57 protein-coding genes, 1 tRNA gene and 1 riboswitch (1 of these 59 running past the window's edge) are annotated in these 57,671 nt (G+C 39.7%); of the genes, 6 read left to right on the forward strand and 52 right to left on the reverse strand.

Going from position 1 to position 57,671, the window contains the following annotated elements:
• Positions 1–205: 205 nt before the first annotated feature.
• The 16 genes from ACO6HM_RS01195 to ACO6HM_RS01270 all read right to left on the reverse strand — a co-directional run bounded on the left by ACO6HM_RS01195 (position 206) and on the right by ACO6HM_RS01270 (position 18,514).
• Positions 206–727: a hypothetical protein gene (locus tag ACO6HM_RS01195; protein ID WP_485389381.1), complete on the reverse strand. Its 522-nt coding sequence runs from the start codon at positions 725–727 to the stop codon at positions 206–208.
• On the reverse strand, positions 691–1,062 hold the full coding sequence (fliS, locus tag ACO6HM_RS01200; RefSeq protein ID WP_485381114.1) for a flagellar export chaperone FliS: 372 nt from the start codon (positions 1,060–1,062) through the stop codon (positions 691–693). The genes ACO6HM_RS01195 and fliS overlap by 37 nt, the downstream gene beginning before the upstream one ends.
• 231 nt (positions 1,063–1,293) lie before the next feature.
• Entirely contained in the window at positions 1,294–2,814 is a 1,521-nt protein-coding gene (fliD, locus tag ACO6HM_RS01205) for a flagellar filament capping protein FliD (RefSeq protein WP_485389382.1), read from the reverse strand.
• Positions 2,815–2,826: 12 nt separating this feature from the next.
• Complete coding sequence (locus tag ACO6HM_RS01210) at positions 2,827–3,249, reverse strand: flagellar protein FlaG (RefSeq protein WP_485389383.1); 423 nt, start codon at positions 3,247–3,249, stop codon at positions 2,827–2,829.
• A 126-nt stretch (positions 3,250–3,375) separates the two neighbouring features.
• Positions 3,376–3,600: a carbon storage regulator CsrA gene (gene csrA / locus ACO6HM_RS01215; RefSeq protein WP_208427978.1), complete on the reverse strand. Its 225-nt coding sequence runs from the start codon at positions 3,598–3,600 to the stop codon at positions 3,376–3,378.
• A 14-nt stretch (positions 3,601–3,614) separates the two neighbouring features.
• Complete coding sequence (fliW, locus tag ACO6HM_RS01220) at positions 3,615–4,082, reverse strand: flagellar assembly protein FliW (RefSeq protein ID WP_485389384.1); 468 nt, start codon at positions 4,080–4,082, stop codon at positions 3,615–3,617.
• Positions 4,083–4,120: 38 nt separating this feature from the next.
• Complete coding sequence (gene flgL / locus ACO6HM_RS01225) at positions 4,121–5,647, reverse strand: flagellar hook-associated protein FlgL (RefSeq protein WP_485389385.1); 1,527 nt, start codon at positions 5,645–5,647, stop codon at positions 4,121–4,123.
• A 31-nt stretch (positions 5,648–5,678) separates the two neighbouring features.
• Positions 5,679–7,535: a flagellar hook-associated protein FlgK gene (gene flgK / locus ACO6HM_RS01230; protein ID WP_485389386.1), complete on the reverse strand. Its 1,857-nt coding sequence runs from the start codon at positions 7,533–7,535 to the stop codon at positions 5,679–5,681.
• Positions 7,536–7,567: 32 nt separating this feature from the next.
• Positions 7,568–9,466 (reverse strand): flagellar hook-associated protein FlgK, encoded by a 1,899-nt coding sequence (gene flgK / locus ACO6HM_RS01235; RefSeq protein ID WP_485389387.1) that lies wholly within the window; start codon positions 9,464–9,466, stop codon positions 7,568–7,570.
• Between the two features lie 20 nt (positions 9,467–9,486).
• The gene (locus tag ACO6HM_RS01240) at positions 9,487–9,999 is read right to left on the reverse strand and encodes a flagellar protein FlgN (protein WP_485389388.1); all 513 of its coding nucleotides are present in this window, start codon (positions 9,997–9,999) and stop codon (positions 9,487–9,489) included.
• Positions 10,000–10,033: 34 nt separating this feature from the next.
• Complete coding sequence (gene flgM, locus ACO6HM_RS01245; protein ID WP_208427972.1) at positions 10,034–10,303, reverse strand: flagellar biosynthesis anti-sigma factor FlgM; 270 nt, start codon at positions 10,301–10,303, stop codon at positions 10,034–10,036.
• Positions 10,304–10,462: 159 nt separating this feature from the next.
• On the reverse strand, positions 10,463–11,725 hold the full coding sequence (locus tag ACO6HM_RS01250) for a diaminopimelate decarboxylase (RefSeq protein WP_485389389.1): 1,263 nt from the start codon (positions 11,723–11,725) through the stop codon (positions 10,463–10,465).
• Positions 11,726–11,797: 72 nt separating this feature from the next.
• On the reverse strand, positions 11,798–12,982 hold the full coding sequence (locus ACO6HM_RS01255) for an MFS transporter (protein WP_485389390.1): 1,185 nt from the start codon (positions 12,980–12,982) through the stop codon (positions 11,798–11,800).
• A gap of 267 nt (positions 12,983–13,249) precedes the next feature.
• Positions 13,250–14,659: a UDP-N-acetylmuramoyl-L-alanine--D-glutamate ligase gene (murD, locus tag ACO6HM_RS01260; RefSeq protein ID WP_485389391.1), complete on the reverse strand. Its 1,410-nt coding sequence runs from the start codon at positions 14,657–14,659 to the stop codon at positions 13,250–13,252.
• 209 nt (positions 14,660–14,868) lie between these two features.
• Positions 14,869–16,896, reverse strand: coding sequence for a sodium-translocating pyrophosphatase (locus tag ACO6HM_RS01265; RefSeq protein WP_485389392.1), 2,028 nt, complete (start codon positions 16,894–16,896; stop codon positions 14,869–14,871).
• A gap of 319 nt (positions 16,897–17,215) precedes the next feature.
• Positions 17,216–18,514: a M18 family aminopeptidase gene (locus ACO6HM_RS01270; RefSeq protein WP_485389393.1), complete on the reverse strand. Its 1,299-nt coding sequence runs from the start codon at positions 18,512–18,514 to the stop codon at positions 17,216–17,218.
• A 147-nt stretch (positions 18,515–18,661) separates the two neighbouring features.
• Between ACO6HM_RS01270 and ACO6HM_RS01275 the strand changes: the two genes are divergently transcribed.
• On the forward strand, positions 18,662–19,993 hold the full coding sequence (locus ACO6HM_RS01275) for an ABC transporter substrate-binding protein (RefSeq protein WP_485389394.1): 1,332 nt from the start codon (positions 18,662–18,664) through the stop codon (positions 19,991–19,993).
• Between the two features lie 189 nt (positions 19,994–20,182).
• Here the strand turns inward: ACO6HM_RS01275 and arcC are convergent, their stop codons facing one another.
• The 4 genes from arcC to ACO6HM_RS01295 form a co-directional block, all read right to left on the reverse strand.
• The gene (gene arcC, locus ACO6HM_RS01280; RefSeq protein WP_485389395.1) at positions 20,183–21,130 is read right to left on the reverse strand and encodes a carbamate kinase; all 948 of its coding nucleotides are present in this window, start codon (positions 21,128–21,130) and stop codon (positions 20,183–20,185) included.
• A gap of 97 nt (positions 21,131–21,227) precedes the next feature.
• Positions 21,228–21,878, reverse strand: coding sequence for a folate family ECF transporter S component (locus ACO6HM_RS01285; RefSeq protein ID WP_485389396.1), 651 nt, complete (start codon positions 21,876–21,878; stop codon positions 21,228–21,230).
• Positions 21,879–21,935: 57 nt separating this feature from the next.
• Positions 21,936–22,033, reverse strand: a riboswitch (THF riboswitch).
• Between the two features lie 140 nt (positions 22,034–22,173).
• A tRNA-Lys gene (locus tag ACO6HM_RS01290) sits at positions 22,174–22,246 on the reverse strand.
• Positions 22,247–22,544: 298 nt separating this feature from the next.
• Positions 22,545–23,708: an AI-2E family transporter gene (locus tag ACO6HM_RS01295; protein WP_485389397.1), complete on the reverse strand. Its 1,164-nt coding sequence runs from the start codon at positions 23,706–23,708 to the stop codon at positions 22,545–22,547.
• A 154-nt stretch (positions 23,709–23,862) separates the two neighbouring features.
• Between ACO6HM_RS01295 and ACO6HM_RS01300 the strand changes: the two genes are divergently transcribed.
• Positions 23,863–25,482, forward strand: coding sequence for an alpha-amylase family glycosyl hydrolase (locus tag ACO6HM_RS01300; protein WP_485389398.1), 1,620 nt, complete (start codon positions 23,863–23,865; stop codon positions 25,480–25,482).
• On the opposite strand, the gene ACO6HM_RS01305 is transcribed toward ACO6HM_RS01300, so the two are convergent.
• From ACO6HM_RS01305 to ACO6HM_RS01400, 20 genes are all read right to left on the reverse strand, one after another.
• Entirely contained in the window at positions 25,472–26,044 is a 573-nt protein-coding gene (locus ACO6HM_RS01305; protein ID WP_485389399.1) for a biotin transporter BioY, read from the reverse strand. The genes ACO6HM_RS01300 and ACO6HM_RS01305 overlap by 11 nt on opposite strands.
• Before the next feature lie 92 nt (positions 26,045–26,136).
• Positions 26,137–26,619 carry a hypothetical protein gene (locus tag ACO6HM_RS01310; RefSeq protein ID WP_485389400.1) on the reverse strand — a complete coding sequence of 161 codons (483 nt, stop codon included), beginning with the start codon at positions 26,617–26,619 and terminating at the stop codon, positions 26,137–26,139.
• 73 nt (positions 26,620–26,692) lie between these two features.
• Positions 26,693–27,694, reverse strand: coding sequence for a hypothetical protein (locus ACO6HM_RS01315; RefSeq protein WP_485389401.1), 1,002 nt, complete (start codon positions 27,692–27,694; stop codon positions 26,693–26,695).
• Between the two features lie 205 nt (positions 27,695–27,899).
• Positions 27,900–28,604 carry a tRNA threonylcarbamoyladenosine dehydratase gene (locus ACO6HM_RS01320; protein WP_485389402.1) on the reverse strand — a complete coding sequence of 235 codons (705 nt, stop codon included), beginning with the start codon at positions 28,602–28,604 and terminating at the stop codon, positions 27,900–27,902.
• 21 nt (positions 28,605–28,625) lie between these two features.
• A complete protein-coding gene (locus ACO6HM_RS01325; RefSeq protein WP_485389403.1) occupies positions 28,626–29,174 on the reverse strand; it encodes a DJ-1 family glyoxalase III in 549 nt (182 codons plus the stop codon).
• Between the two features lie 64 nt (positions 29,175–29,238).
• Positions 29,239–29,652: a YwiB family protein gene (locus tag ACO6HM_RS01330; RefSeq protein WP_485389404.1), complete on the reverse strand. Its 414-nt coding sequence runs from the start codon at positions 29,650–29,652 to the stop codon at positions 29,239–29,241.
• Positions 29,653–30,714 (reverse strand): D-alanine--D-alanine ligase family protein, encoded by a 1,062-nt coding sequence (locus tag ACO6HM_RS01335; RefSeq protein WP_485389405.1) that lies wholly within the window; start codon positions 30,712–30,714, stop codon positions 29,653–29,655.
• A gap of 2 nt (positions 30,715–30,716) precedes the next feature.
• Complete coding sequence (locus ACO6HM_RS01340; protein WP_485389406.1) at positions 30,717–31,394, reverse strand: GntR family transcriptional regulator; 678 nt, start codon at positions 31,392–31,394, stop codon at positions 30,717–30,719.
• 9 nt (positions 31,395–31,403) lie between these two features.
• Positions 31,404–32,276, reverse strand: coding sequence for a 4-(cytidine 5'-diphospho)-2-C-methyl-D-erythritol kinase (gene ispE, locus ACO6HM_RS01345; protein WP_485389407.1), 873 nt, complete (start codon positions 32,274–32,276; stop codon positions 31,404–31,406).
• A 147-nt stretch (positions 32,277–32,423) separates the two neighbouring features.
• Positions 32,424–32,879 carry a hypothetical protein gene (locus tag ACO6HM_RS01350; protein ID WP_485380422.1) on the reverse strand — a complete coding sequence of 152 codons (456 nt, stop codon included), beginning with the start codon at positions 32,877–32,879 and terminating at the stop codon, positions 32,424–32,426.
• A gap of 320 nt (positions 32,880–33,199) precedes the next feature.
• Positions 33,200–33,577 (reverse strand): PBECR2 nuclease fold domain-containing protein, encoded by a 378-nt coding sequence (locus ACO6HM_RS01355; RefSeq protein ID WP_485389408.1) that lies wholly within the window; start codon positions 33,575–33,577, stop codon positions 33,200–33,202.
• Positions 33,578–33,651: 74 nt separating this feature from the next.
• On the reverse strand, positions 33,652–33,909 hold the full coding sequence (locus ACO6HM_RS01360) for a GIY-YIG nuclease family protein (RefSeq protein WP_485389409.1): 258 nt from the start codon (positions 33,907–33,909) through the stop codon (positions 33,652–33,654).
• Positions 33,910–34,021: 112 nt separating this feature from the next.
• Positions 34,022–35,428, reverse strand: coding sequence for a sodium-dependent transporter (locus ACO6HM_RS01365; RefSeq protein WP_485389410.1), 1,407 nt, complete (start codon positions 35,426–35,428; stop codon positions 34,022–34,024).
• Positions 35,429–35,848: 420 nt separating this feature from the next.
• Complete coding sequence (locus tag ACO6HM_RS01370) at positions 35,849–36,040, reverse strand: YjfB family protein (protein WP_485372866.1); 192 nt, start codon at positions 36,038–36,040, stop codon at positions 35,849–35,851.
• Between the two features lie 46 nt (positions 36,041–36,086).
• Positions 36,087–37,508: a leucyl aminopeptidase gene (locus ACO6HM_RS01375; protein ID WP_485389411.1), complete on the reverse strand. Its 1,422-nt coding sequence runs from the start codon at positions 37,506–37,508 to the stop codon at positions 36,087–36,089.
• A gap of 223 nt (positions 37,509–37,731) precedes the next feature.
• Positions 37,732–38,052: a rhodanese-like domain-containing protein gene (locus ACO6HM_RS01380; RefSeq protein ID WP_485389412.1), complete on the reverse strand. Its 321-nt coding sequence runs from the start codon at positions 38,050–38,052 to the stop codon at positions 37,732–37,734.
• A gap of 17 nt (positions 38,053–38,069) precedes the next feature.
• Positions 38,070–38,960: a Fic family protein gene (locus tag ACO6HM_RS01385; protein ID WP_485389413.1), complete on the reverse strand. Its 891-nt coding sequence runs from the start codon at positions 38,958–38,960 to the stop codon at positions 38,070–38,072.
• A gap of 82 nt (positions 38,961–39,042) precedes the next feature.
• Positions 39,043–39,618: a histidine phosphatase family protein gene (locus ACO6HM_RS01390; RefSeq protein WP_485389414.1), complete on the reverse strand. Its 576-nt coding sequence runs from the start codon at positions 39,616–39,618 to the stop codon at positions 39,043–39,045.
• A gap of 261 nt (positions 39,619–39,879) precedes the next feature.
• Positions 39,880–40,080: a helix-turn-helix transcriptional regulator gene (locus ACO6HM_RS01395; RefSeq protein WP_023353953.1), complete on the reverse strand. Its 201-nt coding sequence runs from the start codon at positions 40,078–40,080 to the stop codon at positions 39,880–39,882.
• Position 40,081: 1 nt separating this feature from the next.
• Positions 40,082–40,498, reverse strand: coding sequence for a hypothetical protein (locus ACO6HM_RS01400; protein ID WP_485389415.1), 417 nt, complete (start codon positions 40,496–40,498; stop codon positions 40,082–40,084).
• A gap of 462 nt (positions 40,499–40,960) precedes the next feature.
• Here ACO6HM_RS01400 and ACO6HM_RS01405 point away from each other — a divergent pair, with 462 nt between their 5' ends.
• Both ACO6HM_RS01405 and ACO6HM_RS01410 read left to right on the forward strand, forming a co-directional pair.
• Positions 40,961–42,280 carry an ATP-binding protein gene (locus tag ACO6HM_RS01405; protein WP_485389416.1) on the forward strand — a complete coding sequence of 440 codons (1,320 nt, stop codon included), beginning with the start codon at positions 40,961–40,963 and terminating at the stop codon, positions 42,278–42,280.
• 107 nt (positions 42,281–42,387) lie between these two features.
• Positions 42,388–43,197: a hypothetical protein gene (locus ACO6HM_RS01410; protein ID WP_485378475.1), complete on the forward strand. Its 810-nt coding sequence runs from the start codon at positions 42,388–42,390 to the stop codon at positions 43,195–43,197.
• Between the two features lie 143 nt (positions 43,198–43,340).
• On the opposite strand, the gene ACO6HM_RS01415 is transcribed toward ACO6HM_RS01410, so the two are convergent.
• Genes ACO6HM_RS01415 through ACO6HM_RS01425 form a run of 3 tightly spaced genes read right to left on the reverse strand, consistent with a single transcriptional unit; the run spans position 43,341 to position 46,186 of the window.
• A complete protein-coding gene (locus ACO6HM_RS01415; RefSeq protein ID WP_485389417.1) occupies positions 43,341–44,747 on the reverse strand; it encodes an NAD(P)(+) transhydrogenase (Re/Si-specific) subunit beta in 1,407 nt (468 codons plus the stop codon).
• 23 nt (positions 44,748–44,770) lie between these two features.
• Positions 44,771–45,046, reverse strand: a complete 276-nt coding sequence (locus ACO6HM_RS01420) for an NAD(P) transhydrogenase subunit alpha part 2 (protein WP_023353959.1) — start codon at positions 45,044–45,046, stop codon at positions 44,771–44,773.
• 18 nt (positions 45,047–45,064) lie between these two features.
• The gene (locus tag ACO6HM_RS01425) at positions 45,065–46,186 is read right to left on the reverse strand and encodes an NAD(P) transhydrogenase subunit alpha (RefSeq protein ID WP_485389418.1); all 1,122 of its coding nucleotides are present in this window, start codon (positions 46,184–46,186) and stop codon (positions 45,065–45,067) included.
• A gap of 479 nt (positions 46,187–46,665) precedes the next feature.
• On the opposite strand from ACO6HM_RS01425, the gene ACO6HM_RS01430 reads away from it, so the two are divergent.
• Both ACO6HM_RS01430 and ACO6HM_RS01435 read left to right on the forward strand, forming a co-directional pair.
• The gene (locus ACO6HM_RS01430; protein ID WP_485389419.1) at positions 46,666–46,980 is read left to right on the forward strand and encodes a hypothetical protein; all 315 of its coding nucleotides are present in this window, start codon (positions 46,666–46,668) and stop codon (positions 46,978–46,980) included.
• A 2-nt stretch (positions 46,981–46,982) separates the two neighbouring features.
• Entirely contained in the window at positions 46,983–47,555 is a 573-nt protein-coding gene (locus ACO6HM_RS01435) for a GNAT family N-acetyltransferase (protein WP_485389420.1), read from the forward strand.
• An 87-nt stretch (positions 47,556–47,642) separates the two neighbouring features.
• Here the strand turns inward: ACO6HM_RS01435 and ACO6HM_RS01440 are convergent, their stop codons facing one another.
• The 9 genes from ACO6HM_RS01440 to ACO6HM_RS01480 form a co-directional block, all read right to left on the reverse strand.
• The gene (locus ACO6HM_RS01440) at positions 47,643–47,975 is read right to left on the reverse strand and encodes an Ig-like domain-containing domain (protein ID WP_208427935.1); all 333 of its coding nucleotides are present in this window, start codon (positions 47,973–47,975) and stop codon (positions 47,643–47,645) included.
• The gene (locus ACO6HM_RS01445; RefSeq protein WP_485389421.1) at positions 47,959–48,783 is read right to left on the reverse strand and encodes a TatD family hydrolase; all 825 of its coding nucleotides are present in this window, start codon (positions 48,781–48,783) and stop codon (positions 47,959–47,961) included. Before ACO6HM_RS01445 ends, ACO6HM_RS01440 begins: the two co-directional genes overlap by 17 nt.
• A gap of 21 nt (positions 48,784–48,804) precedes the next feature.
• Positions 48,805–49,272: a rhodanese-like domain-containing protein gene (locus ACO6HM_RS01450; protein WP_485389422.1), complete on the reverse strand. Its 468-nt coding sequence runs from the start codon at positions 49,270–49,272 to the stop codon at positions 48,805–48,807.
• An 80-nt stretch (positions 49,273–49,352) separates the two neighbouring features.
• On the reverse strand, positions 49,353–50,228 hold the full coding sequence (gene rsmA, locus ACO6HM_RS01455) for a 16S rRNA (adenine(1518)-N(6)/adenine(1519)-N(6))-dimethyltransferase RsmA (RefSeq protein ID WP_485389423.1): 876 nt from the start codon (positions 50,226–50,228) through the stop codon (positions 49,353–49,355).
• A 12-nt stretch (positions 50,229–50,240) separates the two neighbouring features.
• Positions 50,241–52,301 carry a methionine--tRNA ligase gene (gene metG / locus ACO6HM_RS01460; RefSeq protein WP_485389424.1) on the reverse strand — a complete coding sequence of 687 codons (2,061 nt, stop codon included), beginning with the start codon at positions 52,299–52,301 and terminating at the stop codon, positions 50,241–50,243.
• A gap of 69 nt (positions 52,302–52,370) precedes the next feature.
• Positions 52,371–53,591 (reverse strand): hypothetical protein, encoded by a 1,221-nt coding sequence (locus ACO6HM_RS01465; RefSeq protein WP_485389425.1) that lies wholly within the window; start codon positions 53,589–53,591, stop codon positions 52,371–52,373.
• A gap of 137 nt (positions 53,592–53,728) precedes the next feature.
• A complete protein-coding gene (locus tag ACO6HM_RS01470; RefSeq protein ID WP_485389426.1) occupies positions 53,729–54,211 on the reverse strand; it encodes a flagellar export chaperone FliS in 483 nt (160 codons plus the stop codon).
• 15 nt (positions 54,212–54,226) lie between these two features.
• Complete coding sequence (locus ACO6HM_RS01475) at positions 54,227–55,741, reverse strand: flagellin N-terminal helical domain-containing protein (RefSeq protein ID WP_485389427.1); 1,515 nt, start codon at positions 55,739–55,741, stop codon at positions 54,227–54,229.
• 16 nt (positions 55,742–55,757) lie between these two features.
• Positions 55,758–57,671: part of a DUF6240 domain-containing protein coding region (locus ACO6HM_RS01480; RefSeq protein ID WP_485389428.1), annotated on the reverse strand (this coding region is incomplete at its 5' end). The annotated region continues 819 nt past the right edge of the window; the window shows 1,914 of its 2,733 annotated nt.

A 57,671-nucleotide genomic window follows, 5' to 3' on the forward strand; every position in this document is an offset into this window, starting at 1 on the left:
AGTTCATTGCTGTAAGATTGTGCTGTACTACCATAATAATTTTCCTCCTTGAATTTGTATTCAGCTTCCTTGCTGAATAATTAATTTAATATAGTTATAAAACTTTTGGCCTCTCTTTAAGGCCGTACACTCCTTTTGATTAGCCTTAAGTTTTACCTTCACAATATATATCGACATCGTTTTCAAAAACTTTAGTATTTTATAATTATTTTTTTTTGTCCACGAAATATGTTGTGCCATCCACACTACCATTCATATTGCTGTAGTATTTTGTGACTGCATTGCTGTTTAGGTTATAGCTTCGAATCTTGTCCTTACCTTTAGAAACCTTAAGATCGAACTTAATCTGGTTTCTTCTTTCGCAGGCTTCTATCTCCACTCCCCTATCTACAAGTGTTCTAATTGAATTCTGAAGCTTCTCTATCTTATCTTTATAGGCCTTAGGATTCTCCTTAATCATTTCCCTTACTCTGTTATAAGTAAGTTCAAAACCTTCATCAAGCTTATTTATCTCTTCAATCAACGCACTTTTTTTGTTTATGAGATTGTCAAAGTTCTCTTCATCAAATTCCTCTTTGCTAAGCAGGGTTTCCTGTGCCTTTGTAAGTTCAAGCACCTCTTCAAGTTTTTTCCCCTTCTTAACCAGAGAATCAGCCATAAGTTCTAAGTAATTTCCCACTTCTGTATTCATTATGAATTCTTTGCCGCCTTCATTACTTCTACCCATACGTCCCTCATTCCTCTTATATCCTCAAGGGCTTCATTAAGCTTATCCGCATCCTTTCTGATGTTTGCCATAAGCAGGTTTCTTAATATGCGCTGGTAAATGATATCAAAATCTTTAGCTACCTTATATTTGAAGTCCAGGGTTCCCTGAAGCTCCCATATAATGTTCTGCGCTTTAATCAGGTTATTGTTTGCCTTCTCTAAGTTCTTCTCCTCAATGCCGGCCATTGCCTGGTTACAAAACTTGATAGCTCCATTGTAGAGCATAAGTGTAAGTTCAGCAGGCGTAGCTGTATTTATTGATGCTCCCTGATAAAGACTAGCTGCGTTTGTCATCGTACTCCCTCCAAATGTATGTCTGTTACTAATTACAAAGTATATATCGGATAAAGCAAACTTTACTTTAGATGCTTTAAAAATTTAATTTGTGAAATAATATTTAACCATTTGTGTTTTTATATATTAAAATCACGAATACGAATATAACCATTTACCTTATAGTGGCTTCGTCCTCTTTGCATTCAAAAAGAGATACCATAATCATGATATCTCTTCGTAATCCTTTTATTATCTTCCAAGCATGCTCTGAAGCTTGCTGCTCTGAGCATTCATGGTAGCCATAGTTTTTTCCATAGCAGCGAACTGCTTGTAGTACTTGTCTTCCATCTTGTTTAGCTTGTCTTCAAGTGTAGTATATTCTTTCTTGTATGTAGTAGAAAGCTGTACCATCTCTTTATCGTTGTAGAATGTCATAGCTGATGAAAGGCTGGTACCCCTCATTGCATCTGTCATCTTATCGTAAAGATTTTTCATAATTCCCTGAAGAGCCTCTGCTGTTTCAGATGGATTCTCTGTAAGAGCCTTCTTTAGCTTGTCTTCCTTTGCAGAATATACTCCGTCCTCAGAATCTCCAAATATATGAAGCAGCCCCTTTTCCTTATAGTCAGAAGAGGTCATAACTCCAAAGCTAGCGAGACTATACTTGGTTCCGCCTTCACCGTTTGAATCAGCTCCAACTTTTACTGAGGTCTGCATAGCTTCCCTCATACCATTAAGTACATTGCCAAGCTTCTCATCTCTTCTAAGAAGGGAATCCTTTATCTTCTTCTCCCAGTTCTCAACATCCTTTTCAGACATGTCCTTCTTCTGGTCAGCAGTAAGAGGAGAATATCCTCTTGAAGAACCTGCATAGTAGAGCTCATTCATCTCTTTCAAGATAGAATTGTACTCTTTAATAAAGCCCTTGAAGTTGTTATATACAGAATCTACATCAGTAGTAGCACTTACCGAAACACTCTTTCCTGCATCACCTAAGTCATAGTCAGCAGTAGTTCCTGACACTGTTATATTAAGACCGTTAATGGTGTTGGTGTTTGTAGCTGTCTCATACTCAGTACCATCTACTCTAAAGATAGCATTCTTTGCATCAAGCTTGGTAACTCCTGAACCCGAAAGACCAAGCTTTTCAAGTCCGCTCGTCAAGCTCACATCGTTTTTAGACTCCTTAATCTCAAAAGCATTGGCTAAGCCGCTCTCTTTTGAAGATAAGTAAATTCTCTGCTGCTTGGTATCAAGACTTGCATTAATACCTGCCTTCTTAGCCGCATTAAGGAAGTCTCCAACTGTGGTATCACCGTTTACCTCTAAGGTATGCTCCTTGTCGCCTACCTTGAATGTAATCTCCTCACCAAGCTCGAATCCATTGTCTGTAAGCACTGAATCCTTACCGAAATCTTCAATATCTGTTACCTTTGCACCGGTTACGCTCTGGGCTGTAGCCACCTGCTTAACCTGTATCTTATGTGCTCCGTCAGAAGCCGATGGTTCACCGGTAACCTTAACTACACCTTCATTTGTGCTTGAAGTCTTCTTGGTTGTATAAGCACTTGAGAACCTAAGCGCAGATATCTTATTGGTATAAAGAGAATAAAGCTTGGTATTAAGCTCTTTCCACTTTTCCTGTTTCCACTCAAGCTTGGTTTTCTTTCCCTCAACCTTGCTAAGCTTGGTTCTCTGCGCGTCCATGATCTTCTTGATCATAGAATCAGTATCCATACCAGAGTTAATTCCTGAAAGTCTTATTGGCATATCAATTCCTCCTTACCTTTTTTCGTCAACAACTATACCTGCCAAATCATGTATTCTCTCAAGTATACTTTTGTTTTTATCAGGCGGAATCTCTTTGATTAGTTCTCTGGTTATCTCATCATATACCTTTATGGAAATCTTCCCAGTTTCCTTGTTATACGAAAAAGCTAACCTCCTGTAACCGTTTGACTGCTTAATCCTCTCATTCGCCTGGTCAATTGCGCTCTTTATGCGGTTCTCATCTTCTGAGTCCGCAATCCCGTTTTCGTTTCCCTGGTTGTCAGTCTGTCCAACATACCCTTTCTTGGCACGACCGGTAATAGCTACGTCGATGTCAAATTTAGTCTCTCTCCCACTTTTTGCAGGGTAGCTAATATTGCCGTTAAATTCGATGCCAGACTGACTTACAGCATTAGGCATCACTTTAAGACTCATTTGTTCACCTCCATGTAAACTTAAATCATACAATCCTTTGCATGTTGAAATAGTTTTAAAACATAGAATACGCTTTCTATAAGTCTTATCGGCAGTGTCAGGGGTAAACTTAACCCTTCTTATATTTTATTCAAAAATTTTGTTTATATCCTTCATACCCTTCTCTGAAGCATGGGAAGCCTCTCTATTAGACTCCTGTATCTGCTCGAACAGTTCTTTTCTATATATCGCAACGCTCTTAGGAGCCTTGATTCCGACTTTTACCTGTTCTCCCTTTACTTCAAGGATGGTAAGCTCAATGTCATTTCCGATAATGACACTTTCACCGGGTTTCCTTGATAAAGCTAACATTGTCATTCCTCCTCTTACTTGTTTTTCTCTGCCTTCATTTTCTGAACTGATTCGTAGATGCTAAACTTAATAGGATAGTCTTCATTATTTACTATAACCTGTATTCCCTTGCGGTTTACAGGATTGATAAGTATAGGAGCCCTGAAGTTAGCAGTTGTCTTGCTAGGGTCCTCACTTGGAATAGTAATTGTTAAAAGTGTAACAAGTTCTTCATCCTTAAATTCTCCGAGTGGCTTAAGGAGCTCATCTTCAACAACAGGCTCATATACTGCTGTAACAGTATATGGGTTGATTACAGGAAGAGCAAGCTCTGCCATATCAAGTGACTGGAACCATGAAATAGGACCCTCGGAACCCTTTTCAATGTCATAAATAAGTGTCCAGCGTTTCATATCCTCGAAGCCCATAATCCCGTTGTCAAATGTAAGGATTTTCTCATCTTCGATATCAACTTCTCCAAAAAATCTTGTCTTTACAAGCATGTTTTCCACCTCTTTCATTTAGGTTATATTGTTAATGTTTATCTTAAAAAGTCCAATAATGAATTCTGCACTACCTTTGCACCTGCCTGGAGAGATGCATTGTATATTACATTCTGTGCATTAAAGTTAATAATAGTCTCAACAAGATCCGCATTCTCATTATTTGACATAAGGTCGGTAAAATCATCAGTTTGTCCGGAGAGTCTCTCTTCCGTAAGGTCCAGTCTTGCATCGCGACTACCAAGGTCTGCGATAGACTTATTTACTACATCCTGATAATCTCTTATGTTATTAATGGCCTTGGAAAATCTCTCCTGCATAACCTTTTTCTTAAGGGTGAGCTCTGTATTCATAGCCTCCTTAAGCTGCTTAAGGCTAGCGAGGTCATTCTCATCTGTAGTATTGCCTATTACCTTGTCTACCTCTTTGATTTTACTTTCTACAAGATTCACATCCTCAATGCTTGTAAGAATTCCATCAAGCTCTCTGCCAAGGTCCTGAGTAAGCGCATCCTTTGCCTGAGTATTTATCTGAAGCCTCTGGTTGAAACTTACCTCGTACTCTATATCCTGGTCTTCCTTTTTGTAGTTGATTATCTTACTTTCATCTTCTGTAAGATTACCATCAGCATCAAAAGGAGTTGCTGTGCAGTCAAAATAGTGTTCAGGACGAACATCGCCAGTCTGGAATTCAGTTTTATTATACACTACATTGAAGCTTTTTGCACTCTTAAGATTTTCATAAGCTTCATCAGAAAGAATGAGCTCTCCTGTGTCAGCTATGAACTTTGCTCCTGTCTCAGGCTTTTCATAAGCTTTTGAATCTTTAGAGGTAAGCACCTCTCCATTTTCATTTGTAGACGTAATATCAATGCTATCCTCATTGCCATCGGCATCCTTCACTATAAGCTTTGGAAAATCATCTGATGCAGCGTCAAGGTTCTTGTATGAAAGCCTTATGTAATTTACTGCCATATTCTCTGCGTGTTCGGTGAAATCATTGACCCCGCCCGGTTCATAGTCCTTAAGGGAGAATCCGCCGTAAGTCCTAAGGTTGTTTTTGATGGATGTCTTATCAAACTCTTCAGTAATTGTATACTGCTTGCTCTTATCATTTTCAAGGTATGTAAGGCTTGTATCCGTCTTATACCCCGTAAACACATATCTTCCGGCGTAGTTAGCATCTCCTTCTTGGTATATCTGCTGTCTGTACTGCGCCATTGTCTTCATTATACTTGCACGGTTCTCAGCTGTAAGGCTGTCCTGAGAGCCCTGAGTGGCAAGGCCATGAAGTGTTCTACAGATGTCTGTCACCTGAGTGAGTGCACTTTCAGTTACCTGCAGCCAGCTCTTTGCATCCGGAACATTCTTCTTAAAATACTGCTTTATCTCAGTAAGATTGTTACGAAGCTTCAGTGCTCTAACTGCAACAACCGGATCATCAGAAGGACGCTGTATCTTCTTTCCTGTCTGATACTGTTCCTCTATACCCATAAGATTGAGCTTGTTAGTATTTATGTTAGTCAGAGTATTATTGGTCATTATCTGGTTGGTAACTCTCATCATAGCCTTAAGTCCTTTCTATATCACTTTGAAATTAAACTGCCATTTCATTAATCAGCTTATTATATATTTCGTTCATTACTGTAATTACTTTAGCAGAAAGATTATAACAATTTCTAAATTTAACCAAATCCATAGCTTCTTCATCACTGTCAACGCCTGAAATAGAGAGCCTTTGGTTATTAATTGCTTTAACCATCATATCCTGATTTTTTGCAAATGTTTCTGCTGTCTTTGCTCCAACTCCTATATCAGATGTAAGTGACTGGTAGAATTCCTCAGGCTTACCATGGTCAAACATGGTTCTATCCCTCTGAAGACTCTCGAGCTTCTTCATTACATCTGTATTCTCTATACCCTCAGATATAGTGCTGGCTGCAGCTATGAGGCTTGGATTCTCCTTAAACGTCCTTGTTACGGAATAATTATGGGCAACCAGTCTGTAGTATGTCTCGTCATCTGATGAAAACTCTGTTATCTCATTGCCGTCTTCATCCTCAGTTCCAGGCACCTTGAACTTGTAGTTCTCGCCTGTAGTCTTGTCAATACCATTAAAGAAGTCTTCTCCTTTATTGCCATCAAGGTCCACACCTGTCTTATGTACCTCATTAAATTCTTTGGAGAACTTTCTTACAAAGGTATTTAACTGGTCCAGGTAATAAGGAATTCCCTTAAAATTAACCTGCTCGCCTATCTTGGCAACCACCTTTGAATCCTCGCTTATGTCCTTAGTGATAGGCTTATCTTCCTTTAGCTTAAAAATATATTTATATTTATCTTTTCCTGTATCTTCGTCTTTCTCAATCTTCACATCAAAGCCTGTGTACTCATACTCTTCACTTCCTAACTGTATACGCCCTCTAGGTGGGAAGTTCATTTCCTCAATGCTGTTGATATTGGTATCTTCAAGAGTTATCTCTGTATCGCCCTCTGAAGCTTCTTTTACGTGACATCTAAGAGACGCCATATTGTTGCCGTCACGCATTTCAAAAAGGGCACCAAGCTTACCGCCAAGGTGGCTGTTATGTGCACTAAATCCCTGACCGTCTGCCCAGGTCACATCATATAGACCCTCTACGTCATTTATATTGCTTATATAATCTCTTGGCACTACATCAAGCTTATTGGCCCTGTAGTTATTTACAAGATAACCGCCATTTATCTTAACTGTATAATGAGTAACTCCCGCAAGCTTTCCATCAAGAGCCTCACCGATTTTCTCCTCCTTAACACTTACGCTTGTAAGCTCAGAAAGTTTGTCCACAAGGAGGTTTCTCTGGTCACGAAGGTCGTTTGCAAAGCCTCCGCTTACCTCTACCATATTTATCTGCTTGGTAAGGGTTGCAATCTGGTCTCCGTATGAGTTAATGGTATCTACGGTATTTTTAATAGCGAAGTTAACTTCATTCTGAGTGTTTTTTAAGTTCTCAGATACATTGTTAAAATACTCAGTAAGAGCATAGGCCTGGTTTACCATCTGCGCCCTTGCAGACTTACTTGTAGGGTTTTTTTCAACCTCTGACATACCATTGAAAAGATTCTTAAAGTTGGTATTGAAGCCACCCTCCTTGATTTCATTTAAGAAATTTTGGATGTTATTTAAGTAGTAAGCTCTGCTTTCATATTCTCCGTTAACTGTATTGGCAGAGCGGTATTTTAAGTCATAATACTCATCTCTTACCTGTGAAATCTTGTTAGCAGTAACACCGGTTCCTACCATACCATAGCGCTGTGCGATGGCAATAGGATCCTTTGCCTGACGGTTAACCTGCTGGCGGCTGTATCCTTCTGTCCTTGTGTTAGTTATATTGTGCGCAGTTGTATTGAGCGCAGCCTGATAGGTATGAAGTCCTGACGTACCTATATCCAATCCAAAAAATGTTGATGGCATATATATATCTCCTATTTGTTCACGAATAGGCCTTAACCAAGTCTGGTTACAACGTGCTCGAGCATCTCATCTATTACTGTAATATACCTGGATGCCGCATTAAAGGCCTGCTGAAATTTAATCATATGTGTAAGCTCTTCATCTGAAGAGGTACCAAGCACCTGCTGCCTCTGGTTATCCACACTCTGGGTTGTGGTTTCCTGGCTCTTAGCCATAGCTTTAAGGGTATGCCCTGTATTGGCCACCTCAGAAGTAAAAGCTGTATAATACTCCATAAAATTATTTTTAGTAAGTGTGTTTGGATTTAATACAGCAAATTTTTCATCCCATACTTTGTTTAGCTTTGCGGCTATATCCATACTGTAATCGCCTGTGTTGGTGTTATAGCTTAAAGGTATGAGAGAAACATTTCCCCTTATCTGCTTATTTACCTCAATTTCTCCCATAGAGAACATCGAGTACTTAGAGCCCTCATAGTTTGGATCATAGTCCTCACTGTTGTAGAGCATTACCTTCTTGCCGTCCATCTCCACATCAAGCTCTTTATAACGAGGCGTACTCTTTCTATCAAAGAGTGCATTACCCGGTGTTTTAGTTTTATCTGCACTAACTGGTGCATTCTTAGCATCGAGGATGGATACCTTGTATCTTCCTGTAGGATTGCCTAAGGCATCTTTTTCCTCTATCTTATAGTCTTCGAGGTCTGAAATATCTATATTAGGAATCTCATCTCCCTCAAGCACCTTGCCCTCTGAATTCTTCCATACCGGAACTCCTCCATCTGTCCAGGTTGCAGTAAGGTTTGGTGCAAGTATGTCATTTATCATGGTAGTAAGACCGTGGATTAACTGGTCAAACTGTGCCTCTGTATTAGTTAAAAGAGAAGGCGCTACGGTGTTGTTGTAGTTAACCTTTGCCTGCTCAAAGGCTCTCATCGCACTTATGTAATGCTCATCATTTTCACCCTCTTCATAGTCCTCGGGCTTTGGCTGTACAGGAATATCGGTATATCTTCCCTGCCTGCCCCTTGCAAGAAGGAGTCCCTTAAGTGAGCCTATATCTGTATCTGCTGCTGATGTTGGAGGGAAGTCAAAGTTAAATACTTCTCTTGGCTCCTTATCGTCATTTATATCAAAGTTCCATACAGGAGTGTGTAATTTAAGTTCATCATCGGTAGTCTTAAGGCCTATCTCATTTACCCCGAATTCGGTTACAAACTGTGTTCCCTCTACTGTAACAAGTACAGAGCCATCTTTGACTTCTTTGTAGCTAACCTTCACGTAGCTTCCAAGCTCATCAAGAAGCTTGTTTCTCTCATCTCTGTAGTCGTTTGCTGACTGACCGATGACCTCTTCCTTGCGGACTTCATCATTTATCTGGTCAAGCCTTACTCCAATCTCATTGATACGCTTCACATTGTTTTCTATCTTAAGATTGATATCCTGTCTTAGGCTTTTAAGCTGAGTAGTAATGGTATGACAACGCTCAATAAAAGTTCCCGCTGTCTCAACCAAAGAAGTTCTTGCGACCACGCTCTCAGGCTCTTTCTGAAGTTCCTGAACCGATTTCCAGAGGTCTTGCATCGAGCTCTGGAAGGTTGTACCCTGAAGCTCGCCAAAAAGATTCTCTACTTCTGTCACAATTTCTGCCTGTGCATTGTAGAATCCCTGTCTTCCGCTCTCTCTTCTAAAAGAATCATCTAAGAATCTGTCTCTTAGCTGTCTGATTTTGTCTACGATAGAGCCATGACCGGTTTGGTCCATGTATCTAAGTGTTGCTGTTCTCTCGTATTCCTTATCAACAGTAAGCACCTGCTGGCGTACATAGCCCTTAGTATCAACGTTGGTTAAGTTGTGTGCAGTCGCGTTAAGCGAATTCTGGGCTGTGTTAAGACCCGAAACTCCCACGCCAAAGCTTGTCATTAAACTCATATTATATCTCCCTGCTGTAATTAACTCTTAGCATCAAACATCCCGCTTTTTTCACCCTGAAGTTCTACTTCTGAGAATGTATTATACTGTCCTACTCCCGGAGAGGTCCTCAGGCTCTGAAGCAGATTCATATCAAAATCAATCATTTCGAGCGACTGCTTTATAAGCATCTGATTTCTCTCATTAAGCATAGCTAGAAGGCTAATAGTGCTTTTAAGCTTATCGTGTATTACTCTAAGCTCCTGCTGCTCTCTTTCCTGCCCTCTTATCAGATTGATGATAGAAAGGAAGTTTAGTTCACTTTCCTTCTTATTCATAACTATGCCTATATTACGAATGACCTCCTGTCTTTTCTTTTCCAGTTTGCTGATTCTGCTCACTAAAGCCTGCTCTTCCTCAGTAATGCTGGTTAAAGACTGGAGGTCATTTTTTACAATTATTCGGGTTTTTTTCTCAGCGAGAGGAATGATTTCACTGTAAATCCTTTCCTCTTCGCCTAGGACCATGATTAGTTCTTCAATTAAGCTCGCCATAGTTCCTCCGATTATTTATTTGCCATCTTCTATTCTAAAAACGTCCCTCTAGAAGTTTATCAGCTATATCTCTTGCAGAAACAGAGTAAGTACCGTTCTCAATTGCAGACTTAAGCTGTGCAACCTTGTCAGTACGGACATCAGAAGCAGAATTCACCGCTGTCCTTGCTACCTGAAATGTCTTAGCTGCATCAGAGATTTCAACTGTGTCACTGCCTCTCTCAGTCTTAGCCACGGCTTCAGGCTTTCTTGCCTTGCTAACATTGTAAGCGTTTGAAATCTGTCCAAAATTATCTACTCTCATAACATCACCTTCCATTAATCTGTTTTGGTTTGGATATAAATTAACCGATAAATAAATCTCCTAACCAAGTTCAATTAGTATCTCTGATTTATTTATCGGCAAAAATTATCATTACTTTAGTCTTTTTCTTTTAAAAATCTCAAAAAACGAAAAATTTTTTTACTTTGTTTTGCTAAGCCCCGGATAGTCCAAGGTAGCAAAATAATCAGCAGGTGTTTCAGCCCTTCTTATAAGTTTGACTCCCCCCGCCTCTGTTCTTAAAAGCTCTGCCGATCTGAGCCTTCCATTGTAGTTGTAGCCCATTGCAAATCCATGGGCCCCTGTATCGTGGATGACCAGATAGTCTCCCATATCAATATGCGGAAGCATCCTGTCTATTGCAAACTTATCATTGTTCTCACAGAGTGAACCGGTCACATCATACTTAAACTCTTCTTTCTCATCTTCCTTACCAAGCACCGTTATATGATGATAAGCTCCGTACATTGCAGGCCTCATAAGGTTAGCAGCACAGGCATCTACACCTATATACTCTTTGTAAATATGCTTCTCGTGTATTGCTTTAGTTACAAGATGTCCATATGGAGCAAGCATAAATCTACCAAGCTCAGTGAATATGCTCACATCTCCCATACCATTTGGCACCAGGATTTCTTCAAAGGCTTTTCTTACTCCCTCACCTATGACAAAGATGTCATTTGGCTCCTGTTCAGGTCTGTAAGGAACTCCCACACCTCCTGACAGATTAATAAAGCCTATGTGAACATCACATTTTTCCTTAAGCTCTACAGCAAGCTTAAATAGCTCTGTAGCAAGCATAGGATAATAGTCATTGGTTACTGTGTTGCTTACAAGGAATGAATGTATGCCAAATTCCTTTACGCCAAGCTCTTTAAGACGGGTAAATGCCTCAAACATCTGTGCTTTGGTCATACCATACTTTGCATCATTTGGATTATCCATAATGTCATTGCTTACCTTGAATACTCCGCCCGGATTGTAACGGCAGCTTATTTTCTCAGGTATGCCTGCACAGTCTTTTAGAAAGTCTATATGGGTTATATCGTCAAGATTGATGATAGCCCCAAGCTCTCTTGCCTTTACATACTCTTCGGCAGGAGTAACATTTGACGAAAACATGATATTTTCTCCTGTTATTCCACAGGCTTCACTCATCATAAGCTCTGCAAGAGATGAGCAGTCTGTTCCACAGCCCTCTTCTTTTAGAATATCTAAAATATATGGATTAGGTGTAGCCTTTACTGCAAAGTACTCCTTAAAGCCCTTATTCCAGCCAAAAGCTTTTTTTAGATTTCTAGCATTTTCCCTAATTCCCTTTTCATCATAGATGTGGAAAGGAGTAGGGTAGGTCTTTACTATTTCCTTTACCTCATCTAATGTTACAAACGGTATTTTTTTCATAAAACCTCCACATCAGTATACTTGTATACAATATCTATATGATATTATAACAGATAGACTTTGTCAATCTTTCTATATAGCCTCCTTCTTTTCCTTAGTAGTCGATATGAATACTAATACACAGCCTACAACCGAAATTATGGAGCCTACCACAAGCATTCCATTGGTACCAAGAATATCTATAAGTGCTCCACCAAGAAGAGAAGCAAAAACTATTCCAAGTGTATTTGACATAGTCATATAAGCCTGTCCCTTAACTCTATCACATTCCTCTACAGCGTGGTTTGCATAGTAGACCGTAGCCACTACAAAGGTTGCAAAGCCAAACAGCTGACAGACCTGTACAAAATAAAGACTCATCACATTAGGTACAATAAGGGTTAGTATTATCTTAAACATAATACCTACACTACCAACTCTCACCCAGGTGCTGCTGTCTCTCTTTGTGACAAGGAAGGCAAAACCAAACATAACAGGTATTTCAAATACTGCAGCCAGAGCCAGGCAGATGCCCATATTGGTATGAGTTCCACCCTTAAGCATAACAATCTGGTATAAAAATGTATTAATAAGATTATGTCCTACATAGGCACACACAGCCCCTACTAAAAATATAGCAAGTTTAGGGTACTTCACTAAGAAAGGCTTAGTCTCGTAAGTCCTCTCCTCCACAGATTCCCGGTGTCTTTTGGCCTTCTTAAAAGGAAAGAAAACAGTGCCAGCAAGCAGAATGGAGGCTGATATCATAGTGGCAATAGGAACTATGCTTAGGTCATCATCTTTTACAAAAGCTCCCATCGAGTTCACAAGTACCGCATAAAGCAAGGAGGCTGTCCCTCTGGCAACTCCGTAATTAATCTCCTTCCCCTGGTTCATCATTTCCATAGCAAGAGAGTTAGTAAGAGGCACCATTAACTGCATGATAGCGATAAGTGCACCAAATACTATGCCTGCTACTAAGAAGAGATGGTTGCCAAGGGCCAAAAGCACACCCGCTAGAACAAGCTGGAAACTCGCAATCATGGTGAGAAGGGTTTTAACTGACTTGGCATTCTCCTTATCCGCATAGGCAGATATCAAAGCCTGTAATACTGCGGATATCACGCAGCCCAGTCCTGAAATTATACCGACTTCCGTATTGGTAAATTTCTTTGCAAGTAAAAAAACTGAAGTGTACCCCATAAGGGGTGCGTACATTGCCCACATACCAACCTGAACAAAGATATAATTCAGTGTAAGATTCTTCTTTTCTTTCATTGTTTACCTGAATCCTTATTATTTATTTTCCCCAACAATCCGAGCATTCCCTAAAAGCACTCACAATCTTCTCATTAAATGGCAAATGTTAACGGCCATCATTCTATGATGCGCCATCGCATAATAACTCCTATGACTCTGCAAAACACATGATAAAACAAAAAAGCGCGATTATCAATTCTTTATTTTAAATTTTTTCTGCGTTTTTTAGAGAAATTTCTTCTTTCAGTTTTGGGTCCTGTACACAAAAGGTTGATAAAATTCGGATTATTCTTCTTTTACAAACTTCTTAAAGGTCTCTCCTCTTTCTTCAAAGTTCTTAAATATGCCGTAGCTTGCGGCAGCAGGACTCATGATGCAGGATTTCCCCTTCTTAGTTATCTTCTTTGCAAGCTTAACTGCGTCGTAAAGATTGTCCACAAGATAAAGCCTGTCTGAATTGTTTAGCTCCATATAGCCCATCTTTATCTCTTCCCTAATCCTTGCCCCGGTAGTCTCCATAAGAATAATATTAGGAACCTTAGACTTTTCAAGGTATTTTATAAGAGGCTCGTAGTCTATTCCTCTGTCCATTCCTCCTATGATTATAGTATCAGTATCACTTATGGTATTCATCGCTTCTATCGCTGTAGCAGGAATTGTGGAGATAGAATCGTCGTAGAACTTTATCCCGTCTACATTCCCCACGAATTCAAGGCGGTGCGGGAGAGGTTTATATGTCCTTAGAGCAGCCTCAAAGCCTTCTATACTTACACCAAGGTCCGTGCAGACAGCGAAAGCTATGGCTATATCAAAGAAATTGTGAAAGCCTCTTAAGGCTGTTTCATGCTCTTTTATACTAAAGGTAAATGTTTTATGGGATATGAAATCTCCTTCTACAAATGTAGTAACATGCTCGTCATTTTCAAACTTCTTATCATCTCTATTAAAGTCATAAACCACAGTTACCTCCGACTTAGCCTCACCCTTCTTTGGTATAACCCCGGTTCCGCAGTAGAGCCTATCTCCCTCTTTTTGATTTCTGTATATGTTTTCCTTTGAAGCTCTGTACTTTTCAAAGCTTCCATAGTGGTCAAGATGTTCAGGAAAGATATTTAGATATACACCGATATGAGGAGAATAGCTGCCGTATTCCAGCTGATGACAGGAAAGTTCAAATACTACCTTAGTATCATCCTTTATCTCGTCTATGAGTCCAAAGGCAGGTATACCAATATTTCCAACCAAAACTGTATCAAAGCCATTTTCCTTTAGTTCGTGGTAGATGAGGGTTGTGGTAGTGCTCTTTCCCTTTGTGCCTGTCACTCCTATAGTCTGTCCTCCATATACCTTTAGAAAATACTGAGCCTGAGAAGTTATCAGGGCTTTATATTCATAAAAAGGCTTAGGAAGGACTACTCCGGGACTCTTAAAGACTATATCAAACTCGTCTAAGTGAGACAAATAGTCCTCTCCTGTTATTGTACTTATATCGAGGTTCTTACTTCCTGCTTTAGTGACTATATCCCTTGCTTCCTTAATATTTATATCATTCTGATCCGCAATGACAATTTTACTCACTTCTCCTGCCCTTGCAACCACTTCAAGGTTTAGCTTCCCTTCTCTGCCAAAGCCCAGAATGAGTACCTTTTTCCCTGATATTTCTTCTCTTAATTCTTTAATAAGTTTATTTTCCATTTTTTGCCTCTTTATCCCACCTATACTATAGCATCTGATTAAATAACTATTTTTTAATATAATGATACAAGTGTCAGACACAATTTAAGGCACCTGCCTTAATTTTATTAAAACAGATGCCTTATTACACAACCACCTATCAACATCTATAGGCTTATGTTAGCACCGGAGCCGTCATTTTTCAAGCTTAAACCGGTATAAAAATCAAATTAAAGTAAGCCGCCTATAGCCACAAAAAGAGGAGCAAATACAACTGCAACTATAGTCATAAGCTTAATAAGAATATTGATTGAAGGACCAGATGTATCTTTGAAAGGATCGCCCACTGTATCACCTACTACTGCTGCCTTGTGAGGCTCACTTCCCTTTCCTCCAAAATGTCCCTCTTCTATGTATTTCTTAGCATTGTCCCAAGCACCACCGGCATTACTCATCATGATTGCAAGAAGTACACCGGATGAAAGAGCACCTGCAAGCATACCACCAAGAGCCTCGGTTCCCATAACTATACCTACAGCAAGAGGTGCCGCTATAGCCATAAGTCCCGGAAGTATCATCTCTTTAAGCGCAGCCTTTGTAGATATATCTACACACTTTGCATAATCAGGCTTAGACTTGCCCTCCATTATGCCCTTGTCCTCTCTAAACTGTCTTCTAACTTCCTCTATCATATCATTTGCAGCCCTGCCCACAGAATTCATGGTCATAGCTGAGAAGAGGAAAGGAAGCATAGCCCCTATAAAGAGACCTGCTATTACAAGAGGATCAAGAAGACTTATTGAATCGAGCTTTGCCACCTGTGAATAGGAAGCAAAGAGTGCAAGAGCTGTAAGTGCAGCTGATCCAATGGCAAATCCCTTACCTATAGCTGCTGTGGTATTGCCCACAGCATCAAGCTTGTCTGTTATCTCTCTTACCTCGTGAGGAAGCTCACACATTTCTGCTATACCGCCTGCATTATCTGATACAGGGCCGTAAGCGTCTACCGCAACTGTCATAGCTGTGGTTGAAAGCATACCTACAGCCGCAAGTGCAATACCGTAAAGTCCCGCAAATGCATTGGCAACAAGGATACCTGCTGCAACGCAGATAATAGGCCAAAGTGTAGACATCATACCTACTCCAAGTCCTGATATAATCGTAGTAGCTGAACCTGTCTGTGACTGTTCTGCTATCTTTTTAACATGCTTATAATCTCCTGAGGTATATATCTCTGTCAGCTTTCCTATGGCTATACCAACTATAAGTCCCGCTATTATAGCTATGGCAGGATTGTAGGTATTAAGAAGCATCTTGCTCATTACAAATGAAGCAATGATAACTATGATACCGCTCACATAGGTTCCTGCATTAAGTGCTGACGCAGGGTTGCCTCCTTCTTTGCCCCTTACGAACATAATGCCAAGGATTGAGGCGATTATGCCTATAGCTGATAGAAGTAATGGGAACAGTGAGCCCATATAAGGGTCAAGAGCAAATTCTGCTCCTATCTGCGGTGTAATCTTTGGAATAACTACAGCTAAGGTAATGGCCGAAATAATTGAGCCCACATAGGATTCGAAAAGGTCTGAGCCCATTCCTGCCACGTCCCCTACATTGTCGCCTACGTTGTCAGCAATAACTGCCGGGTTTCTAGGATCATCCTCAGGGATACCTGCCTCTACCTTTCCTACAAGGTCTGCTCCAACGTCTGCTGCCTTGGTATAGATGCCACCGCCTACTCGTCCAAAAAGCGCCATAGATGATGCACCAAGTCCAAAGCCTGTGATTACATCTGCTGCATCCACTCCCATTGCCACAAAGATGACTCCAAGTCCACATAGTCCAAGACCTGTTACACAAAGCCCCATGACAGCACCCGAGCGGAAGGCTACCTTAAGTGCCTTAACCATACCGCCGTCTTTTGCTGCGTTGGCAGTTCTTACATTTCCTTTTGTTGCTACTGTCATGCCAAAGTAGCCTGCAAGTACTGAAAGCAATGCACCTACCACATAAAGTATGGCTGTAACCCAGCTGTTAAGCAGCACTCCGATAAGCACGAAAAGTACAACGACAACTATAACCATAGTCTTGTACTCTCTTTTAAGGAAAGCCATGGCTCCCTCGTGGATGTAGCCGGATATTTCCTTCATCCTATCCGTTCCACTGTCCAGGCCTCCTATCCATTTTGCCAGACCAAAGGCAAAAACAAGTGCAATCGCCGCGCAAATTGGTACTGAAATTGCTAAAGTTCCCATTCACATGCCCTCCTCATTATTAGTTAAGATGCTAATTATTTCCGTTTAGCTTTTAAATTTTAGTATGTTTTTAGATAAAAAGCAAGCTATTTTAGTTATTTATACCAAAAAATTATAAATAACGCCGAAAAAATATGTTAAACATTTAACAATTCATAGTAATTGCAAATTAACTTAAAATATTTATCATTTTTTTCTATGTAATCTTACTAAGATTTATTTCTAAGTCAAGGTTTGCGCTAAAACTTTCTCTTACATAAAAAAAGAGAGCAGAGTAAATAATATACCCTGCTCCGAATTACTTTTATAACCAGTCGGTCTACGCCAGCTTTTCGCTAATATCAGTCTTAAAGAACTGCTTCATGGCAGCCTCAAGATAGTAGGTATCCTTCACACCGCCACTCTCATAAGGAGAATGCATAGCCCACTGTGCCATACCTATATCTACTGCATTGAGTGATACCTGAGTATTGGAAATATTGCCAAGGGTAGAGCCTCCTGCCGCATCTGAACGATTGACAAAGGTCTGAACAGGCACCTTAGCCTCAGCGCAGATTTCTCTAAATACTGCACCCGATACTGCATCTGTTGTATATTTCTGATTAGCGTTGTACTTGATAACTACTCCCTTGTTGACAACAGGTCTGTTGCAAGGGTCGGCCTTTTCCGTATAGTTTGGATGTACGGAATGGGCATTGTCAGCTGACACCATAAAACTCCTTGCCACTGCCCTAAGATAACTCTCCTCATCACCACCCAGAGCCTTATTTACACGGACAAGCACATCTTTAAGGAAGGTAGATGCCGCACCCTGCTTGGTTCCTGAGCCTACCTCTTCATTATCAAACACGCAGTGAACAATTATGTTATTCTTATTTTTAGCTTCTACGATACTTTCTGCACCCGCAAATACACACTGGAGGTCATCTAGCCTGCCTGCCGCTATGAATTCATTGTCAGCCCCCCAAAGTGTACCCTTTACCCTGTTTGATAAGAAAAGATCGGTATCAAGTATGTCTTCCTTAGAAATGCCAAGTTCTTTGGCCACAATGTCATAGAGAGTAACACCAGAGCCAATCTCGGCAAATATAGGCTGGGTATCATTTTGAGCATTGTACTTATATCCCTCATTTGCCTCACGGTTCATGTGAATAGCAAGATTAGGCATCATAACAATATCTCTATCTATATGAAGAAGCCTCTCCTCAATCTTCTTGCCATTCTTTACCATTACTCTGCCTGCAACTCCAAGAGGTCTGTCAAACCAAGGTGCCATAAGCATTCCACCGTATTTTTCGACATTTAATTTCACAAAGTTCTTTTCTACATTTATCTCTGCATTAGCCTTTATCTTAAATGTAGGAGAATCGCTGTGCGCAGAGGTTATATTAAAGCCCTTAAAGTCTGCTTTTGGTACTCTAAATGCTATGATGGCAGAGTTATTTCTTGTTACATAGTAATCTCCGCCTTTAACCACATCAAACTTGTCTTTCTCACAGAGTCTCTTAAACCCTGCCTTCTCATACATTTTAGACAAAGCGTTTACTACATGAAACGGACTTGGGTTGCTGTCCAAAAAATCAATCAGCCTTCTAGAGGCTTCTACGTATTTATCCATAATCAATTCCTTTCCTTTGAAACGACTTTATATAGTATTTTATCAGAACCTTTTTTGACCTTCAATACTTTAAATCTTGAAAAAAGTATTCTACATTGTTATACTTAACTATAGGTTTAAATAATGATAGATAGTGTGGTAGATTATATGAAAAAGAAAACTTTGTTATGTCTGTCTCTCATTTTTTGTGTCCTCCTTTCCACTACGTCTTGTTCACGTAATGTAGCAAGACCTATAGTAGATGAGGCTGAGATAGAATTGTGGACTTATCCTGTAGGGGATTGGGGTAATGAAGAGACTGTAACCAAGCTTATTAATGATTTTACTGCATCTCACCCTGAAATCAATGTAAAAGTAAAGTACTTATTCTACAATACCGGTGATAGAGAGATAGAAGAGGCTATAAGATACGGAAGAACTCCGGATATCGTACTTGAGGGACCCGAAAGGCTTGTAGCTAACTGGGGTGCAAGAGGCCTTATGGTCGATCTCAGTGATTTGTATACGGATGCCTCAAAAGACATCTATGATAACGTTGCTTACGCCTGTCGTTCTAATGATGGAAAGTACTATGAATATCCTCTCTGCGTGGTAACACACTGTATGGCAATAAACAAGCGCATTTTCAAAGAAGCGGATGCACTTCAATATGTCGACCTTACTAATCACAGTTGGACGACTGAGAACTTTTTTAAGGCTGTAAATGCTATATATGATTCAGGCCGCGATGATGTCCTAAGCATTTACTGTGGAAGCCAGAGCGGCGACCAGGGAACACGTGCACTTGTTACCAATCTTTATGATGGTTCCTTTACAGATAAAACGCACAGACAGTATACCATCAACTCTGCAAATAACATTAAAGCTCTTACAGAGCTTACTTCCTGTAACGGCATTAATATCGACCCTCAGCTAGATAGCCTTGGCGAAAATGCAAGATTTCGTCAAGGTGAACTTGCCATGAGTATTTGCTGGAATCCCTCTATGCAGCTGGATTCCAGCGTGTCAATAGATACTAAGGTTGATACAGATGATGAAATCATCCCTATGAAGTTCCCATCTCCAAATGGTATATCAAAGCTTTCAAGCGGAATATGGGGATTTGGTATCTTCAACAACAAAGACGAAAATAAGATAAGGGCATCTAAAATCTTTATTGACTATATGGCTAATGATCCAAGCGGTGTAAGAAAAGCCGTGAAAGCAAGCCATGCTTTTTCAGTTCACAAAGAGCTTAAGGGCCTTTATGATAATACTGATATTGGTGAGAAAATGCATATGTTTTTGACTGATTTTATGCCTTCAATGGGAGATTATTATCAAGTCACTCCCGGTTGGACAAAGGTCCGCTCCCTTTGGAGCAGTGCTCTTCAGTCTATTGCAAGGGGAAATGATATAAAAAAGGTTCTTACCAAATGCAATACTGACGCAAATGCAGTAGCTAAAGATTCTAATTTACAAATAGATGACCTTCATTGATTTAGTACAAGAAAGAATCCTGCTTCGCAGGATTCACCGCCTGCGGCGGGTCGCACTAGCGACATCTACATATCCGCCGCAGTGCGATCTCTCGGAGAGATTTTTATTTGACAGGTAATTTCGGAGAAATTTCCTGTCAAATAAAAAAACATCCGGTCTAATCTGATGATGAAGACCGGATGTTTTTATTTAATTATCATTCCCGCATATTATGGTTCCTGCTCTTCCCTTAATTCCAAGGAGAACTTTGTCCATTGATGTTATTATAGCTCTTTTGCCTTTTCCAGTAGCAACGAATTCGACTGCTGCCTCTATCTTAGCAAGGTCAAGACCCGGCTCAAAGTTGCCCTCTTCCATATACTTTCTTGCCTCATTAATAGTAATCTCAGATAGCGGCATCTCATCAGGGCTTCCCTTATGGACAATCAGGTTATCCTTGTTGGTAAGGAATATAATTTCATCGGCACCAAGCATTTCTCCAAGCCTGGCCGCAGTAAAATCCTTTTCTATAATAGCACTTGCCCCCTTTAGGGCAGTTCCCTGCTGCATAACCGGAATCCCGCCGCCACCACAGGCTATAACCACCTGGTCAGCCTCAGAAAGAGTCCTGATAGCATCTATTTCATAGATATCGATAGGGCGTGGTGAAGGAATAACTCTTCTAAATCCCTTTTCCTCTTCTACCACAAAGTTGCCCTTGTTTATCTCGGCATCGGCCTCCTCACGGTTCATATATCTGCCTATCACCTTGGTAGGATTGGTAAATGCCTTATCAAAAGGGTCAACTCTTACCTGAGTTATAATGGTGCATACGGTCTTGTATATACCTCTGTTAAGCAGTTCTTCTCTGATACTATTTTGTAAGTCATAACCAATATAGCCCTGGCTTAGAGCACCGCAGACCGACATAGGCGCAACTGAAAACTCCGGCTCAAGCCTTGAATACTCAGTCATTGCCGTATGAAGCATACCTATCTGCTCCCCGTTACTATGTGTAACTACAACCCTGTAGCCGGCTTCCACAATCTCAGCTATCCTCTCCGCGGCAAGCCTTACATTTTCCTTCTGTTTGGGAATTGTTTTCCCAAATGCATTTCTTCCAAGTGCCACAACAACCAATTTCTTCTCGTTATCCATAGTCCCCTCCAACTGATGACTAATCTATACTATAAGGCTTCGTGTGCCATATCATTTGACAACACTTGATACAATACTTCTAAATATCCGTCATATACTAAGCCTGGTTAAGGCTGTTACTTTTAAGTCTTGGCAATACCTTCATAAGGGCTGTGAGTACAACAAACAGAATGATACTATCAAGAGGTATCATGATTACGTTCTTTACAAGCCTTACAGGAAGCAGCTCCATAAGCGCTTTTCCTCTTTCAAACGCCATAAGGCAGGTACCCATTCCCGCATTTATAAATATCTTAACCAAGCTCTGTGCAAATACTATTCTCATAAAGCTGACAGGCTTTTTATAAAGCACTGTACCAAAAATTATACCTGCAAATACAGCCATTGCAGTATAAGCCAGGTTAAATGTGCCGCTTGGCTTGATTATAAACTTTACCACGTCCATAACTCCGCCGTAGATGGCACCAACCACAGGTCCAAAGGCAAAGTCCACTATGCGGTTTGGTATCCAGGCATAAGTCACCTTAAACGGACCAAAGTCAATGGAAGCAAGCATACCAAGGATGATGCTTAAGGCCCCCAAAAGACCGCAAAGAATAACGGTATGTAGACTTTTAAACTCTCTTGCTGATTCTCCAAATGTCTTTGGCAGGGCAAGGGTTTCCTTCACAAGATTGGCAGGAAAGCTCACAATCCCCTGAAGCTCCGATACAATGCGGCATGGTTTAGCATTTTCTTTTTCGTTCATTTTAACCTCCTTTGCAGTTTATCCTTACTACAAAAGAGCCTGGTACTTCTCTAATGTAACAGCGGGATGCGGAAATTTCACCGCGGGACTACCCCTTCGTTCCATCAGCAACTCCCCGTCTGATTGACACTTTACGCTAAATTTCCTACTCTGCTTTGTGAATTTACTTATAACCTCTAAAGTATAGAATAGAACCTATTGTCTGTCAAGATGGGACTGTAAGTGAAATAGAGATTAAATCAAAAACAAAAAAGCCCCTGCCCGACAGCTTTCTGCCAAACAAGAACCTCTTTAGTGCGTCTTCAGGGGCTCGAACCCTGGACACCCTGATTAAGAGTCAGGTGCTCTACCAGCTGAGCTAAAGACGCGCACGCTTTTGTTGAACGCAAGGAACATTATATACTAAATCACGCTAAAATGCAAGAAAAAATAAACTAAAATATTGCACTATTTTATTATCTCAATTAGCATTTTTATTGTGCATTATGTATATAACCCTTATGAGCCATCACCTCGTACGTGGCTTGCAGTTAAAAGTTATTACCAGATGATTATATCTGCCATAATCCAACATCCCCATTATAGATAACACCTTAGTTTTTATTTAAAAGAACCGTCAGCCGAGATCTATACCTGTGGCTGAGAGTTGATTTTAGTAACGCTCTTTTATTTACTTTTTAATTCTTTCTCTTTTAACTGCTTGTCCATTTCTTCATTTTTTCTTGCTTCTCTAAATATCATATCGTGGTAGATGAAGTCAACTATCGCAGCAAAAGGTATGGCAAGCAGTATGCCTGCAACTCCAAAAACCCTTCCGCCAATTACAATAGATACAAGTATCCATACTCCCGGCACTCCAAGGCTTCCACCAAAGAGCTTTGGCTTAAGGACGTAGCCGTCTATAGTCTGAAGTATAATAGTAAATATGATGAACCACAGTGCTTGAAGAGGGTTAACAAGCACAAGAATGAAGCCTCCAAGTATACCTCCAACTATAGGGCCAAATGTCGGCGCCAGGTTTGTTACTCCCACAAGAACGGAAATCAGCACAGAATAAGGTATGCCTGCTACCGACATAAATATAAAGTTTGCTACTCCTACTATCACACCATCAATTATATCGAAGGCAATGTATCTTATAAGTATGCTGTTGCACCTTTCCCAGAATCCTGCGAAAGCCTTGTATCTGTCTGCTTTCATAAGACGCTTTAACAGCCTGTCAAAGCTGCCCTTAAGTCTTTCTTTATCAGCTAGAAAATATATGGCAAGAAACATTGCTATAAATAAATCAAAAATTGCCTTGCTTATACTTAGGGATGTAGTTACTATTCCGTTAAAGTTCTCAGGTATCTTCTTCCCCACTACATTTAATATATCATCACTGAATCTGGTTATACCGCTTATGTCTATTCCTCTTGTTGCAGCTTCCACACTTGCAGCCTGTAAGAATCCCTGAAGTGACCTTATGTACTCATCCATGTTGCTAAACAGTGTCTTAATACTAACGACAATCTGCGGGATAAGCGCAAACATAAGGAGAATAATAAGCAGGGCTATGCCAACTAAGGCTATGGTTACCGAAAGCATCTTCCTCGTGTGTTCATTTTTTACATTTGCAAATACAGTCCTCTGTAAAAAAGTGACGAAGGGATCAATGACATAGGCTATGATAAGCCCTGTAATTAGGGGGTTTAGCACCTTATATACAACCCTTAGTCCATTAAAGATATCAGATACATTTGAAAGCAGAAAATATAAAATCACTGCAGAGCAGGTAGCTAAAGTATATGCAACCCATCTTTTTTCCAGTAAATCCTTGTTAAACTTCATAAATCCTCCCGGGATATATTAAACTATGTGACCATGATATCATAATTATCAGCTAAAAACCATAGTGAAAGTTTTAATTTTTTCCTACTTTAACTTTACAGTTTTATTTATATCGTCTACAATGGAGAGATACCACAAAGAGGAGGATATGAAAATGAAATTGAATAAAATCATTAAGCCACTTGCAGCCACACTCCCACTTACTCTTTCACTTACTGGTTGCAATATTATTTCAAACAGCCCTTCCATTAAGCTAATAGAGGATAATTACCGTGTTACCTATCAAATCTTCGTCTCATCCTTCTATGACAGCAATGGAGATGGAATAGGAGACCTTGAAGGTATAAGAAAGAAGCTCGACTACATCAACGACGGAAAGGCTGAGAAAGGCAATTCCCTCTTAGCCAATGAAATCTGGCTCACCCCTGTTTCCCCTTCACTTTCCTACCATAAGTATGATGTCATGGACTATAAAAATATAGATAAGGATTTTGGCACCCTGGAGGACTTTAAAGCCCTTGTTGAGGACTGCCATAAGAGAAATATAAAGGTGATTTTCGATTTAGTTATGAACCATTCCTCTTCGGAGCATCCGTGGTTTGTAGAAGCCGTAAACTACATAAAAGGCCTTAAAAAAGGCGAAGAACCTGACTTTAATACCTGTCCTTATGCTAATTATTATAACTTTACAAAAAAGAAGCAGGAGGGCTACGCACCTATAGACGGTACTAACTGGTACTACGAGGCTAGATTCAGCCCTAAAATGCCTGACTTTAACCTTGAAAATGTAGCCGTTAGAAATGAATTTAAGGATATATTTAAGTTCTGGCTCGACCTCGGTGTAGACGGCTTTAGGCTGGATGCAGTTACCTACTATGTGACAGGAAGTATTACAAAGAATACTGAAATTCTTACCTGGCTCAATAAAACAGTTAAGGAAATTAAGCCTGATGCCTATATAGTTGGTGAAGCCTGGTCTACAGAGAGTGAGTACGGAGCTTATTACAAGAGCGGAGTTGACAGCTTCTTTGACTTTGAATTCTCAGGAAGTGATGGAGTCATAGCTAAGATACTTAAGGGCGTGTCACCTGCAAGCAGCTTTGCAGAAAGAATGATAAGGGAAGATGAACTTTTTTCAGGAAATAATCCACATTATGTAAATGCACCATTTTATACAAACCACGATATACCTCGCTCTGCGGGCTACTACTCAGGAGAGAGAAGAGTTGATATGATTAAGCTCGCAGGAGCAATGAACCTGCTTATGAGCGGCAATGCCTTCATATACTACGGAGAAGAGCTGGGTATGAAGGGTTCCGGACGGGACGAGAACAAAAGGGCTCCAATGCAGTGGTCAAAGGATGCAAATGCTGAAGGCATGTGTAAAGGGCCTAAGGACATGGAAGACTTTGAAATGATGTACGGCACCTTAGAGGACCAAAGCGATGATGAAACTTCCATTTATAATTATTTTAAGAAAGCAATTAAGCTAAGACATAGTTATCCTGTGATAGCAAGGGGAAAGACAGGGCTGTATGACGGATTTGAAAATGAAAATCCTGATACGGTTTCAGTTTTTACAAGAAAAATGGCCGACGATAGTTATGAGCCAGTACTCATTGTAATCAACACCTCAGAAAATGATGTAAGCCAGAAACTTGGAGAGGACTACACAAAGCTTGAATCCTACCTTGTAACCGGTGATAAAGAGGTAACAATAAAGGATGGAATGATTAACATCCCATCCTTTGGTATAGCCATACTTACACGTTAATTTTATTAAGTGCCTGTTTAACGGCATTGCCTAGTATTACAGATACAACAATCTTTCCTATATCAAAAGGTATGAACGGATATACGCAGTAGCCAAGTGCCTGTGTGAAGTTTATACCTTTTGTATTTACCGCTGTAAACCAGATTGTTCCAAAAAGGTAGCAAACTAAAAGTCCCAAAACAAGGCCTATTATCTGTATATATATCTTCTTAATTCCCGCTTTTTCTATGAAGAGTCCGCCTATAAATGCCATAAATATGAATCCGATTATGTATCCTCCTGTCGGTCCGAATAAGGCAGTTCCTCCACTTTTTGCCCCTGAAAATACCGGAAGTCCTACAAGACCAATAAGCACATAGATAAGCACTGCAAGTGCACCCTTCTTTGCTCCAAGCACATAGGAACAGAGGCAGACCGCTATAATCTGTAAAGAAATCGGAACCGGTCCAATCGGTATCTGCCAAGGTCCAAGAACACAGCAAATAGCTGCCATTATACCTATGAGGGTAAGGCTCTTTACATCCATTCCCTGTTTAACTGTTGCATTTCCATTTGATGACATAATTTTTCTCCTTATAAAAAAGTGCGTGCTCGGATACTATTATACATCTTTTTTTATTATTGTAAACCTTTTTATAATACGAAAGTTGACAATCATGATGATTTAATTTCTTCCCTGCCTTTTTCCCGATTTCTCTTCGCCAGAATAGGGTTAGCAATTAAGCTAAGTATAAATATTCCAAAACATTTAACAACAAAATATACATTAATAATAGAATGAAATATTGCGTCAAGAACATGGGGGCCACTTATATCTCCACTTAACCACTCACTATATGCATAATATAACCCAAGCATCAATGCTCCCACTGTGATACTCCATAAGCTTTTCAATGTTGACAGCCTTAAAAATCCTATCTTATTTACCAATAAGTTTATCAGGTATAAGATAGCAAACTCAAGAAATGGTGAAAACTGAAAAGCCAATATGACAAACCGGGCAATTACTTCAAAGACAGAATCATAGATATTAGTATCAATAATTATTGATGTCAAAACACTTAGCATATACAAAGTAAACAATGACACAACCAAGCTTGCTCCTGCGTTTAACCCTGATCTGAGCACAAATTTCATATACTCCTCCAGTTTTTCAATCAACTGTGTGAATAATACATCACAATAACGCTTGTGAATATTTTATCATATTTTACAACTTCATAAAAAGCTCTGACTTCTCGTGCAGCTTACTCTTATCTTTTACCTTTTCAAGGCTTTCCACAAAGTCAACAACAAGAGGTCTGCTGTAATTGCCTGACCAGTGGCCTCTTATAGGTGGTTCTCCTCCCACCTTTCCCTCAGGGAAATGCTCCTCAAACTTTTTTACCTTGCTCCAAGGACCTAAGAAATAGCTGCCTCCGTTTGCCGAAAGCATAAGAAGACCATATTTTTCAGTCTCAACAAGACGGTCAAATACGGCAGCAGGCTTTGCATCATGCATATCTACCACAGTCACACTTCCTATTAGGTATGACTTCATTACTGCCCTCTCTGCCTGAAGCTCCTGCTCTTGCGTAATTCCCTGAGCAGCCCTGTCTTTTCTCCTTATTTCCCTTATTACAAGACCTATGCCTGCTCTGTAGGTTTCAGGAATACGCTCCATTCCTGCTTCTCCTGAGTCATACACCTTCTGCTTATAGTCCTCTAAATCATAATCAGTAATTCCTGCATCTTTTAAAATACTCTTGTACTTACTCCTTGCACCAAATCCCTTAAGCATAGCAGCCGCCTCTTCACGCATGGCATAGATAAAGCCCCTGCTGTTTGCACCAATCAATCTGTAATAAGGAGAAATATCTTTCTTTATAGCAAGGGAAAGCTGCTCTATAGGGGAGTAAGGCTTGTCCTCTTCAGAACCTGCGTGCCAAGCTGCTGCTACAGAAAAAATAGCTTCCGGCATATTGCCCCCTATACAAAGGCTCATTACCTTTCTTCCACTAAGGATGATGTTATTCACCTTCTCCTTAATCTCAGCAGGGATTTCTTCCCAATACGGAGATTCATTGCTTAGCTTCACACTTTCAAATTCTATCTTTTCTTTCTTTAAAAAACGGCAGATTTCCTCACCCTCTATATCACTAACTCCTACAAGTATGAAAGGATTCTGCTTTAATACATTTCTTATTTCAACTAAATAATCGTCTTTCTTCATTGCCTTATTTCCTTTCGCATAAACTCTTTCAAAAGAAATACTATAATTCTCCCTCGAGCAAACCCAATCGAATTTGTATTTTTGTCACTTCTATTCTAAGATTTTGGGGGAAGTATTTGACACCCATCGATACAGGATTGCTACAGCTGTGCTTAGCTAGGTCCTTGCTAAAATATTATCATATTTTAGGTTAGATTTAAACCCACTATTCTACTCTTATTAAGTCCTTAACTACCTCCCCGGCTATAATAAGCCCCACAACCGGCGGCACAAAGGAAATGCTTCCCGGTACAACTTCCTCACCCTCTTCAAACTGCGGTTTTATGGGCTCCTCTTTAGAATACACTACCTTTAGCTTCTCTACCCCTCTTTTCTTAAGCTCTCTTCTCATAACTCTGGCAAGTGGGCAGACGCTGGTTTTATATATATCTGAAACCTGAAAGGCTGTAGGGTCAAGCTTGTTTCCTGCTCCCATAGCAGAAATAATAGGAACTCCCGCCTCTTTTGCCTTGAGAATAAGCTCAATCTTGCCTGTAACTGTGTCTATTGCATCTACCACATAGTCATATTCCCTAAAATCAAAAGTCTCAGACGTCTCAGGCAGAAAAAAACATTTATATTTTTTAATAATTAAGTTTTTATTTATATCCTTAAGCCTCTCTTCAAGCACGTCTACCTTGTTCTTTCCAACAGTACTGTGAAGGGCTATCAATTGACGGTTAAGGTTGCTTAGGGCAACTGTATCTTTATCAACTATGTCTATGGCACCAATCCCTGCTCTTACAAGTCCCTCACACACAAAGCCGCCTACTCCGCCTACTCCAAACACCGCAACTCTTTTCTCTGCCAGTTTCTCTACTGAGGCTTTGCCAAGGAGCAGGGCTGTTCGTTCAAACTGGTTCTCCTCCATACTCTCCCTTTCTAACTTCTTTTATCTCCCTGTTACCTTGTCCCAAAGAGTCGCTTTTATCTGGCTGTCCGCATTTACTCCAAGTGCCTCGGCTATGGAAAAGGCAAATTCCATACTTGTTGCGGGTCCTCTGGAAGTGATAATATTGCCATCCATTACCACAAGCTCTTCCTTAAAGTTTCCTCCTTCTATCTTTTCGCCAACTCCCGGATAAGCTGTAAATCCTCTGCCTTCAAGGACTCCTGCCCTCTCAAGGACTATAGGGGCTGCACAAATGGCTGCAACAATCTTGCCTGCTTTATTCATCTCTTTTACAAGGTTTATTACCTTGCTGTCATCCCTAAGGTTGGTTGCCCCAGGCAGACCTCCCGGAAGAATGATAGCACTGTAATCCTCAGATTTTATTTCCTCCAACAGCTTATCAGCCTTTATGACTATGCCATGAGAACCTGTAATATCGGCACTCTTTCCTACTATATCGCACTCAATGCCAAGTCTTCTTAGCATATCAACTACTGTAAGTCCCTCTACCTCTTCAAATCCATTCATACATATAACTGCTGTTTTCATGCCTTCCCGTCCTTTCTTTATATTTTATGATGTGGGTGTCAAAAGTATTTGACAACCACTTAGGTTAAAGCAAAATTTCTATATACATCTTACAATCTGCCACAAATTCGCTGTCTATGTAAAGCCCGTATTCCAGGTTTACAAAGATATTTTTTTTACCTATTTTGACATCCAGTTTCTTTGTATCTGTTTCAATTAAAAATGTACCATAAGGGGTTTTATAATATCCTTCAGTATTTTCTCCCTCAGTAAAAGTCAGAGTGCTCCTTACCTCACCTGATTTGGTCATTTCAAGGAAATTATTATCAAACTTTAGCAATACCTTGTTTATAGCATCATCATCAGTTTTTTCTTCATATTTTATAAAATGCCTGTCATTTATCAGACTGTAGGTGCCAGGGGCAGAAACTCTGAATTCTTCCACCCCGGCCTCTGTATCCTGATATGATGACAGGCTGACCTTCACCTTTTTATTCATCTATTTTTCATATCTCCTAAGTGCCAAACTGATAAGCTCTTCAACGAGGGCTTTCTTGTCTATTCCCTGCTCATTCCAGAGCATAGGATACATGCTGATTGCAGTAAATCCCGGAAGAGTATTTATCTCGTTAAACACAACTTCATTGGTATCCTTTTCAAGGAAGAAATCTACCCTTGAAAGGCCGTATCCGTCAAGAGCCTTAAATATTTTAACTGCTGCGCTTCTTATCTCCTCTGTCTTTCCCTCAGGAAGAGTTGGAGAAATCACTGTCTTTGACTCGGCATTGTTGTACTTTGCATCAAAGTCATAGAATTCAGCGGCCGGCAGTATCTCACCTAACCCGCTTGCCTTTGCATCATAGCCCCCAAGAACAGCACATTCAAGCTCTCTTCCCACTATAGTCTCTTCAACAAGGATTTTTCTGTCGTGTTCTGCGGCCAAGATTAGAGCCTTTTTGAGGGCCTCCCTGTCAGAGGCCTTGCTAACTCCCTTTGAAGAGCCTGCATTTGAAGGCTTTACAAAGTAAGGATATGGATATGATTTTTCTATTTTTTCTACCACCTCATCCATATTAGAAAGTTCTTCCCTATAAACAGGTACAAAGCGGGCCTGTCTTACTCCTGTAGTATGTACTACTTCTTTAGTATACCATTTATCCAAGCCTACAGCAGATGCTATTACACCACAGCCTACATAAGGTATGCCAGCCAATTCAAGCAGCCCCTGTATGGTGCCATCCTCTCCGTATAGTCCATGGAGCTCTGGGAAAACCACATCCAGAGCGAGTTTTTCTACCTTACCATCTTCATTAAATACAAGTAAAGCCTTGTCTTTTGTATCGGGAGAGATAACCGCCTTTACCTTACTTTCTTTCCAGGCGCCACTTTTAACTGTCTCAACATCCGGCACAAGGAGCCACTCACCCTCTTTACTTATTACAATAATCTTAACATCATATTTATCTGTATCAATAGCTTCTATTACGCTTGCTCCACTTACAAGAGACACCTCATGCTCACTTGAACGTCCACCTATTATTACTGCCAGCCTCTTTTTCATATCTACTTCTTTTCCTTTCCTGCCTTTATTTCAAGGCTTACCTTTTCAACCTGATTGGTAATATGTCTTCTAATTGCTCCCCTGGCCTCAGACGGAGCATTCTCCTCTATATAGCGGATAATATCGCTGTGTTCTTTGATTAGCCCCTCATATACACCCTTATTCTTAAGGTATTCTATCCTGTATCTATACATTCTCTCTGAGAGATTGCCCACAAGCTGAATCAGGCGCTTATTGCCTGTAGCTGAAAATATACAGTTGTGAAATGCTACATCCTTTTCAGCCATTTCAGAAATACTTCCCGTCTTTGTAGCGTCCACAAAAGCCCTTGCCGCCTTCTTTATATTGAAAATATCCTCTTCACTTCTTCTTGCGCAGGCAAGCTCGACCGCAAGCTCCTCAAGGGCACATCTCACATCAAGTACATCCTGCAGGTCCTCTTCGGTTATATCACTTACCGAAGCACCCCTTCTTGGCACTACCTTAGCAAGTCCTTCTATTTCAAGCATGTGAATTGCTTCTCTTACCGGAGTTCTGCTTACTCCAAGCTTCTTTGTCAGTTTAACCTCCATCAGCCTTTCACCCGGCTTTAACTCACCCATAAGAATCTGCCTTCTAAGGGTACGAAAAACAACATCTCTTAAAGGAAGTTCAGACTCATTTAATACATATTTATCCATAAATCTCCTTTACTCTAAGCCCTGACACCTTGTAACCTCTACAAGTTCAAAGCCACCTATCTCACTTAGCCTTTTCCCCGCCATTACCGCCTTCTCTTCATTTTCAAATATTCCAAATACTGTAGGGCCGCTTCCTGTCATCATGGAGAATACAGCACCATTTTCAAGTAGCAATCTCTTTATTTCATCAATTATTCCATGTCTTTTAATAGTTACATCCTCAAGCACATTTCCTAAAAGCTTAACTATATACCTTAAATCCTCTTTACCAAGGGAGTCAGTTAGTTTCTTTATATTAGGATGAACCACTTCCGTCAAGCTGTCAAAGGCTTCATACACTTCCTTAGTAGACACCGAAACATTAGGCTTTACTATAACGAGGCTGCATTCAGGGAAAGCAGGTAGTGCCGTTAACTTCTCACCAATCCCCTCCGCAAGTGCGATTCCTCCCTTTATAAGAAAGGGAACATCAGCTCCAAGCCTTACTCCAAGCTCTTCAAGTCTTTCACTCTTAAGTCCCAGTTCAAAAAGTCTGTTCATCCCCCTTAAGGCAGCAGCCGCATCTGCACTTCCACCTCCCATGCCTGCTGCTATGGGAAGGTGCTTTTCTATGTGGGCACTTACTCCTGTATCAATTCCGTATTCCTCTTTAATTAACTTTATTGCCTTGTATACAATGTTGCCTTCACCAGTAGGTAGACCTTTTGCATCTGTAGTAAGGACTATCTCATCCTTCCCCTCAATCTTACTTAGAGTAATCACATCATAAATGTCTACAGTCTGCATTACCATACTTACATCGTGGTAACCGTCTTCCCTCCGCCCAAGTACATCAAGGCTTAGGTTTATCTTGCCATAGGCCTTTTCATAAACTCTATCCATAATCCTCTTTCTTAAAAATACTCTACACTCAGTCAGACCCTGCCAAAGGCAAACTTCCTTGTATAAGTTCGCATCCCTAGTAATAATTTCATATTACACAAAAGAAGGCACTCTAAACTGAGTGCCCTTTCATCAGGTGCACATTGTTTATTTCTTAAATATGCCCTTTACCTTATCTATGAACTTTTTCTTCTCAGGAGCCTTGTCAAGACCTGTTCTAAGTCCTTTAACTCCTGTTATGTATATGCCTGATACCATTGCCTTAACTTCCTTCTTCACAGGAATTGTGTTAAATACCTTAGGGTCACACATAAGGCTCATTACCTTAGGTCCAACCTTAGCCTTAACTACAGGTACCTTTGAGAGTCTGGAGAGCTTTGGCGCCTGCTCCACAACTATTTGAGGAAATCCGGCTTCGGTTATCTTCATCATCTTTTTATCTATAATCAGCATGGAAACAGCCTGCTCCATCTCTCTCATCTGTTCGCTTGCCGCTGCCTGCTTGTCCTGAAGCTTCTTTGCGTACCTCGATAAAAAGTACAAGCCTACCAATAGTGCAATGATTATAACTGCTGTTATAATGTATGGAATATACGCTGACATCTAAAACCTCCCAAACCTTCTGTTGCTTTTATAAATCTTGAAAATCTGTAATATTATACCATATAAAAATCCCAAATACAAATGTTTTTGCTAGTTGATATATTAAAAAGATATCAACTGTATGTGTATAATACAGCTAATATCTCTAGTAATTGTCTCAATATTTAACTTCAATTAAGGCCAAACAATACAGTCATTCGGCAGGCGTCCGTTTCTCCTGCATCTCTCGGTTTCCCTGTCTTGCCATCGGCGTGTGGTCCGGACGAAATCTACCACCTCAAATAACTGTATTGGTAAAGCCTAATTACAATATACCATTTTTAAACACTTTTGTAAATTATTTTTTTATTTCTAAGTAATCTATTCCATTCTTTATCATCTATCTTCATAAATGTTATAATCGAATTTTTATAATCTGTATTTTCTCCTGCAACAATCAATCTTAGTACAGTTTTAAATTTAATATTATCACATTGGATTTCTTTTAATATCAGTGCAGTATTAGGTTTTCTACTCTCAATTATAAAATCAGGATTTTCTACAATTTCAGAAAAATAATTGTAAAAACGTTCGTAATCATTTGGATGATTACTCATTATGTGCTTTATTCTTTCTTTTGTTATTATTACATCTTTAGTCAGTATATCTTTCGCAACTCTCTTATAAATATCAGGATTTATTTCTCCAATTTTGTACACTAATTTCTCCTCAAATCAATTTCATATAGAAATTTTATCAGTAGAGGATCATTTTGGTAAGCATTTTGATAATACTATATTTTCCCCTTATCCTTAAACAGTTTCTCCTTCTCCTCCCTGCTTAACCTGTGCTTTATCTCCCATTCTCTCTTCATAGCACTGCTTTTATCTTCAAAGCTTTCTGTGTACACAAGGGTGCAGGGGGTGCGGCCTCTGGTGTATTTGGCTCCTTTGCCTGAATTATGCTCTGCAAGCCTTTTTTCTACATCCGTAGCAAAGCCCGTATAGTAGGTATTATCTGAGCATCTTAAAATATATATGTGATATTTCATTCTCCGTCCTTCTTCCAAATAAATATTCTCAAGAAGTAGAATAGCATTAAATGATATAGGTGTCAAAAAAGGACATCCATATTTAACAGATGTCCTAATATTAATATGCGGATTACTCCCAACCTAAGAAACCAAAAATTCCTGTAGACTGTAAAAATAATATCCCCATCATAACAGGTGCTACGTATCTTACCATGACTTCATACATTCTCTTCTTGTGAAAACTTGCTCCGTTCTCAAGCATTTCTCCCTCTATCCAGCTAGGCTTAACTACCCAGCCTATGAAGATACAGGTTAAAAACGAAATGAGAGGCATAAGGAAGCTGTTACTGATATAATCCGCTATATCAAGAAGCTGCCCTGTGGAGCCATTTGGTAGAGGAGCCTCAAAGTAGAGGATGTTATATCCAAGACAGATGATAACAGCTGTAACTACCGCAAATATTCCCACACCCATACATACCTTTTTCCTGCCTGCGTGGAAGATTTCCATACAGTTAGCAACCAAGGTTTCCATAATGGATATACAGGAGGTAAGTGCCGCAAATACAACCATTACAAAGAAAAGTATACCTACAAATTTACCTGCGCCGCCCATAGCCGCAAAGACCTTAGGAAGTGAGATGAACATAAGGCTTGGACCTGAGCCCATTCCTTCCATTCCAAAGAACACGAAAACCGCAGGGATTATCATCATTCCTGCAATGAGGGCAACACCTGTGTCAAATATTTCAATCTGAGTGATTGACTTTTCAAGATGAGTTTCCTTCTTTACATAGGAACCATAGGTTATCATAATTCCCATAGACACACTGAGAGAGAAGAAGAGCTGGCTCATTGCATCTAGGAGTATATTTAAAAATTTTGAAAGAGTAAGCCCTTCAAAATCAGGCCTTAGATAGACCATAAGACCGTCTATACCTGTTCTTGTAACTCCTGTAGAGTCAGTATGCTTAAGTGTAAGTGAGAAGATTGCAATTCCGATGATGAGCAAAAGAAGCCCCGGCATTACAAACTTTGAAAACTGCTCTATTCCCTTCTCAACACCTCTGTACACTATCCAAATGGTTACCAGTAGGAATATAAGCATGAAGACAATCGGCAGGGTTTCGGAGGTAATAAAGCCCACGAAATATCCGTCTCCTGCGGCTTTAATACCGTCTGTAACTATATAGTCATAAAGGTATTTGGTTATCCAGCCTCCAATTACCGAATAATAAGTCATAATAAGAGCCGGTACTAAAAATGTAAGCTTGCCAAGGAAGCCCCACTTAGGAGAAATACTTCCAAAGGCCTGCAAGGCATTTTTCCTCGTTTTTCTTCCGATTGCGATATCCGTAGTAAGAAGGGTAAAACCAAAGGTTAGTACTAACACCAAATAAATCAGAATAAATAGTCCGCCTCCGTCTTTTGCTGCCAAATAAGGAAATCTCCAGATATTTCCAACTCCCACAGCACTTCCGGCCGCTGCCAGAATAAAGCCCAAGCTCCCTGTAAAACTGCCTTTTTTCTTATCCATATATCTCCCTCTCAAAGTATGATATAAGCGTCAAAAAATATTAGAATTTGATGCAAGCTTGCTTACAAGATAATTTCTCATCTTTTGATCTGCTAAAAATATAAGTAAACATCCATTTTAAAATGTGATGATTATGAATATTTTTATAAGCCCCTTTACTATACAGGTTTTTGATTAATATTTCCAGTAGCTTGCTATAATAAAATGATATATCTGTAATATAAATAAGATGTTTCCTTCTCCAAAGAATTTACTGCTTATTGCCGGTCATATAAGCGACATCTACGTATTCTCCATAGTGCATTCTCTCGAAGAGATTTTATGTATAGATAATTTCGTAAAATTTTCCAAATACACAAAAGATGGATGCAACACCGATTATCCGGCACTACATCCATCTTTTGCCATAGTAGATTCTAATTAAAGCTTTACATCTACATTGTTTCCAAGGTTTGGGGTAACAGAGTTCTCCATCATCTTAACCATACCCGCTCCCATAGCCTCATTGGTGTCCATATTCTGTTTCATTACAGCAGTACTAACTGCTGACATGGTCTTTGACATAGCCATATCTGTAGAAAGAGATGCTATGCTCATTGCTAATCCGTCCATATTAACCTCCTTGTTAATCTAAGTCTTAAGTACAAAGTGAATCCATTTACTCTGTAAGGGCATAGTAAAGACTCTTAACCATAACTCCTGTTGCACCTTCCTTAACATAACCATAAGCCTTTTCAACGCTTGCTGTGCCGGCTATATCAACATGAATCCAAGGAATTTCCTTTGCGAGGAATGATCCTACAAAGAGTCCTGCAGTCATCATTCCACCCATTCTTCCCCCGCTGTTTTTAAGGTCAGCAGTCTTAGAATCATTCATCTTCTTGTAATAGTCTGTGGCAGGCATCTTCCAAACCATTTCTCCGGCTCTCTCATTGCCTTTAACAAGCTTATTATAGAAGTCGTCATTGTTGGTTACAACGCCACTCACCTGCTCACCAAGAGCCATTACACAAGCTCCTGTTAAGGTCGCAAGGTCAATAAGCTTTGTTGCTCCAAGGTTGTTTGTTGCATAGTAAACTGCATCGGCAAGTGTAAGTCTGCCCTCGGCATCTGTATTTACTATTTCAATAGTCTTTCCACTCATCGAACCTATGATGTCGCCATTTCTGTAGCCATCACCTGATATCATATTTTCGCAGGCTGCCACTACAGCAAATACATTTACCTTAGCCTTAAGAGCTGCGAGTGCATTCATTGCACCTATTACAGTACCTGCACCACCCATATCAGTATGCATGTCCACCATTCCTGTTGCAGGCTTAATAGCATAACCACCGCTATCGTAGGTAAGTCCCTTGCCTACAAGAGCAATCCTCTCATCTGATTCAGGGTTGTTGTAGTATTCCATAACTATGAGTTTTGGCTCCTTAGCACTCGCTCTGGCAACAGTTAAGAAGGCTTCCATTCCTATCTCTTCTATTTCCTTTTTGCCGTAAACGGTAACTTTTACACCCTTTGCCTCAAGTCTCTCTTTAGTTATATCGGCTAAAGTTTCAGGATAGATAACATTTGCAGGCTGATTCACGAGGTCACGGGTTAAGAATATGGACTCAATCAGCTTCTTAGCCTCATCTATACCCTTCTCAGCCCTGTGCTCCTTACCCGGAATAGGATTGTAGTTTACTATGAGTTCAGGCGTTTCCTTTTTCTCTGATTTGAACTTGTCAAACTTGTAAGTAGCGTGAAGCAGGCCCTCTGCTATAGCTTCCGCAAGCTTGTAGTTGCAAAGGTTGTTTAACTTAGGTATGTTTAATTCTACCTCTGCTACCTTGTTCTTTAACAAGACTTCAGCGACCTTGAAAAAGGTCTTTCTAAGCATATCAAATTCGATGTTTTCTTCCTTGCCAAGACCAATGAGAAGATTGCACTCAAATTTCTCATTCATCGAGAAATAAACCTCTTCAGCCTTACCGGAAAATACTTCTTTTTCAGCTAATGCCTTTACAAATTCTGTATCCAGTCTGTCTTCAAACACAAGTTCCGCCTTTACGCCGCCTGTTTTTGCAATATTAAATTTCATATATCCTCCTAAAATTTGATTAAAAATCCGTAAACCTATTCTAACTCATAATCAAATAAAAAACAAACTATTCATAAAATTTTATTAAATAGATTAGGCTAAGTTTTAAGGTAAACTTCCATGCAGAGATATACATATCGCACAGAGAAATTTTCTATTATAATTAGGGTACATTAATCCTATTAAACAAAAACAGCCGGAAGCATTAAGCCCCCGACTTTACTTATCTTTCAAGCTGTCCCTTATAGTCCATTATCCCGCCTATATTTACCACCTTTTTAAATCCAAGTTTAGTAAGCCCTGCCGCCATACGCTTGCTTCTCGCACCACTGTGGCAATATACATAGATAGGCACGCTCTTATCCTCAAACATTGTCTCAGCTTCCATAAATCTGCTAAGTGGAAGATTGATACTTCCCCCAATGTGACCGTCAGCATACTCGCCCGCCTCTCTCGCATCAAGAAGTATTGCCTTTTCCTCTGCCTGATAGTCCTTAAGTCCCTCATTGATATCAGGACCGTTAAATAAATCAAATATTCCCATTTTTTCATCCTTTCACACTATTCCAATATTTTCAAATACATGTCGAGTCTGGAGTTCACATAACCCGCAAACAGTTTCTCCATTGCAGAAAGATTATTTTTTTCATGATACTCGTCAAAAGCCTTGTAATATTCCATCCTATCCGTAAATTTTATATCTATTGGCGGATATCCTGCCTTCATAAGCTCCAAATTAACCAAAAGCCTGCCTGTTCTTCCATTTCCATCTATAAAAGGGTGGATTCCTTCAAACTCTATATGAAAACGAGCCAGCTTAGTTATTATATGCTCCTTACCTTCCATAAACTTCTTCAGCAATTCTTCCATTTTCGGCTCAATCATATAAGGCTGTACAGGCTCATGCTTAGCCCCCATTATACGAACCGGCACTTTTCTATATACTCCTCTGTCATCCTTGTTACCTACAAGCACAAGAAAATGAATCTGCTTGATAATACGCTCACTCAGTGGCTCATTTTGCTTTACCAATTCACTTACAAACTCAAAGGCTTCCTTGTGTCCAACCGCTTCCATATGGTCTTTTAATGGTTTTCTATCTATTGTCAGACCTCTAAGTACCAAATCTGTTTCTCTTAAGGTAAGGGTATTCCCCTCTATAGCATTTGAGTTATAGGTATACTCTACGGTAAATTCTTCATTAAGTCTCTTTATTTCACCCTCTGTAAGCGGCCTTCTATTATCCAATTCTTTTTTCTTTTTATCTATAAGTGTAAGTAAGCTTTCGTTTGATTTGTATCTCCCATCGATAGGTTTAACTGTATCAACAGGAAATTTCCAGGTTTTTCCCTCTTTAATTGCTCCGGGTATTTTCCCTTCAGCACACAAAACTCTGATTCTTCTGTCCGAAATCCCCCACTTAGCTGATGCTTCTTTTACTGTCATAAACATAAAATTATTCCTCCCTTCTTGGTAATGATAGCAGTTTATCGGAATAATGTCAAGTTTATCGGAATAATGTCAAGTTTTTTTATTACTTCTTAAACTCTTTTAATACATAACAATGTTCCACTTTTCCCACCAGCTCATCACCTTCAAAATCAAGCTCTATAACATAAGGCATCCGGTCTATAATTCTTAAAAAATCATCACAGCCAAAGCTCTTATCATAAAAATTAAGTATCGTGCTAAGCGCGGTTCCATGTGTACCAACTACCACTTCCTTATCTATATTTTCTCTTAAAATCTCAGTCAAGGCTCTCATGTTTCGCTTCTGCACCATAGCAATAGATTCTCCGCCTTCTTCGTGATAATTATGGTCAGCCCAGCGTTTTCTAAACATTCCATGATTGTTACCGTTTTCTCCTTTTTCACGCTCTCTTAAATCTTCATCTGTTATTATGTCCTTACCAAAAAAATCGGCAGAATCAGCAATGGTATCCATACTTCTTTTATACGGACTGGAATAAAATGCGTCTATATGTTTATCTTTTAAAAACTCAAATACGATGGATGAGTCTCTTCTCCCCTCTCCCGTAAGTGGTCTTGTTCTGTCATCTTCCCAGGCATGTTCAGGCTGTGCATGGCGCACAAAATAAATTTTAGTCATGATATATCTCCTCGTAATCAACTAGTTTTTTCTTAATCCAGTTTACCACCAATCTGTTAACTTTTCCATATTTTACGAGTTTCATCCTGCAACTTTCGCAACTTTCAACCTGCAATTTTCGGAACTTTGCTCCTGACTTTTCAATTTTTTTCTACCATCTTGCAAAATAATCATATTTTAAAAATATGATCAAATCTCAAAATACAAAAAGCCCCAAGATAGTGATCACCTTCAAGTGCACTTCTTGGGGCTAATTAGTTGTTAGTCAATAAACTCAAATAATTCTTCAACTGTAACTCCAAAGACTTTTGCAATATCCATAGCCAACTTTAGCGAAGGATTGTATTTACCATTTTCAAGATGTACTATAGTTTCCCTCCTTGCACCAACAAGTTCAGCTAACTCAGCCTGCTTATAGTTAGCTTTTTCACGGTATTCTTTCAGTCTAGTTATAAGTGCCATATCATATCCCCTTCGTATCAAAAATAAAAAATATAATTGTTCGCAAAATTGAAGTAATCAAAATTGAAATTACTATAGCCCAGCCCATAGTTGAAGGCGAAATTACATTGATATGGCCTAATATTCCCCCTGCATAAGCTATAATAAGCATTACAACTATTAATAGTTTAAAACATATAGCATCACATCTTCTAATATTTATTTCTGCAAGTTCATCTATGCCTTCTTTAGTATACTTGCCAATTCTTATACTGTGCATGAACAGTATAAAAACAAGTAACCCTCCTGCCAAACATTGGATTACAGGATAGTAAGAATTCCAGTCTTCTCTTGACAACATCCAGTAGTAACCCACCGCTAAGATTGCAAAGATAATCTTAGTTGCAATAATTTCCTTTACCGATACTTTTTTAATCATGACAAATCCTCCTTTATTTTATGTGATATATTTATCACTTGTGTTATAAATATATCACTTTACGGCATCATTGTCAAGATGTAAGTTATAAATATTTCACTTTACGTTTATACCTATATAATCCCTATTCAGTCATATATTACATTTTTCGTTGTAAAAAATGTAATAGTTAACATTTTTTCGTTGTAATTTTTGTTTTAATATAATATACTGATACAAGTGTCAAAAGTATAAAAATTCGGTGCAAGCTTGCTTGCAAAAGAATTTATTATCTTTTGACACGTAAAAAATATGAGTAAGTAGCCGTTTTTTGCAAAAAAACGAGCGGATTACGAATATTTTTGCAAGGATTGCGAGAAGCGAAGCTGTAGCAATCCTGTATCAATGAGTGTCAAATGCTTTTGACATCCACATCATATAATTAGTTTTAAACTCTGTTTTGATCTTATATGGAGGTAGGATATGTACAGAAAATTAATAGAAGAACTTTATATATGGAAAGATAAAAAGAATCGTAAGCCCCTTATTATCGAGGGTGCAAGGCAGGTTGGAAAAACTTGGCTTATGAAAGAATTTGGTGATAAGGCTTATTCAGACTATATCTATATAAACTTTGACTCTAATTCTGTAATGGCAGATTTATTTTCCACTGATTTGAACATCGAACGAATTATAATGGGGATTGAGCTTTATGCAGGAAAAAAAGTCAATTCTGCTACTACTTTGCTTATATTTGATGAAATACAGGAGGTACCAAAAGCACTCGCCTCGTTAAAATACTTTTGTGAAAATGCCCCTGAATACCACATTATATGCGCAGGTTCTCTACTGGGTATTGCACTCCACAGCGGAACTTCATTCCCGGTTGGCAAGGTGGATTTTTTGAATCTTTATCCACTTACCTTCAAAGAATTTTTGATAGCCGTTAAAGGCGAACGTTTTGCTAAACTACTGGAAACCTCCGATTATACAATGATTACATCTTTTAAAGAAACTTATATTGATGCACTTAAACAATATTACTTTGTAGGCGGAATGCCGGAAGCTGTTCAAAATTTTATAGAAGAAAAAGATTTTAATGAAGTAAGAAATATCCAAAAAAGAATTCTGTCTGCTTATGAACAGGATTTTTCAAAACATGCACCAAATGATATGGTTCCTAAGATAAGAATGATTTGGAACAGCATCCCCTCACAGCTTGCGAAGGAAAACAAGAAATTTATCTATGGGCTTGTGCGTGAAGGCGGAAGAGCCAAAGACTTTGAGACTGCAATTATGTGGCTTAGTGATTGTGGGTTAATACACAAGATAAGCAGGGTAAACTCCGTCGGAATACCGCTAAAGGCCTATGAAGATTTAAAAGCTTTTAAGTTATTCCTTGTGGACATCGGCCTTCTTGGCTGTATAACAGGCCTGTCCAGCCAGACTATACTTTACAAAAATGAATTATTTACGGAGTTTAAGGGCGCAATTACGGAGCAATATGTCTGCCAACAATTAAAATCAGTTTCTGACTTAGGAATTTATTATTACACCAACAATAGGGGTTCCTGTGAGGTTGATTATATTATCGATACAGGAGAAGATGTTATTCCGATAGAGGTAAAAGCAGAAACAAATCTCAAGGCAAAAAGCCTTAAGACATATCGCGAAAAGTATAACCCTAAACTTTCCATCCGCATGTCAATGGCTGACTATAAAGCTGAAGATGGCCTTATCAATCTTCCTCTTTATATGGCAGAAGAAATTTTTCATATGAGCAAACTCCCCATATTATCTTAATTTTTTAATATAATTTTAAATTATATACCATATTTTTGACATAGTAAATGATAAAAATTTAACTATTATAATAATCAAAACATACCATTAGAACAAGGAGGAAAACTATGGAAGGTATCAAAAAAATTTGCCTGACAATCTTATCGTTTGTTGTAGTAATTACAGTATTTACAGCTTGTGGAAACAGTAAGGATAAAGAAAAAGCACAAGATTCGATGAGCAAAGATTTAATTAAAAGCAATGTATCATATGAAAAAGCAGGAAATGAGGATAATAACTTAAATTCTACGGTAGATGCTGATGTAGCAAGTACGGATAGTTCAAATGTTGAAAAATCATCTAAAAATAAAAGTGAAGTAAAAAAGATTCGAATGGTCATGGTGGATGACAGAACATATGTGGATATGGGATATGTTCTGAGTGCTTTAAAATGTGGTACAGCAGATGGAGAAATTCGTACAAGCAATGATGAGGCTCCTGAAAAAAATGATGAATCTAATTTTGGTACAGGATATAGATATCAGAAAGCAGATATTAAATATTTATATGTGAAGATAGATAATAAATGGCAGGTTTTTCAGGATATAGCAATAAGTTCTTGGGTAATACCTGAAGGCGTAGCACATTTTGAGGCGGAAATAATAGAAGGAGATAAAGAAAGAATATTAGTTAAAATTACAGATTTACCAAAGGAGTTTAGCTATATTTTTGGAAATAAAAAGACAGAGGAAATAAACCCTGTACAGATAAAGCTTAAAGAGGCAGGTATATTAAGCGGTATCAAACCGGTAAAAAATAGTGAATTACAGGGTAAAAAAATAAAGGTATGGTTTAACGGCGAGATAATTGGGGATAAGCCTGAAATGTCAAATCCCATAGAGCTGAGAGAAGTATATGAAGTATCGACTTTAGAATAAAGATAAAGCGATACTGTTTCTCTTACTATTTTCTCCTTAACCAACACTGCCTATCGGAGAATAAAAAACAAGAAATTGTCTATTGCATAAAAATCCCCAAGACCACTGTAATACCTAACAAAAGTCTTGGGGGATTTCATTTCTTAATCATCAAACTCACTTACAATAGCAGATACTGTCTGCTTTGCATCACCGTAAATCATAACTGTATTTTCGTTTGTAAAGAGTGGGTTCTCTATACCTGAGAAGCCTGTTCCCTTACCACGCTTAAGCACGAAGACTGTTCTAGCCTGATGTGCGTTGATGATAGGCATACCATAGATTGGGCTTCCCGGATCGTCAAGGGCTGCAGGGTTAACTACATCATTGGCACCTATAACTATGGCAACATCCGTCATAGGCATCTGTGGATTCATTTCATCCGCTGTCTTAAGCTTCTCATAAGGGATGTCAGCCTCTGCAAGAAGAACATTCATATGACCCGGCATTCTTCCTGCAACAGGGTGGATGGCAAAGTTTACTTCCGCACCGTTATTCTCAAGCTTTTCTGTAAGTTCCTTAACTGCATGCTGAGCCTGTGCAACCGCCATACCGTAACCAGGGATAAATACTACATTCTTAGCTGCTTCAAGTATCATATAAGCATCTTCTGTAGAAATAGCCTTTGCTTCTCTACCGTCTCCACTTGCACCTTTACTTGCTCCTCCGCCAAAGCTGCCAAAGAGAAGGCTGTAGAAACTTCTATTCATTGCCTTACACATGATAAGAGTAAGGATGAGTCCTGATGTACCTACAAGACAACCGGATACTACAAGCACTGTATTGTTGATTGCAAAGCCGGCAAATGCTGCTGCAAGTCCTGAAAGGGCATTAAGGAAAGAGATAATAACCGGCATATCTCCACCACCAATGCACACTACAAGTGTAATACCTGCGATAAGGTAAGCGGCAGTCACTAAAACTATACCATAGAAGCCAAGTTCCACACCACAGAAAGCATACATAATTATGCCTGCTATACCAGCAATAACCAATACTCCGTTTAATAAATTCTTACCCGGAATAACTACCTGTTTCTTAAATAACTTGCCTGAAAGCTTGCCCCAGGCAACAACTGAACCTGTAAATGCAACCGCACCGATTGCTATTGTAAGTCCAAGGGTAATGTCAGTAAATGCATCAGTCTTAGTGGCATCTGTAGACATATACTGAGCTATAGCTACAAGAAGAGATGAAAGACCACCAAAGCCGTTAAAAAGAGCTACAAGCTCAGGCATGCCTGTCATTTCAACCTTCTTTGACCAAACCGCTCCAATCACTCCACCTACAAGTATCGCTAATATTATATAAAAATATCCGTTCTGAAGAATATTATTATTCCAAGAACCAAGTACATCTTTTTCACACATTACGGTTATTGTTGCTATAAGCATACCAACCGCTGATAAAAAGTTTCCTTTTCTTGCTGTTTCTGCCTTACCGAGAAGCTTGATACCTCTGATAAAGAAGATGCAGGCTATCATATATGAAACCATTATTATGCTGTTCATTTAATCCTCCTTATTCTGCCTCATTATTTCTTTTTCTTAAACATACCAAGCATTCTGTCTGTTACCATGTAACCGCCGATAACATTGATAGTCGCAAAAACTATAGCTAAGAATCCAAGTGCAGTACCTACAGGACCTTCTATATTGAGGGCTGTAACTGTAATAGCACCAACTATTGTAATACCTGAAATTGCGTTAGTTCCTGACATAAGTGGTGTATGAAGCTGTGAAGGCACCTTAGCTATGAGCTCAACACCGAGGAAACCTGCAATTACAAATACGAATATAAGCATTATCATAATCTGTATTTCCTTTCTTTATACAAATCTCTCGTGAATTATTTTTCCATTCTGAGTAAGGAGACAGCCCTTCATTATCTCATCTTCAAGATTAACTACAAGCTCATTCTTTTCCTTATCGTGGAAATGAGTTAAAAATGCGCTGATATTACCTGAAAGCATAAGGGAAGCATCAAAAGCCACCTGTCTCTCAAGGTAATCGCCCGACATAATGGTAACTCCGTTTTCAGTAACCACATTTTCAAAAAGCTTAGAGCCTTCCACATTGCCTCCTGTTGAAACCGCCATGTCTACTACGATGGAACCGGGCTGCATACGGTCAAGCACATCCTTCTTTATAAGTACAGGAGCCTTTCTGCCAAAAACCTTAGCTGTAGTAATAACTACATTCGCCTTCTCGCACACCTTTGCCTGTGCTTCCTGCTGCTTTGCTATCTGCTCAGGTGTAAGCTCCTTTGCATATCCCTGCTCAGTCTGTCCCATTTCACCGAGGTCAATCTTTACAAAGTTAGCACCAAGACTCCTTACCTGCTCCTCAACCACAGGCCTTGTATCAAAGGCATCTACCCTTGCACCAAGACGCTTAGCCGTAGCTATGGCCTGAAGTCCTGCAACTCCAACACCTATGATAAATACCTTGGCAGGAGAAATAGTTCCCGCAGGTGTCATCATCATAGGGAAGATCTTAGGAAGCCTTGCTGCGGCATTAAGTACCGCCACATAGCCTGCAAGAGAAGCCTGAGAGGACTGTACATCCATCTTCTGTGCAAGTGTGGTTCTTGGTATCATTTCAAGCGAAACCGCCTGTATACCCTCACTTGCAAATTTATTTAAGAGCTCCTTTTCATTAAACGGATCTAAGTAGCTAAGATGCAGGGTATCCTTCTTTAAGCCCTCCGTACTTTCAGGTTTTAAGATACGCACAACAATCTCGCTGTCAGCATATCCTGCCTCATTGCTTGATACAATCTCTGCTCCCGCTTCCTTGTACGCTTCGTCTGAAAAACCTGATTTAATTCCTGCTCCGCTTACAACCTTGAATGAAAATCCCATCCCTATGAGCTTTTTAATATCAGCAGGTACCATAGCTACTCTGGTTTCCAGAGCATCAGATTCTTTACAAATCAATACCTTCTTCATGTATATTGTCCTTTCTTAAAAGTTTTAGTTTTCCTGTTGTCAGTATACAGTAATACATTGTGCATTTCAACCAAAATTCTTTATTTTTATGTTAAGAAAAAAATTATATGTCACTTTTTTATGTTAAACCGCTAGCATATTGCATGTAGTTAACAGATTATTTGTAGATATTTCACATATAGTCTTGTCATTTTTTTAAACCTACTATTATTATTGATAAAATCGGGATTGGCACACTCTAACTTTTTTCATATTAAGACTTTTCTACTGCAAAATTTTATATCTGTTAGAGCTCAAAGCTCATAAGTCGGGGATTTATGCTAGATTGTGAAGAATTTGGCAATATATTTAATCTTTTATTTTATAGTCTTTTGTTGTATAATTAAGCCAATGATATGCGAGCGAGCAGCCATTTTAGGAAATGTGGAGATTGCGGACAATTTCCTAGAAATAATATAAACCATCAGGGGGATAAACACATGTTTATAAAGTTTAACTGTTTTGCAGAAGGAAATACTGAATCAACCGAAATCTGTCTCTTTCAGGGAATAAGATTTAACAAGATAGGCTTTGCTGTTCTCTCAACAGAGCATATAAGGCATGATTATCTCTTGCCTATGGATAGGTCTACCTACGATAACTTCCTTAAAATGCTTGAAAAATCAATAGCGGCGTCTACCAACATTGTTGAAGTTACAGGGGGAAGTGTATACAGAGTTGTTAAGGGAAGTTTCTTGAATGTAAAAGAGGCAAAGACAGCTAATTTCGGCATCAAGATATTGGATGAAAAATAATTATGAGATTTGAACTCGAAAGCAGTAATCTCATTCTAAGAGCACTTAGCGAAGATTATGCTCCTAATGTATGTGATTTTTATAAGAGGAATTACGATTATCTATCCAAATGGGAGCCAAATCTAAACGATAAATTCCTTTCCTTAGAGGCAATGGAAATGTTTATGAAGGCTGATATGAAGAATATGCTCCTTGGAAGCAGTGTAAGATACTGGTTTTCTTTTAAGAACTCGCCTGATAGAATAATTGGCGGCGTTAATTTTCAGGATATAAAAAGAGGTGCTTTCAAATCCTGCCAAATAGGCTATAAGATAGATGAGAATTATTCAGGGCTCGGGCTTACCAAAGAAGCTGCACACTGCGCTATCTCCGCTATGTTCACAGATGAAAAGCTGCACAGGGTAGAGGCTCTTATTGCAGTAGACAATCTTCCCTCAGTAAGACTTTCTGAAAGTCTTGGCTTTACAAGGGAAGGAGTCAGCAGGGAATTTGCCCTGATAAACGGAGACTGGAAGGACTGTTTTCAGTATTCCTTATTAGAGGGAGAATTAAAGGGACTGTCACAGCAGATGTAAAGCTTAAGATAAGTAGTTTTCATAACCAAACACTTATCGAAGCAGTTTTTCTGTTATGGCAGTCCTTTTCGTAATTTTTCATTTTAGCTAAAGCTTAAACTGTACTTCTATCTCTTCTTTTAACTTCTTCTGACCTCTTGATGCAACTTTTTTTGTAATATGAAGTGAATACACCTCATCCTTTGCATAAGGCTCAAGAGGCTCTATCTGAACTTCATTTTTGGATGAATCATAGCTTATATTTACCTTGAGCATACCTGAAGCAGAGGTCACATACATATTGTTGCTGTTTACTGTCCTTGGGTCAAGAGGTGTATTGAACCTCACCCTCCACACAAAGTTACCTGTCTTAAACTTAAGTGACTGTCTCACCGCCTGGTCAAGCCCTGATGTAGACTCAATATCAAGATAATTTGCCATAAACCCTATCCTCCAATTCATAAAGTTTGACCGCATTCTTAAATGTTGCTTCTACGACTTCATCCATTGAAACTCCCAATATATCAGCTATTTCAGCTACTACATATTTTATGTTTCCTGAATTATTCCGTTCTCCTCTAAAAGGTACGGGAGAGAGGTAAGGAGAGTCCGTTTCAAGCACTATGCCTGCCAAACCGATTTTTTTAACTGTTTCCTTAGTTTTCTTGGCATTCTTAAATGTAACTACACCACCTATTCCTATGTAAAACCCAAGCTTTACAAACCTCTCGGCCATCTCTGCCGAATAAGAATAACAGTGGATAACTCCTTTATTATAACCGAAATCCTTTAGCAGATTGTAAGTGTCCTCAGCCGCATCCCTGCTATGAATCACAACAGGCTTATTTAACTCTTTTGCAAGTTCAAGCTGCCTCATAAACCAGTGCTTCTGCCTCTTTCTTACTTCTTCGTTTTTCTGCCCTGCTTCTCTTTCAAAGTAGTCAAGACCGATTTCACCTATTGCTACCACCTTTTTACTTGCTGCAAGCCCCCTAAGCCTCTTAAGAACCTCATCGTCAGAGAGGTCTTTTAGGCTGTCTACATCATCAGGATGTACTCCAACTGCTGCAAAAACTCTCTCAAATTCCTCAGCCAGCCTAACTGAGTTTTCACTGGTCGCAAAATCAGCTCCAATATTGGTTATGTATGAAATGTCAGACGAGAGCAGGCTTTCTATCAGCTCTTTTCTATCCTCATCATACCAGTCATCATCATAGTGAGCGTGAGTTTCAAATATTTTATATTCCAATTCGGTCTCCAATTTCTATTATCAGTTGTAGTTTTTACATGGGCACTCGCCCAAAGCAGGCTTAAATCCGCTGCCCATAGCATTTACATAGTCTTCATAGCCAAATTTGACATAGTTTAAGTTGGTATAACCTTTATCTCTAAGAAGATTAAATGCCTGACCGGATCTGTTGCCATGATAACACATAAGAAATACCCTACTATCTTTATCGGCTCTTTTAGTCAAATAATCAAGCATTTTTAAACCATTATCTGTAAAGGGCATATTTATGGCATTTTCAATATGGCCTGCCTCATAATCTGCCTCATCTCTGAGGTCAATTAATATGGCTTTCTCATCTTTAATCCCTGTATTAAGCTCATCTGCACCAAGTACAATATTGTAAAAAGGCTTAGCCTCAGATATCAGCTTCATAATAAAAATTAAAGACGACATTAGTAGAACGACAAGTATAACTATGATAATAACAGGCTTTTTGGTCTTGCTCATTAGAATCTCTCTTTCAATCCTTTTTTTAACTCTTTCCTGTTTTGTATGCTTTACCACTGGTGTCATCATACTCTACTCAATCAGGAAAGGATGTCGCTTAGGCAAGCAAATTCCTTAAGTGTAAGAGTCTCACCTCTGATTAAAGGATTTTGCTTCATACCTAAAGTTTCCTGCATCTTTAGTATAGCCTCTGTAATCTCATCCTTTGTAAAATCAAGCTCAGCAGAGTTGGTAAGCCCATTTTGCAGTGTTTTCCTTCTCTGTGCAAAGGAGGCTTTAATTAACTTAAACATCAGCTCCTCATCCTTCACCTCTACAGGCGGTTTTTCGTGGCATTTAAGATTGACTACCGCACTACCTACATTTGGGCGGGGCATGAAGCAGTTTGGCGGTACGAAGGCTGCTATATAAGGCACGGAATAGTACTGAACCGCAAGCGAAAGTGCACCATAATCCTTATTCCCGGGTACTGCCTGCATCCTTCTTGCCACCTCTTCCTGCATCATAAGAGTCATATCCGTAACAGGAACCCTTTTCTCAAGCAAGGTCATAATTATCGGAGTTGTTATGTAGTAAGGAAGATTTGATACCACCTTGATAGGCTTGCCACCGTTTTTCTCCTCCACAAGGGCTGCTATATCCACCTTTAAGATATCCTCATTTATCACCTCTACATTGTCATAAGCTGAGAGAGTATCTTTTAGAATTTTAATTAGCTTCCTGTCTATCTCTACAGCTATTACCTGCCTTGCGGCCTCGCAGAGATACTGGGTTACAGTACCTATGCCGGGACCAATCTCAAGCACCAGGTCATCCTTTCCTATGTCTGCCGCATCTACTATTTTTTCAAGTACATGGGTGTCTATAAGAAAGTTCTGACCGAATTTTTTCTGAAAGGTAAAATCATACTTTTTAAGTATGGCTATTGTATTTTGTGGCTGTCCCAAATCTGCCATTCAATCTCCTCTTTAGCGAATCTCTGCTCCACTTGGCATAGTATTTTCAGGTGTCATAAGTGAAAGATTGCCCTCTGCATCCTCCGCACAAAGAAGCATTCCCTGTGACAGTACTCCTGCAAGTTTAGCCGGTTTAAGATTAGTAAGCACCATCACTTTCTTGCCAACCATGTCCTTAGCCTCATAGTTCTTTCTAATTCCTGAAACTATCTGTAAGGTCTTACTTCCTACCTTCACCTGTGAACAAAGTAGTTTCTTTGACTTTGGCACTTCTTCACACTTTATAATCTCTCCTACCTGGAACTGGCACTTCATAAAGTCATCAAACTCTATCTCAGGCTTAGCTTCTAGTTCGATAGTCTCAGCGCTTTCAGCCTTAGCCTCCCTGCCATAGAGCTTATCAAGAGACTCCTTTGCCTCAGCCTCATTTATCTTTCCTGCCTTAAGCAGGTTGTTAATCGCGGTCTCACTGCTCTTTACAAACTCTTCCCTCTGAGCCTTCACAATCTTTTCTGTCTCAGCAAGAACCTCTTTTACATCCTTTCTTGCAAAGAGCATCTCAGGGTTTGCTTCTACCTTTGTTCCATTTTTAATCAGCCCAAACTTATCAAGCTCACTAAACTCACGAAGCTCTGAGTTAAATGCCTTTGCTATCTTCTCTGAAGTCTCAGGCATAAATGAATATAAAAGTGAAGCACCTATCATTATGCTCTCTGAAAGGTTGTAAAGTACCTCTTTAAGACGAGGCAGCTTATCCTCCTCTTTAGCGAGTATCCAAGGCTCAGTCTCATCTATATACTTATTGCAGCGCTTAAATAAGGTAAATATCTCAGAAATTGCATCAGCAGCACGAAGCTCCTTCATCTTGTCAACTACCTTGTGCATGCAGTTTACGGCAATTTCCTTAAGCTCAGCATCAACAGGTTCTTCTACTCCTGTAGACTCAAGCTCTCCATTAAAATACTTATTGCTCATTGCTATTGTTCTGCTTACAAGATTGCCAAGAGTATTTGCAAGGTCAGAGTTGTAGCGCTCAGCCATGAGCTCCCAAGTGATTACTCCGTCATTTTCATAAGGCATTTCGTGAAGTACAAAGTAGCGTACGGCATCTACTCCAAAGAGGTCAGCCATGTCATCAGCATAGATAACATTTCCCTTAGACTTACTCATCTTCTCCCCACCCTGTAAAAGCCAAGGATGTCCGAATACCTGCTTAGGGAGAGGCTCATCAAGTGCCATAAGGAAGATAGGCCAGTATATGGTATGGAAACGGATAATGTCCTTACCTATAAGATGTAAGTCCGCAGGCCAGTATTTCTTATAAAGGTCTCCATGGTTTCCATCTGCATCATATCCAAGACCTGTGGTATAGTTTGAAAGGGCATCAAGCCATACATAGACTACATGCTTAGGGTCAAAATCCACAGGTATACCCCAGGTAAATGAGGTTCTTGATACGCAAAGGTCCTGAAGACCCGGTATAAGGAAGTTATTCATCATCTCATTTTTCCTTGAGACAGGCCTGATAAAGTCAGGATTGTTGTTTATATGTTCAATAAGCCTGTCAGCATACTTGCTCATCTTAAAGAAGTAGGCCTCCTCCTCTGCAGGATGCACCTCTCCGTGGCACTCAGGGCATTTCCCGTCTACAAGCTGTGCATTGGTATAAAAGGCTTCACACTCAGTACAGTACATTCCTTTATATGAACCCTTGTAGATATCACCTTTATCATAAAGCTTCTTAAAGATTTTCTGTACCTGTCTCTCGTGGTCAGGATCTGTAGTACGGATGAAGCGGTCGTAAGAGGTGTTGCAAAGGTCCCAAAGGCGCTTAACCTCTGCTGCCACGCTGTCTACAAATTCCTTAGGTGTCTGTCCTGCTTCTATTGCCCTTGTCTCTATCTTCTGGCCATGCTCATCTGTTCCTGTCTGAAACCTTACATCATAGCCCTCTTTACGCTTGAATCTGGCTATTGCATCTGCAAGAATAATCTCGTAGGTATTGCCAATATGTGGCTTTCCTGAAGTATAAGCTATCGCTGTTGTAATATAATATGGTTTTTTCTCTGACATTTTTTTCTCCTGTCTTTTTATAGGTTTGCCTTTTAAGTCTACTTTCCTAACTGCATTTTGTCAACTGTATCAATTTTTCCTTTTTTTGGCTATCCAGCCGCTAAAAGTAATGATATAAGCAAGGAATATAACTCCAAATGTACCTCCTACCAAAGCCGTAGCCTTCATACTCCTTTTATGCTCGGTTTCCCTGGTTATTACCGCTCTGACATTACTTTTATTGCCAGCCGCATCAATAGCCTGAAGCTTGATATCATTTTCACCGATGGCAAGTCTCTGGGTAAAGCTAAAACTTCCCTTCTTTACATCTTTTCTCTGTCCATTCATAATGAGTGTGACATCTTCGGAACACTCACCCGTAACCTCTATCCTGCTGTCAGAGGTTACCGCACCGTCTATGACCTTATCCAGTACCACCTTTGGTTTAACGGTGTCGATTACCATTTCTTTGGTATAGTTCTTTATGTTGCCATTCTCATCGGTTACGCTTACAACTATCTCCATATCTCCGTCAGATACAGGTACGGTATAAGTTCCGCTCGCCTCAGAATCACTTGCCTCTACTGAATCATTTACGCTTATGTCTACCTTACAGTTACCTGTAAATAATACATCTATCGGTATTTCATCTTCATTTGATATCTCTTGTACCGGGAATCTAACCATGGCATTTGGCTTGTTTCTATCAGGCATGTCATAAAGCTTGAAGTCTCCGTTATTGCCGTTAATATTGGTATTTGCCACATAGTAAGACACATGTTCTATACCTTCAGGTATCTCAGCAACGAAGAAATTTTCTTTGGTGTAATTCCGTGAAATCTCTTCCATAGTATCACTATTGTAAAAGCCAACCAGATAGTTTTTATCGGCTTCTCCATCCCAGCTTATCTCAGCCTTATCATCCACATACCTGCCTGAAACTCCCTCTACCAATGGCTGTTTGCCACTATCTCTCATAAATTCTATACCTGCTAAATACCTGTCTCCTGATACATATACCGGGATTTCAAGTATTTTCTCTGCAGTTTTCTTTCCATTTTCAGAAACTAATTTAAAATAATAATATCCCGAGCTTTGCACTCTCACATTTATCTTCTCTTCACCACTTGCTGAGGTGCTTTTAAGTCTTCTTTTTGCCCAGTCTCTACCTGATTTTGCCGTTGAATAATATACAGTGTGAGAAATCTTGGCTTTCTTTTCTACTCCTGTAGTGGAAAAACTCACAGTTACTATGGCACCACTTGTCACACCTTCCTGTTCACTATCCTGCTCCACAAAAAAAGAGTTCACTTTAAAAGCCTTCCCCGTCTTCTGGGAAGCCTCCAAGCGAACTCCTTTATAAGGTAAAAGTGTAAATGTAAAACACAAAGCAAAGAAAATAAATAATATAATCTTTCTTTTATTCATAGTTTTTATCAAACCACAAATCAGGCGCGAAAACCTCTGCTCTCCATCGCAGGTGCCACCAGAGTTTCATCTAAGTCTAGCCCTCTTCCATAGGTGATGCCTGCATATACTCTCTGGGTATTCTCCATAACCGGCTTAGACTCATCTGTCTTTGCCACTTCTCTGAAGCTGTCACCAAGTTTTCTTAGGACCTTTTCTGCGGCTTCTATCTCCTTCTTCTTTCCACTCACCAGTGCAAAGTTAAGGCATCTGCTCACATAAATATAAAGGCTTGCAAGATTCTTACTGACCTCATAATTCATGTCAAGGCTTACAAGCAATTCCTTCACAAAGGCAATTGCCTGTTTAATCTCATTTCTATATGTTTCCCTGTCACCTTCTGCAAGTGCCTTTTTTGCCAAAGCGAGATTTTCTTCTATTATATCATATATTATGACAATAATCTCGCTTTTATTTGCAGAAGTTATTCTTCTTGTAAATATTTTTACAGACTCAGCTTTCAACTAAGCTACCTCCAATTAACTCTGTAACAATGTAAGTATGGTATTAGGGCGCTCATTAGCCTGAGCAAGTACGCTGGTTCCCGCCTGTGAGAGCACCTTCTGCTGTGTAAATTCAGTCATTTCCTCAGCCATGTCGGTATCCACTATTCTTGAGAACGCACTCGTCATATCCTCTGTGGTTTCGTCAAGACTTAGTATGGTATGTTCAAGTCTGTTCTGGTATGCACCTAGCTTTGCACGCTCAGCTGATACCATTGTGATAGCCTTATCCACCATCTCTATAGCCTTTTCAGCCTCTAAGCTTGATCTTAAATTGATTTTGCTAAGTCCCAAAGTCTCTGTATCTATTCTGTCTATGCTTACATCAAAGCTCTCGCCCGTGTTAGCGCCCACCTGGAGAGTCATATAGCCTGCATCAAATACTGTAAGCTCAACCTCTCCACCCTTGTCATTCTCTGTGGTGTAGTCGTTTACCTTGAGTTCAAGCTCAAAGCCGTCTCTGTCCTTGATTACAACCTTGTCTCCATCCACATTTACAGTAGCTGTTTTCTCAAAGCCTTCATCAAGTGTAACCTTAGCATCCTTGCCCCTTGGAGCAGGCTCAAGCTTCCTTGGAAGTCCAAGTGCGGCAGATAGCTTATCAGCATTATCCTCTGCAGATACCGTATTGCCGTCTTCATCCTTTGTGGCAGTTCCTTCTATCCTGATATCTATCTTAGCCTTGCTTCCATACTCTTTTGTTACAAAAAGCAATTCTATCCCTTCATCAAGAGCTTCTGCGGTGTAGCCTCCATATACCTCTTCACCGTTTGCATCAGGGCCTCCACCATTTCCTGCAAGACTTATGCCTGCTCTTTCCGCTCCTGTTCTTAGCTTATTTAATACTGTTTCTGCTGAATCGCCCGGTTTGATGTCTACTACTTCGCCGTTAATAATAACTCTTCCCTGTACCTTAGAGTTCTCGCCAAAGTCCGCACCGTTTACTGAACCGCCTGTATATACAGCTTTTTTAGGATCTTCCTCAACTGTCAGCTTATATTTCCCATCAGGTACTATTTCAGTAGAACGAATTACCTCAACTCCTGTGTTTTTTGTAACTGAGCGTCTTCCAACCTCTCCGTTAAGCAGGGTATTCTGGTTAAAATCTGTATCTGTGGATATCCTGTTTACCTCAGCAAGTAACTGATCCACTTCCTTCTGGATGGCATCTCTGTCATCACCTGAAAAAGTATCGTTGGCTGCCTGTACGGCAAGCTCTTTAACACGAACGAGTATGGCACTTACTTCATTAAGTGCTCCCTCAGCTGTCTGAATAACCGAGATACCATCTGCCGCATTCTGTGAAGCCCTCTCAAGCGAATGAATCTGGGTACGCATTCTCTTTGAAATGGAGAAGCCTGCAGCATCATCCGCTGCGCGGTTTATCTTATTGCCGGATGAAAGCCTCTGGGTGCTATTATCAAGTCTTCTGTCAACTCTGCTAAGATTGGTATTTGCTCTAAGTGCTGAAATATTATTGTTTATTCTCATTTTAAAACCTCATTCTCTAGCCTCTGATACCAAGAACCTTAAGTAAATGTGTTGCTACCACCTTTGCAGTCCTGTAAATATCAGCTGTTTTAACATTATCACTATATATATCGTCAGAATTTGTAATTTGTGAAGAGGATGCTCCAAGATGATAAGAAATTTCACCAATTTCCATATCAAGGTCTGCAAGTGCGCTCTTAAGCCCGTCTTCATTGGCCTTTAGGTTGTCAAGACTCTCTCTTGATTCAGTCTTAAAATAACCCATTATCCTTTCACTTACTATTCTAAACTCAGAAGCCACTGTCTCATTCTCAGTGGTTAAGATAATTCCTACCTTGCCCTTGTCCACCTCGGACCTACCCTTTCTTACAGTAAGGGAGAGATCCGCAAGTTTGTCCTCATCATAAATGAAAGGAATGTCATAGGTCTTGGTCTCTTCTCTTTTTACAGATAGAGTAATGGTCTTCTTAACCGCCATCAGTCCTTTAAGGCTGTCGTACCTCATTTCAGACGATTCCATCATCTTGGTGACTTTTTTGCTGAGCGCATCAGTAATCTTCTTTTCATTTTCTGCGGCAAAACGGTCTCCGTCAAACTCGTCTATGAACTTCTCGGCAAGGTCATTTACCTCCCTCTTCTCGCCTCGGGTCATTTCACGAACCACACCAAGGAGGCTCTTTCTTCCCTTTGCTATATCTGACTGGGCAAGCACATTTGAAAATGTAAGCTCAGCCTCCTCGTCTATCAGTTTTTCTACATCAGTAGACTGTATTTCTCTGGCTATTTCTGCTTCCTTCTCTTTGTAATACTCTTCACTTACTTCGCTAAGGCTCTCCTTAAGCTCTCCTGCAAGAAGCTTTGCATAAGCTCTGTCTATCTGATTGTCTATCTTGTCAGCTCCGCCAAGTACGTTGGTAAGCTCACCGAAATTATCATCTATCTTCTCATTAAAGCCTCCAAGCTTCCTTGTTCTTACGGCTGATAACATATTTCTAAGTGTAAGGCTCTGATTGGTTAGACTCACACTTCCTACCGCAGCATCATCACCCTTTTCAATCTGGTTAAGGAGGCGGTATATGCCTATGTAAGCCTCCCTTTCAGTCTCGCTTACTTCCCCGCTTCTTTCGAGATTATATAAGTATCTGCTGTATTTTTCATCACTTGGAATTACCTTCTCATTTATCTCCTTTGCAGCCTTAAGAAGCTCTTCCATATCCATATCAAGTGGATTTGTACCTGATTTTATGAGGCTTGCAACAGTTGCAGGCTTTAATTCCTTAAGCGCAGTTTCTGTGAGAACAGAAGCAGACTTCATCTTAGTTACAGACTCAACAGTCACCTCTGCCTTATTATAAGCAAGAAGCCTTACAGCCTTTCTGTTGGCATCTGAAAGCTCCAAGCCGTTATCCTTTAAGACCTCATCTATATTACCAAATGCCTTTCGTATATTGTCTCCAAGGTCTGACCTAATTTCGGTTGCACCCTTCTCATAAGCGATACCAGCCTCGTGATATGAAGCAAGTGTAATCCTTGTCTCCTGCCTGAAGGTCTCAGATACAGCACCTATCTTATAATCTGAGCTGTACTCCCTTGTAATTGCATAAGAGCGGATAGATACCACGCTTCTTAAAAGCTCTATCTGATTTGTGCTGTTTTCTAACTTTCCTGCTCTTTCAGTAGTATTACCGAGAGGCTTAGCGCCGTCAAGTAAGCCCTTAAAATAGCTTTCCTCTTCTTTTCTAAGATTGTCAACAAGTCCCTTGAGGTCGGTCACATCTATTTTAATGCCTTTATTAAGCATATTTACTGCTGACTCCTCAGTAAGTTTTAGCCTTATCTCTTCAAGACTTCTTCTCTTTGTAACCTCAGTAATTGTTATCTCTGTGGTACGTCTGAAATAATTAACCACATAGCCTGCCTGTCTGTTGTT

It is taken from the genome of Catonella sp., assembly GCF_057250765.1.

Bases quoted from the DNA above. Each gene is read 5' to 3' on its own strand.
- ACO6HM_RS01195 (WP_485389381.1), bottom strand. From the start codon at position 727: ATGGGTAGAAGTAATGAAGGCGGCAAAGAATTCATAATGAATACAGAA.
- fliS (WP_485381114.1), bottom strand. From the start codon at position 1,062: ATGACAAACGCAGCTAGTCTTTATCAGGGAGCATCAATAAATACAGCT.
- fliD (WP_485389382.1), bottom strand. From the start codon at position 2,814: ATGCCAATAAGACTTTCAGGAATTAACTCTGGTATGGATACTGATTCT.
- ACO6HM_RS01210 (WP_485389383.1), bottom strand. From the start codon at position 3,249: ATGAGTCTTAAAGTGATGCCTAATGCTGTAAGTCAGTCTGGCATCGAA.
- csrA (WP_208427978.1), bottom strand. From the start codon at position 3,600: ATGTTAGCTTTATCAAGGAAACCCGGTGAAAGTGTCATTATCGGAAAT.
- fliW (WP_485389384.1), bottom strand. From the start codon at position 4,082: ATGCTTGTAAAGACAAGATTTTTTGGAGAAGTTGATATCGAAGATGAG.
- flgL (WP_485389385.1), bottom strand. From the start codon at position 5,647: ATGATGAGAGTTACCAACCAGATAATGACCAATAATACTCTGACTAAC.
- flgK (WP_485389386.1), bottom strand. From the start codon at position 7,535: ATGCCATCAACATTTTTTGGATTGGATATAGGTACGTCAGGACTTCAT.
- flgK (WP_485389387.1), bottom strand. From the start codon at position 9,466: ATGAGTTTAATGACAAGCTTTGGCGTGGGAGTTTCGGGTCTTAACACA.
- ACO6HM_RS01240 (WP_485389388.1), bottom strand. From the start codon at position 9,999: ATGGCGAGCTTAATTGAAGAACTAATCATGGTCCTAGGCGAAGAGGAA.
- flgM (WP_208427972.1), bottom strand. From the start codon at position 10,303: ATGAGAGTAGATAATTTTGGACAGATTTCAAACGCTTACAATGTTAGC.
- ACO6HM_RS01250 (WP_485389389.1), bottom strand. From the start codon at position 11,725: ATGAAAAAAATACCGTTTGTAACATTAGATGAGGTAAAGGAAATAGTA.
- ACO6HM_RS01255 (WP_485389390.1), bottom strand. From the start codon at position 12,982: ATGAAAGAAAAGAAGAATCTTACACTGAATTATATCTTTGTTCAGGTT.
- murD (WP_485389391.1), bottom strand. From the start codon at position 14,659: ATGGAAAATAAACTTATTAAAGAATTAAGAGAAGAAATATCAGGGAAA.
- ACO6HM_RS01265 (WP_485389392.1), bottom strand. From the start codon at position 16,896: ATGGGAACTTTAGCAATTTCAGTACCAATTTGCGCGGCGATTGCACTT.
- ACO6HM_RS01270 (WP_485389393.1), bottom strand. From the start codon at position 18,514: ATGGATAAATACGTAGAAGCCTCTAGAAGGCTGATTGATTTTTTGGAC.
- ACO6HM_RS01275 (WP_485389394.1), top strand. From the start codon at position 18,662: ATGAAAAAGAAAACTTTGTTATGTCTGTCTCTCATTTTTTGTGTCCTC.
- arcC (WP_485389395.1), bottom strand. From the start codon at position 21,130: ATGGATAACGAGAAGAAATTGGTTGTTGTGGCACTTGGAAGAAATGCA.
- ACO6HM_RS01285 (WP_485389396.1), bottom strand. From the start codon at position 21,878: ATGAACGAAAAAGAAAATGCTAAACCATGCCGCATTGTATCGGAGCTT.
- ACO6HM_RS01295 (WP_485389397.1), bottom strand. From the start codon at position 23,708: ATGAAGTTTAACAAGGATTTACTGGAAAAAAGATGGGTTGCATATACT.
- ACO6HM_RS01300 (WP_485389398.1), top strand. From the start codon at position 23,863: ATGAAATTGAATAAAATCATTAAGCCACTTGCAGCCACACTCCCACTT.
- ACO6HM_RS01305 (WP_485389399.1), bottom strand. From the start codon at position 26,044: ATGTCATCAAATGGAAATGCAACAGTTAAACAGGGAATGGATGTAAAG.
- ACO6HM_RS01310 (WP_485389400.1), bottom strand. From the start codon at position 26,619: ATGAAATTTGTGCTCAGATCAGGGTTAAACGCAGGAGCAAGCTTGGTT.
- ACO6HM_RS01315 (WP_485389401.1), bottom strand. From the start codon at position 27,694: ATGAAGAAAGACGATTATTTAGTTGAAATAAGAAATGTATTAAAGCAG.
- ACO6HM_RS01320 (WP_485389402.1), bottom strand. From the start codon at position 28,604: ATGGAGGAGAACCAGTTTGAACGAACAGCCCTGCTCCTTGGCAAAGCC.
- ACO6HM_RS01325 (WP_485389403.1), bottom strand. From the start codon at position 29,174: ATGAAAACAGCAGTTATATGTATGAATGGATTTGAAGAGGTAGAGGGA.
- ACO6HM_RS01330 (WP_485389404.1), bottom strand. From the start codon at position 29,652: ATGAATAAAAAGGTGAAGGTCAGCCTGTCATCATATCAGGATACAGAG.
- ACO6HM_RS01335 (WP_485389405.1), bottom strand. From the start codon at position 30,714: ATGAAAAAGAGGCTGGCAGTAATAATAGGTGGACGTTCAAGTGAGCAT.
- ACO6HM_RS01340 (WP_485389406.1), bottom strand. From the start codon at position 31,394: ATGGATAAATATGTATTAAATGAGTCTGAACTTCCTTTAAGAGATGTT.
- ispE (WP_485389407.1), bottom strand. From the start codon at position 32,276: ATGGATAGAGTTTATGAAAAGGCCTATGGCAAGATAAACCTAAGCCTT.
- ACO6HM_RS01350 (WP_485380422.1), bottom strand. From the start codon at position 32,879: ATGTCAGCGTATATTCCATACATTATAACAGCAGTTATAATCATTGCA.
- ACO6HM_RS01360 (WP_485389409.1), bottom strand. From the start codon at position 33,909: ATGAAATATCACATATATATTTTAAGATGCTCAGATAATACCTACTAT.
- ACO6HM_RS01365 (WP_485389410.1), bottom strand. From the start codon at position 35,428: ATGGATAAGAAAAAAGGCAGTTTTACAGGGAGCTTGGGCTTTATTCTG.
- ACO6HM_RS01370 (WP_485372866.1), bottom strand. From the start codon at position 36,040: ATGGACGGATTAGCAATGAGCATAGCATCTCTTTCTACAGATATGGCT.
- ACO6HM_RS01375 (WP_485389411.1), bottom strand. From the start codon at position 37,508: ATGAAATTTAATATTGCAAAAACAGGCGGCGTAAAGGCGGAACTTGTG.
- ACO6HM_RS01380 (WP_485389412.1), bottom strand. From the start codon at position 38,052: ATGGGAATATTTGATTTATTTAACGGTCCTGATATCAATGAGGGACTT.
- ACO6HM_RS01385 (WP_485389413.1), bottom strand. From the start codon at position 38,960: ATGTTTATGACAGTAAAAGAAGCATCAGCTAAGTGGGGGATTTCGGAC.
- ACO6HM_RS01390 (WP_485389414.1), bottom strand. From the start codon at position 39,618: ATGACTAAAATTTATTTTGTGCGCCATGCACAGCCTGAACATGCCTGG.
- ACO6HM_RS01395 (WP_023353953.1), bottom strand. From the start codon at position 40,080: ATGGCACTTATAACTAGACTGAAAGAATACCGTGAAAAAGCTAACTAT.
- ACO6HM_RS01400 (WP_485389415.1), bottom strand. From the start codon at position 40,498: ATGATTAAAAAAGTATCGGTAAAGGAAATTATTGCAACTAAGATTATC.
- ACO6HM_RS01405 (WP_485389416.1), top strand. From the start codon at position 40,961: ATGTACAGAAAATTAATAGAAGAACTTTATATATGGAAAGATAAAAAG.
- ACO6HM_RS01410 (WP_485378475.1), top strand. From the start codon at position 42,388: ATGGAAGGTATCAAAAAAATTTGCCTGACAATCTTATCGTTTGTTGTA.
- ACO6HM_RS01415 (WP_485389417.1), bottom strand. From the start codon at position 44,747: ATGAACAGCATAATAATGGTTTCATATATGATAGCCTGCATCTTCTTT.
- ACO6HM_RS01420 (WP_023353959.1), bottom strand. From the start codon at position 45,046: ATGATAATGCTTATATTCGTATTTGTAATTGCAGGTTTCCTCGGTGTT.
- ACO6HM_RS01425 (WP_485389418.1), bottom strand. From the start codon at position 46,186: ATGAAGAAGGTATTGATTTGTAAAGAATCTGATGCTCTGGAAACCAGA.
- ACO6HM_RS01430 (WP_485389419.1), top strand. From the start codon at position 46,666: ATGTTTATAAAGTTTAACTGTTTTGCAGAAGGAAATACTGAATCAACC.
- ACO6HM_RS01435 (WP_485389420.1), top strand. From the start codon at position 46,983: ATGAGATTTGAACTCGAAAGCAGTAATCTCATTCTAAGAGCACTTAGC.
- ACO6HM_RS01440 (WP_208427935.1), bottom strand. From the start codon at position 47,975: ATGGCAAATTATCTTGATATTGAGTCTACATCAGGGCTTGACCAGGCG.
- ACO6HM_RS01450 (WP_485389422.1), bottom strand. From the start codon at position 49,272: ATGAGCAAGACCAAAAAGCCTGTTATTATCATAGTTATACTTGTCGTT.
- rsmA (WP_485389423.1), bottom strand. From the start codon at position 50,228: ATGGCAGATTTGGGACAGCCACAAAATACAATAGCCATACTTAAAAAG.
- metG (WP_485389424.1), bottom strand. From the start codon at position 52,301: ATGTCAGAGAAAAAACCATATTATATTACAACAGCGATAGCTTATACT.
- ACO6HM_RS01475 (WP_485389427.1), bottom strand. From the start codon at position 55,741: ATGAGAATAAACAATAATATTTCAGCACTTAGAGCAAATACCAATCTT.